The organism is Xenorhabdus sp. KJ12.1 (assembly GCF_963876495.1).
Classification (GTDB): domain Bacteria; phylum Pseudomonadota; class Gammaproteobacteria; order Enterobacterales; family Enterobacteriaceae; genus Xenorhabdus; species Xenorhabdus stockiae.
Genome location: NZ_CAWNQH010000071.1, coordinates 1 through 57,186, shown reverse-complemented (window position 1 = coordinate 57,186; position 57,186 = coordinate 1). Strand labels below are relative to the sequence as shown.

59 protein-coding genes, 1 tRNA gene and 3 pseudogenes (1 of these 63 only partly in view) are annotated in these 57,186 nt (G+C 43.9%); 47 read left to right on the top strand and 16 right to left on the bottom strand.

Annotated features, from left to right (window positions below; all coding sequences use genetic code 11):
- From AACS92_RS11390 to AACS92_RS11360, 7 genes are all read left to right on the top strand, one after another.
- Window positions 1–402, top strand: the 3' portion of a protein-coding gene (locus tag AACS92_RS11390) for a phage major tail tube protein (protein WP_038265769.1). Its footprint begins 117 nt before the window's first position; the window shows 402 of its 519 coding nt (coding positions 118–519); the start codon falls outside the window, past its left edge; its stop codon occupies window positions 400–402.
- Window positions 403–500: 98 nt separating this feature from the next.
- On the top strand, window positions 501–818 hold the full coding sequence (locus AACS92_RS11385) for a phage tail assembly protein (protein ID WP_099111322.1): 318 nt from the start codon (window positions 501–503) through the stop codon (window positions 816–818).
- Window positions 819–829: 11 nt separating this feature from the next.
- Complete coding sequence (locus tag AACS92_RS11380; RefSeq protein ID WP_086955987.1) at window positions 830–952, top strand: GpE family phage tail protein; 123 nt, start codon at window positions 830–832, stop codon at window positions 950–952.
- Window positions 945–4,331, top strand: coding sequence for a phage tail protein (locus AACS92_RS11375; RefSeq protein ID WP_099111321.1), 3,387 nt, complete (start codon window positions 945–947; stop codon window positions 4,329–4,331). Before AACS92_RS11380 ends, AACS92_RS11375 begins: the two co-directional genes overlap by 8 nt.
- Complete coding sequence (locus AACS92_RS11370) at window positions 4,328–4,876, top strand: phage tail protein (RefSeq protein WP_099111320.1); 549 nt, start codon at window positions 4,328–4,330, stop codon at window positions 4,874–4,876. The genes AACS92_RS11375 and AACS92_RS11370 overlap by 4 nt, the downstream gene beginning before the upstream one ends.
- On the top strand, window positions 4,873–6,327 hold the full coding sequence (locus tag AACS92_RS11365) for a phage late control D family protein (protein ID WP_099111319.1): 1,455 nt from the start codon (window positions 4,873–4,875) through the stop codon (window positions 6,325–6,327). The genes AACS92_RS11370 and AACS92_RS11365 overlap by 4 nt, the downstream gene beginning before the upstream one ends.
- Window positions 6,328–6,426: 99 nt before the next feature.
- Window positions 6,427–6,675 carry an ogr/Delta-like zinc finger family protein gene (locus AACS92_RS11360; protein ID WP_099111318.1) on the top strand — a complete coding sequence of 83 codons (249 nt, stop codon included), beginning with the start codon at window positions 6,427–6,429 and terminating at the stop codon, window positions 6,673–6,675.
- Between the two features lie 171 nt (window positions 6,676–6,846).
- Here the strand turns inward: AACS92_RS11360 and AACS92_RS11355 are convergent, their stop codons facing one another.
- Window positions 6,847–7,074, bottom strand: coding sequence for a YdcH family protein (locus tag AACS92_RS11355; RefSeq protein WP_099111317.1), 228 nt, complete (start codon window positions 7,072–7,074; stop codon window positions 6,847–6,849).
- Window positions 7,075–7,345: 271 nt separating this feature from the next.
- Here AACS92_RS11355 and eco point away from each other — a divergent pair, with 271 nt between their 5' ends.
- From eco to AACS92_RS11325, 6 genes are all read left to right on the top strand, one after another.
- Complete coding sequence (eco, locus tag AACS92_RS11350; RefSeq protein ID WP_099111329.1) at window positions 7,346–7,819, top strand: serine protease inhibitor ecotin; 474 nt, start codon at window positions 7,346–7,348, stop codon at window positions 7,817–7,819.
- 222 nt (window positions 7,820–8,041) lie between these two features.
- Entirely contained in the window at window positions 8,042–8,737 is a 696-nt protein-coding gene (gene aqpZ, locus AACS92_RS11345; protein WP_099111316.1) for an aquaporin Z, read from the top strand.
- 197 nt (window positions 8,738–8,934) lie between these two features.
- Window positions 8,935–9,840, top strand: a complete 906-nt coding sequence (locus tag AACS92_RS11340) for an ATP-grasp fold amidoligase family protein (RefSeq protein ID WP_099111315.1) — start codon at window positions 8,935–8,937, stop codon at window positions 9,838–9,840.
- A gap of 35 nt (window positions 9,841–9,875) precedes the next feature.
- The gene (locus tag AACS92_RS11335; RefSeq protein ID WP_099111314.1) at window positions 9,876–10,874 is read left to right on the top strand and encodes a glycosyltransferase family 2 protein; all 999 of its coding nucleotides are present in this window, start codon (window positions 9,876–9,878) and stop codon (window positions 10,872–10,874) included.
- A gap of 97 nt (window positions 10,875–10,971) precedes the next feature.
- Entirely contained in the window at window positions 10,972–11,877 is a 906-nt protein-coding gene (locus AACS92_RS11330) for a glycosyltransferase family 2 protein (protein WP_099111313.1), read from the top strand.
- A gap of 25 nt (window positions 11,878–11,902) precedes the next feature.
- The gene (locus tag AACS92_RS11325; RefSeq protein ID WP_099111312.1) at window positions 11,903–12,340 is read left to right on the top strand and encodes a GNAT family N-acetyltransferase; all 438 of its coding nucleotides are present in this window, start codon (window positions 11,903–11,905) and stop codon (window positions 12,338–12,340) included.
- A gap of 91 nt (window positions 12,341–12,431) precedes the next feature.
- On the opposite strand, the gene AACS92_RS11320 is transcribed toward AACS92_RS11325, so the two are convergent.
- Window positions 12,432–13,634 carry an MFS transporter gene (locus AACS92_RS11320; protein WP_193756978.1) on the bottom strand — a complete coding sequence of 401 codons (1,203 nt, stop codon included), beginning with the start codon at window positions 13,632–13,634 and terminating at the stop codon, window positions 12,432–12,434.
- Window positions 13,635–13,754: 120 nt separating this feature from the next.
- Here AACS92_RS11320 and AACS92_RS11315 point away from each other — a divergent pair, with 120 nt between their 5' ends.
- The gene (locus tag AACS92_RS11315; protein ID WP_099111311.1) at window positions 13,755–14,342 is read left to right on the top strand and encodes a TetR/AcrR family transcriptional regulator; all 588 of its coding nucleotides are present in this window, start codon (window positions 13,755–13,757) and stop codon (window positions 14,340–14,342) included.
- 61 nt (window positions 14,343–14,403) lie between these two features.
- Here AACS92_RS11315 and AACS92_RS11310 read toward each other — a convergent pair whose 3' ends face one another.
- Entirely contained in the window at window positions 14,404–14,988 is a 585-nt protein-coding gene (locus AACS92_RS11310) for an ATP-dependent Clp protease proteolytic subunit (protein ID WP_099111310.1), read from the bottom strand.
- Between the two features lie 410 nt (window positions 14,989–15,398).
- Here AACS92_RS11310 and AACS92_RS11305 point away from each other — a divergent pair, with 410 nt between their 5' ends.
- Genes AACS92_RS11305 through AACS92_RS11295 form a run of 3 tightly spaced genes read left to right on the top strand, consistent with a single transcriptional unit; the run spans window position 15,399 to window position 18,644 of the window.
- Window positions 15,399–16,406 (top strand): L-tyrosine/L-tryptophan isonitrile synthase family protein, encoded by a 1,008-nt coding sequence (locus AACS92_RS11305; RefSeq protein WP_099111309.1) that lies wholly within the window; start codon window positions 15,399–15,401, stop codon window positions 16,404–16,406.
- A 54-nt stretch (window positions 16,407–16,460) separates the two neighbouring features.
- Window positions 16,461–17,336: a TauD/TfdA dioxygenase family protein gene (locus AACS92_RS11300; protein ID WP_099111308.1), complete on the top strand. Its 876-nt coding sequence runs from the start codon at window positions 16,461–16,463 to the stop codon at window positions 17,334–17,336.
- A gap of 27 nt (window positions 17,337–17,363) precedes the next feature.
- Window positions 17,364–18,644, top strand: coding sequence for a glycosyltransferase (locus AACS92_RS11295; protein ID WP_099111307.1), 1,281 nt, complete (start codon window positions 17,364–17,366; stop codon window positions 18,642–18,644).
- Between the two features lie 89 nt (window positions 18,645–18,733).
- Here AACS92_RS11295 and AACS92_RS11290 read toward each other — a convergent pair whose 3' ends face one another.
- The 4 genes from AACS92_RS11290 to AACS92_RS11275 form a co-directional block, all read right to left on the bottom strand.
- On the bottom strand, window positions 18,734–19,309 hold the full coding sequence (locus AACS92_RS11290; RefSeq protein WP_099111306.1) for a YceI family protein: 576 nt from the start codon (window positions 19,307–19,309) through the stop codon (window positions 18,734–18,736).
- Between the two features lie 16 nt (window positions 19,310–19,325).
- Entirely contained in the window at window positions 19,326–19,886 is a 561-nt protein-coding gene (locus tag AACS92_RS11285) for a cytochrome b (RefSeq protein WP_099111305.1), read from the bottom strand.
- A gap of 430 nt (window positions 19,887–20,316) precedes the next feature.
- Window positions 20,317–21,549, bottom strand: coding sequence for a peptidase T (gene pepT / locus AACS92_RS11280; protein WP_099111304.1), 1,233 nt, complete (start codon window positions 21,547–21,549; stop codon window positions 20,317–20,319).
- Between the two features lie 35 nt (window positions 21,550–21,584).
- A complete protein-coding gene (locus AACS92_RS11275) occupies window positions 21,585–23,135 on the bottom strand; it encodes an AbgT family transporter (protein ID WP_099111303.1) in 1,551 nt (516 codons plus the stop codon).
- Between the two features lie 325 nt (window positions 23,136–23,460).
- Here AACS92_RS11275 and AACS92_RS11270 point away from each other — a divergent pair, with 325 nt between their 5' ends.
- A complete protein-coding gene (locus AACS92_RS11270) occupies window positions 23,461–24,090 on the top strand; it encodes a glutathione S-transferase family protein (RefSeq protein ID WP_099111302.1) in 630 nt (209 codons plus the stop codon).
- A 235-nt stretch (window positions 24,091–24,325) separates the two neighbouring features.
- Here the strand turns inward: AACS92_RS11270 and AACS92_RS11265 are convergent, their stop codons facing one another.
- From AACS92_RS11265 to prpB, 4 genes are all read right to left on the bottom strand, one after another.
- A complete protein-coding gene (locus tag AACS92_RS11265; RefSeq protein WP_099111301.1) occupies window positions 24,326–26,215 on the bottom strand; it encodes a propionate--CoA ligase in 1,890 nt (629 codons plus the stop codon).
- Between the two features lie 97 nt (window positions 26,216–26,312).
- Entirely contained in the window at window positions 26,313–27,776 is a 1,464-nt protein-coding gene (locus tag AACS92_RS11260) for a bifunctional 2-methylcitrate dehydratase/aconitate hydratase (RefSeq protein WP_153044784.1), read from the bottom strand.
- Between the two features lie 73 nt (window positions 27,777–27,849).
- Entirely contained in the window at window positions 27,850–28,998 is a 1,149-nt protein-coding gene (gene prpC, locus AACS92_RS11255) for a bifunctional 2-methylcitrate synthase/citrate synthase (protein ID WP_099111300.1), read from the bottom strand.
- The gene (prpB, locus tag AACS92_RS11250; RefSeq protein ID WP_099111299.1) at window positions 28,991–29,896 is read right to left on the bottom strand and encodes a methylisocitrate lyase; all 906 of its coding nucleotides are present in this window, start codon (window positions 29,894–29,896) and stop codon (window positions 28,991–28,993) included. The genes prpC and prpB overlap by 8 nt, the downstream gene beginning before the upstream one ends.
- Before the next feature lie 291 nt (window positions 29,897–30,187).
- On the opposite strand from prpB, the gene prpR reads away from it, so the two are divergent.
- Entirely contained in the window at window positions 30,188–31,888 is a 1,701-nt protein-coding gene (prpR, locus tag AACS92_RS11245; protein ID WP_099111298.1) for a propionate catabolism operon regulatory protein PrpR, read from the top strand.
- 11 nt (window positions 31,889–31,899) lie between these two features.
- Here the strand turns inward: prpR and AACS92_RS11240 are convergent, their stop codons facing one another.
- Together AACS92_RS11240 and AACS92_RS11235 are read right to left on the bottom strand one after the other, a co-directional pair.
- Window positions 31,900–32,865, bottom strand: a complete 966-nt coding sequence (locus tag AACS92_RS11240) for a threo-3-hydroxy-L-aspartate ammonia-lyase (RefSeq protein WP_099111297.1) — start codon at window positions 32,863–32,865, stop codon at window positions 31,900–31,902.
- 3 nt (window positions 32,866–32,868) lie between these two features.
- Window positions 32,869–33,216: an SH3 domain-containing protein gene (locus tag AACS92_RS11235; RefSeq protein ID WP_099111296.1), complete on the bottom strand. Its 348-nt coding sequence runs from the start codon at window positions 33,214–33,216 to the stop codon at window positions 32,869–32,871.
- 579 nt (window positions 33,217–33,795) lie between these two features.
- Between AACS92_RS11235 and AACS92_RS11230 the strand changes: the two genes are divergently transcribed.
- From AACS92_RS11230 to AACS92_RS11205, 6 genes and pseudogenes are all read left to right on the top strand, one after another.
- Window positions 33,796–34,350: an AidA/PixA family protein gene (locus AACS92_RS11230; protein WP_099111295.1), complete on the top strand. Its 555-nt coding sequence runs from the start codon at window positions 33,796–33,798 to the stop codon at window positions 34,348–34,350.
- 88 nt (window positions 34,351–34,438) lie between these two features.
- Window positions 34,439–34,987: a DUF7823 domain-containing protein gene (locus tag AACS92_RS11225; RefSeq protein ID WP_099111294.1), complete on the top strand. Its 549-nt coding sequence runs from the start codon at window positions 34,439–34,441 to the stop codon at window positions 34,985–34,987.
- Between the two features lie 347 nt (window positions 34,988–35,334).
- A tRNA-Arg gene (locus tag AACS92_RS11220) sits at window positions 35,335–35,409 on the top strand.
- A gap of 203 nt (window positions 35,410–35,612) precedes the next feature.
- Window positions 35,613–36,464 (top strand): annotated as a pseudogene (locus tag AACS92_RS11215) (replication endonuclease); the annotation flags it as partial.
- Complete coding sequence (locus AACS92_RS11210) at window positions 36,461–36,625, top strand: hypothetical protein (RefSeq protein WP_193756977.1); 165 nt, start codon at window positions 36,461–36,463, stop codon at window positions 36,623–36,625. The pseudogene AACS92_RS11215 and the gene AACS92_RS11210, both read left to right, overlap by 4 nt.
- Window positions 36,626–36,895: 270 nt before the next feature.
- Entirely contained in the window at window positions 36,896–37,117 is a 222-nt protein-coding gene (locus tag AACS92_RS11205; protein WP_099111293.1) for a hypothetical protein, read from the top strand.
- Here AACS92_RS11205 and AACS92_RS11200 read toward each other — a convergent pair.
- From AACS92_RS11200 to AACS92_RS11190, 3 genes are read right to left on the bottom strand one after another with little or no spacing between them, the layout of a single operon-like run.
- On the bottom strand, window positions 37,088–37,408 hold the full coding sequence (locus AACS92_RS11200) for an ogr/Delta-like zinc finger family protein (protein WP_099111292.1): 321 nt from the start codon (window positions 37,406–37,408) through the stop codon (window positions 37,088–37,090). The genes AACS92_RS11205 and AACS92_RS11200 overlap by 30 nt on opposite strands.
- Window positions 37,405–38,436 carry a phage portal protein gene (locus AACS92_RS11195; protein WP_099111291.1) on the bottom strand — a complete coding sequence of 344 codons (1,032 nt, stop codon included), beginning with the start codon at window positions 38,434–38,436 and terminating at the stop codon, window positions 37,405–37,407. The genes AACS92_RS11200 and AACS92_RS11195 overlap by 4 nt, the downstream gene beginning before the upstream one ends.
- Window positions 38,433–40,220, bottom strand: a complete 1,788-nt coding sequence (locus AACS92_RS11190; RefSeq protein WP_099111290.1) for a terminase large subunit domain-containing protein — start codon at window positions 40,218–40,220, stop codon at window positions 38,433–38,435. Before AACS92_RS11190 ends, AACS92_RS11195 begins: the two co-directional genes overlap by 4 nt.
- A gap of 186 nt (window positions 40,221–40,406) precedes the next feature.
- On the opposite strand from AACS92_RS11190, the gene AACS92_RS11185 reads away from it, so the two are divergent.
- From AACS92_RS11185 to AACS92_RS11080, 22 genes and pseudogenes are all read left to right on the top strand, one after another.
- Window positions 40,407–41,237: a GPO family capsid scaffolding protein gene (locus AACS92_RS11185; RefSeq protein ID WP_099111289.1), complete on the top strand. Its 831-nt coding sequence runs from the start codon at window positions 40,407–40,409 to the stop codon at window positions 41,235–41,237.
- Window positions 41,238–41,254: 17 nt separating this feature from the next.
- Entirely contained in the window at window positions 41,255–42,292 is a 1,038-nt protein-coding gene (locus AACS92_RS11180) for a phage major capsid protein, P2 family (RefSeq protein ID WP_099111288.1), read from the top strand.
- A complete protein-coding gene (gene gpM, locus AACS92_RS11175) occupies window positions 42,292–43,014 on the top strand; it encodes a phage terminase small subunit (RefSeq protein ID WP_099111287.1) in 723 nt (240 codons plus the stop codon). Before AACS92_RS11180 ends, gpM begins: the two co-directional genes overlap by 1 nt.
- Window positions 43,015–43,113: 99 nt before the next feature.
- Window positions 43,114–43,566 carry a head completion/stabilization protein gene (locus AACS92_RS11170; protein WP_099111286.1) on the top strand — a complete coding sequence of 151 codons (453 nt, stop codon included), beginning with the start codon at window positions 43,114–43,116 and terminating at the stop codon, window positions 43,564–43,566.
- Window positions 43,563–44,060, top strand: coding sequence for a phage tail protein (locus AACS92_RS11165; RefSeq protein WP_099111285.1), 498 nt, complete (start codon window positions 43,563–43,565; stop codon window positions 44,058–44,060). The genes AACS92_RS11170 and AACS92_RS11165 overlap by 4 nt, the downstream gene beginning before the upstream one ends.
- Entirely contained in the window at window positions 44,057–44,731 is a 675-nt protein-coding gene (locus AACS92_RS11160; protein ID WP_099111284.1) for a phage virion morphogenesis protein, read from the top strand. Before AACS92_RS11165 ends, AACS92_RS11160 begins: the two co-directional genes overlap by 4 nt.
- A gap of 20 nt (window positions 44,732–44,751) precedes the next feature.
- Complete coding sequence (locus AACS92_RS11155) at window positions 44,752–45,876, top strand: DUF2586 domain-containing protein (protein WP_193756979.1); 1,125 nt, start codon at window positions 44,752–44,754, stop codon at window positions 45,874–45,876.
- A complete protein-coding gene (locus tag AACS92_RS11150; protein WP_086110339.1) occupies window positions 45,873–46,328 on the top strand; it encodes a DUF2597 family protein in 456 nt (151 codons plus the stop codon). Before AACS92_RS11155 ends, AACS92_RS11150 begins: the two co-directional genes overlap by 4 nt.
- 11 nt (window positions 46,329–46,339) lie before the next feature.
- Window positions 46,340–46,633, top strand: a complete 294-nt coding sequence (locus tag AACS92_RS11145; protein ID WP_099111282.1) for a phage holin family protein — start codon at window positions 46,340–46,342, stop codon at window positions 46,631–46,633.
- Window positions 46,630–46,968, top strand: a complete 339-nt coding sequence (locus AACS92_RS11140) for a M15 family metallopeptidase (RefSeq protein WP_099111281.1) — start codon at window positions 46,630–46,632, stop codon at window positions 46,966–46,968. The genes AACS92_RS11145 and AACS92_RS11140 overlap by 4 nt, the downstream gene beginning before the upstream one ends.
- A complete protein-coding gene (locus AACS92_RS11135) occupies window positions 46,965–47,357 on the top strand; it encodes a hypothetical protein (RefSeq protein ID WP_241537998.1) in 393 nt (130 codons plus the stop codon). The genes AACS92_RS11140 and AACS92_RS11135 overlap by 4 nt, the downstream gene beginning before the upstream one ends.
- A gap of 101 nt (window positions 47,358–47,458) precedes the next feature.
- Window positions 47,459–47,728 (top strand): putative phage tail assembly chaperone, encoded by a 270-nt coding sequence (locus AACS92_RS11130; RefSeq protein WP_099111280.1) that lies wholly within the window; start codon window positions 47,459–47,461, stop codon window positions 47,726–47,728.
- The gene (locus AACS92_RS21880) at window positions 47,692–47,919 is read left to right on the top strand and encodes a DUF6890 family protein (RefSeq protein WP_445286134.1); all 228 of its coding nucleotides are present in this window, start codon (window positions 47,692–47,694) and stop codon (window positions 47,917–47,919) included. The genes AACS92_RS11130 and AACS92_RS21880 overlap by 37 nt, the downstream gene beginning before the upstream one ends.
- Window positions 47,916–50,023 (top strand): annotated as a pseudogene (locus AACS92_RS11125) (phage tail tape measure protein). The gene AACS92_RS21880 and the pseudogene AACS92_RS11125 overlap by 4 nt, the downstream one beginning before the upstream one ends.
- On the top strand, window positions 50,016–50,351 hold the full coding sequence (locus AACS92_RS11115; RefSeq protein WP_099111279.1) for a DUF2590 family protein: 336 nt from the start codon (window positions 50,016–50,018) through the stop codon (window positions 50,349–50,351). The pseudogene AACS92_RS11125 and the gene AACS92_RS11115 overlap by 8 nt, the downstream one beginning before the upstream one ends.
- A complete protein-coding gene (locus tag AACS92_RS11110) occupies window positions 50,341–51,525 on the top strand; it encodes a baseplate J/gp47 family protein (RefSeq protein ID WP_099111278.1) in 1,185 nt (394 codons plus the stop codon). The genes AACS92_RS11115 and AACS92_RS11110 overlap by 11 nt, the downstream gene beginning before the upstream one ends.
- On the top strand, window positions 51,518–52,174 hold the full coding sequence (locus AACS92_RS11105; protein WP_099111277.1) for a phage tail protein: 657 nt from the start codon (window positions 51,518–51,520) through the stop codon (window positions 52,172–52,174). Before AACS92_RS11110 ends, AACS92_RS11105 begins: the two co-directional genes overlap by 8 nt.
- Window positions 52,175–52,183: 9 nt before the next feature.
- A complete protein-coding gene (locus AACS92_RS11100) occupies window positions 52,184–53,980 on the top strand; it encodes a phage tail-collar fiber domain-containing protein (protein WP_099111276.1) in 1,797 nt (598 codons plus the stop codon).
- Window positions 53,981–53,982: 2 nt separating this feature from the next.
- On the top strand, window positions 53,983–54,600 hold the full coding sequence (locus tag AACS92_RS11095) for a tail fiber assembly protein (RefSeq protein WP_099111275.1): 618 nt from the start codon (window positions 53,983–53,985) through the stop codon (window positions 54,598–54,600).
- Between the two features lie 260 nt (window positions 54,601–54,860).
- Window positions 54,861–55,328, top strand: coding sequence for a hypothetical protein (locus AACS92_RS11090; RefSeq protein WP_339373550.1), 468 nt, complete (start codon window positions 54,861–54,863; stop codon window positions 55,326–55,328).
- Entirely contained in the window at window positions 55,300–55,839 is a 540-nt protein-coding gene (locus AACS92_RS11085; protein ID WP_099111273.1) for a baseplate complex protein, read from the top strand. Before AACS92_RS11090 ends, AACS92_RS11085 begins: the two co-directional genes overlap by 29 nt.
- Window positions 55,836–57,086: pseudogene (locus AACS92_RS11080) on the top strand (hypothetical protein); the annotation flags it as partial. The gene AACS92_RS11085 and the pseudogene AACS92_RS11080, both read left to right, overlap by 4 nt.
- Between the last annotated feature and the right edge of the window lie 100 nt (window positions 57,087–57,186).

Genomic DNA, 57,186 nt, shown 5'->3' with positions numbered 1-57,186 from the left:
GGTGCCGGTATGAACGGTAGCGCAATGGTAGATCTGGGTCTGGATGAAGGCGCATTGGATGCTGAATTCACTCTGGGTGGGATCGAATCTCAGCTGTACAAACAGTGGGGCATCGCTCAAGTGGATGGTGTCATGCTGCGCTTTGCTGGCTCTTTTGAGCGCGAAGATACAGGTGATGTGGTTGCAGTTGAAGTTGTGATGCGTGGCCGCTTCCAGGAGTTCGATCACGGTACTTATAAACAAGGCGACAACACACAAACCAAAATTACCGCTAAAAACACTTACTTCAAACTGACCTGGGATGGCGAGGAACTGATTGAAATCGATACCGTCAACATGGTTGAAAAAGTGGGCGGAGAAGATCGTCTGGCACAGCATCGCCGCGCTATCGGTCTGTTCTAATCGCTCTTTTGATTAATAAATTTTAAAACTTATTCCCTGTCTCACCCAGCATATTTTCGGCTGAGGCAGGTTTTTACTCGGATAAACAAGGTTGAATTATGACTGAAGCACTGAAAACTCAAAATGAAGATCTGCGCACAATCGAACTGGAAACTCCACTGGCGCGAGGCAACGGAAAAATCACGGAAGTGACGGTACGTAAACCTACCAGTGGTGCGCTGCGCGGTGCTCGTTTACAGGCACTGCTGGAAATGGATGTGGACTCTATGTTGCTGATTCTGCCACGTGTCACCACACCTGCATTGACCAAGAATGACCTGATGATGATGTCACCCGGTGATCTGATTAATCTCAGTGTGGAGGTGGTCAATTTTTTGTTGCCGAAGTCGGTCAAGTCCGATTCCCAGAACGATTAACCGTTGATGAACTGGTGGCAGATATTGCCACCGTTTTTCACTGGAGACCGGCAGATACAGATGAAATGTCACTGTCGGAATTATTGGACTGGCGACATCGGGCCATTTTAAGAAGTGGTGCAGAAAATGAGTAATGTACAGTCACAGCTTGATAAGGTATTAAGTACCGTTAGTAAGCTGACCAGTTCTTTTAAATCTGTTCAACAACAGCAAAAAAAGCTGGTTGGTTCAGTAGATAAAATTTATAACCAGTTTAAAAAGCTTAATAAGACTGTCGAAGGGTTAAAACCAGTTGTTGGTTATGCGCAGGAAACTGCGCGTATGCGCGCCGATCTTAAAGCTTATAATCAAACAATTAAGCAATCTTTCTCTGCGCGGCAGAGTTCCTCAAAGGTGACACAAGTCAGTGCCGCCAGCCAGTCAGTAAATATTACCCAAATAACTCAAAGCGTCAGACAGGAAAATTCATCTGGTAAAAAAAATGAATTGAATGTTGGTGTAACGGGTAATATGACTAACAATTTTAAATTGTTAGATAAATTGGTCATTAATATTAATCCTCAAATAACAATTTTATTTGGCATGCTGAATAAGATTAATGGGGTTTTGAATTTAACGGCTGGTTTTGTAAATATTACATTCCAAACAATTATAAATAAAATACAAATATTCAGCAATGTAGGTATAAGGGCATTTGATTCCTTAAGAATCAGTCTAAATATATTTACATTGTTGGGAATTCAGGCATTTGTTGATTTAAGAACCAATCTAAACTTTTTTGTGCAGCTCGGCGTTAGAGCTTTTGTCGCGCTCAGGGCAAGTTTAAGTATTTTTGTCCAATTGGGTCTTCAGGCTTTTGCTGATTTAAGAGCCAGCCTAAACTTTTTTGTTCAGCTGGGTGTTCGGGCTTTTATTGCGCTCAGGGCAAGTTTAAGTATTTTCATCCAACTGGGCCTTCAGGCTTTTACTGAATTAAGAGCAAGTTTGAACTTTTTTGTGCAACTAGGTATTCGGGCTTTTGTAGAACTAAGAGCAGGCCTGAACTTTTTTATGCAGTTGGGAATTAATGCTTTTGTTGAGCTAAAGGCCAATCTGAATATTTTTGCCCAATTTGGGATTCAGATTTTTGTTGATCTGAGAGTTAGTCTGAACAAATTTGCAGAATTAGGGCGTCAGGCACTGGATACATTAAAGTCCAGTTTGAACACTTTTGCACAGTTAGGTATTAAGGCGTTGGATACATTGAAATCCAGCCTGAATAGATTTGCAGAATTAGGTAGTCAGGCACTGGATACATTGAAATCTAGTTTAAATGCTTTTGTGCAGCTAGGGATACAGGCGCTGAATAAATTAACACATCCTTTAGATGTATTTGTCCAGTTGGGACTTAGTGCTTTTGAAGAATTAAAATCCAGTCTGAATTTCTTTGCTCAATTAGGTATTCAAGCACTGGATAGATTGAAATCCACATTGGAAGCATTTGTCCAGTTAGGATTGAATGCTTTTAATGAGTTAAAATCTCGCCTGAATTTCTTTGCTCAATTAGGTATTCAAGCACTGGATAGATTGAAATCCACACTGGAAGCATTTTTTCAGTTGGGACTTAGTGCTTTTGAGGAATTAAAAGCCAGCCTGAATTTCTTTGCTCAATTAGGTGTTCAGGCACTGGATAAATTGAAATCTACGTTGGATGCATTTGTTCAACTGGGAATTCAGGCTCTGAATAAATTAACGGCACCGTTGGATATATTTGCTCAATTAGGAACTCAGGCACTGGATAAATTGAAATCTACGTTGGATGCATTTGTTCAATTGGGAATTCAGGCTCTAAATAAATTAACGGCACCGTTGGATATATTTGCTCAATTAGGAACTCAGGCACTGGATAAATTAAAATCCACGCTGGATGCATTTGTCCAATTGGGAGTTCAGGCTCTGAATAAATTAACTTCTCCTTTGGATGTATTTGCCAAATTAGGTATACAGGCTCTGGAAGAATTAAAAGCCAGCCTGAATTTCTTTGCTCAATTAGGGATTCAGGCCCTGGATAAGTTGAAAGCTAGTCTGGATATTTTTACTCAAATAGGAGTTCAGGGGCTGGAAGAATTAAGAGCCAACTTGAATAGATTTGCTCAGGTCGGTATTCAGGCTATGGAGAATTTAAGAGATGGCTTAAAAGCATTTGCACAATTCGGAACTGAGGCTTTGGAAGCACTAAGAGCTGCCATGGATTTCTTTGGTAAAACCGGGGATAAAGTTTTTGGCTCACTAAATAATGGTGCTGATTTGCTATCTAACAAAGGAAATAAAGATTCTTTTGGAAAACAGAGAAGGGGCTTAGGGGCATTAGGGAATATTGGGCAAAAAGTTTTCGGAGTTTTGGGAAACGGCATAAATGTTCTGGCGAGTGTCGGTGTAAAAGGATTGTCTTTTTTAAGTAATGCTTTTAGCACATTAGGTAAGGTAATGATGTTTCTTGGCCGGGCTATGATGGCAAACCCAATTCTTGCCATTATTGGTGTCATCGCAATGGCTGCTATTTATATTTGGCAGAATTGGGAGTCACTGGGACCGAAATTTATGGCCTTATGGGATAGCGTGAAAAATATCTTCAGTGGTGCCTGGGAGGGAATTAAAAACCTTGTCAGCATAGCATGGGAAGGTATTAAGAGCTTTTTCATGGATGGTGGCTTAATTGGCATTATCTACAATAACTGGGACACGATTAAACAAAGTGCTTCGGAAGCCTGGGAATGGGTTAAGTCCACAATTAGTGGTGCTTGGGAGTCAGTTAAACAGAATACATCTGAAATCTGGGAAAGTGTCAAAAAATCAATCTCAGATAAATGGGATGAAATTGTTGCCGATATTCAGGCTATTCCAGAGAAATTAAAAACTGCCGGTTCGGATATGATCGATAATCTGTTGACTGGTATTCAGGAAAAATGGGAAGCACTGAAAGGTAAGATTTCTGCTATTACTGACGTCTTCACATCATGGTGGAAAGGCGATGAGAAAAAGGAAGTTGCACTAAAGAAAACAGAGGAAATTACTAAAAACGAAACAGCTCAGCAGGTTAAACAAGTACAGCCGCCCCTATACGATAAAGGTGGCTATGTCCCTGTTGGAAAAACAGCCATTGTTGGCGAACGTGGTCCTGAACTTGTCAGTGGTGGGGCAAGTGTTACTAGTCGTTTAGATACGGCGAAGTATGCAGCCGTGGGAGTTGCCATCAGCGCGATGTCATTACCTGTTGCAGCGCAGAACGCACCGTTACATGCACAAAGTCTGCCTGCTCATGCCTATGAGGAAGTTCAGGCAAAACAAATGCGGAGCCAGCCGCAGCAACAAGCTAGCGCCGCGCCGCAATACAACATTTATGTCTATGGCTCTCAGGGACAGTCCGCGCAGGATATCGCCCGAATGGTCAGACAGGAACTGGAACAACGGGAACGTATGCAGCAAGCCCGTATGCGTAGCTCACTTTCTGACAGAGGAGAAGGTTTCTTATGATGGCTGCACTTGGTTTATTTGTTTTTATGCTGAAAACCACTCCGTACCAAAGTTTCCAGCATAAACAAAGCTGGAGACATGCCTTCAATAGCCGTGTGGGAGCACGGCCTGCATGGCAGTTTGTTGGTTCAGATAACGATACCATCACGTTATCAGGAGAGTTATATCCTGAATTGACTGGCGGTTCGCTTTCACTGACGGCACTAACGTTAATGGCCGATAGCGGTAAAGCCTGGTCTTTTATTGATGGTAGTGGTTCGATTTATGGCATGTTCGTTATCGAAAGTATTGATGAAACAAAAACGGAATTTATGTCTGGTGGCGCGCCTCGTAAAATCAGCTTCACACTGACTTTACGACGAGTGGATAACAATCTTTCAGAGATATTGGGGGATTTACAGGAACAGCTATCTGATATTAAAGGTAAGCTCCCTAAGTCATGGAAAGAGATAACTGATATTACGGATAAGCTACCTAAATCGTGGAATGAGCTTTCTGAATTTAAGGATGAGATCATGGGTAAAGGTAAGGGAGTTCTCTCATGATAGATTTTAATCAATGGGTGCCAAGTACCGATTCAGTTCCGCGGTTTGACTTGGTTACTGGTAAAGATGGAATGCCTGCTTTTCGGTTGGAAGCCAATAAACAGGATATCACCAACAATATTCGGTCGCGTTTAATGTCGTTAACCTTGACGGATAACCGTGGTTCAGAATCGGATCAGCTTGATATTGAATTAGATGATGCGGACGGAAATCTTATATTTCCTTTACGGGGCGATATTCTGACATTGGAATTGGGGTGGCATGGACACCCCTTGACCCCAAAAGGAAAGTTTGTTGTTGATGAAATTGAACATTCAGGCGCTCCTGATCGTTTGACCATCCGCGCTCGTAGTGCAGATTTTCGTGGTGATCTGAACGCTAAGCGTGAAGTCTCTTATCATAAAATCACATTAGAAAGTCTCGTGAGTACGATTGCTATGAGAAACCAACTGACATTTAAGATCAGTAATGAATTGAAAGGAATCTCTATGCATATTGACCAGACTAACGAATCTGATATCAGCTTATTAACACGGATAGCTAAGCAGGAAGGGGCGATTGCGTCAGTTAAAAATGGCGAATTATTGTTTATCTGTCAGGGAAAGAACAAGACATCCAGTGGTACAGCTATTGAGCCTGTTGTAATTACACGTGAATCAGGGGATAGCCATCGTTTTTCGTTGTCTGATCGTGAAGCCTACACTGGAGTAAAAGCTCAATGGTTGGATACAAAAACAGCGTCTAAACAAACAGTAACCTATAAACGAGATGTGACGAAAAAAAGCACCGTTGAAGTATCTGTTCACTATGAAAGTAGCAAAACTCAATCGGCAACTAAAAAAAATCAGACATCTTTTACACCTGATTTGTCGAACCATAAAAATGAGCAAAAACTGAAGAAGGGGAAAGATAACAAACCGGGTTCCATTGATTTATCTAAAAAAAATCCTAAATCGAAAGAAGAGAAAAAATCTCCTTATGATAAAACCCGTCATAAGGGAGAAAATAGACATAATAAAAATACCGGTAAAACTGGAAAGCGTTCCTATGAGGAACAGCGAAAATCAGTGAAAGAGTCCCATCAAACAACAACGGCCAAACAGGAGGCGAAAGGATATTTACAGGGTTCTCCGGAGAATATACTGACCTTATCGCGGATATATCAGAATAAAGAGGATGCTGAACGTGCAGCCAAAGCTGCATGGGACAAAATCCAACGTGGGGTAGCTGAATTTTCTATCACTTTGGCTAAAGGGCGTGCTGATATCTATCCTGAGAAACCAGTTCATATTAAAGGGTTTAAGCCTCAGATAAACGATACTGACTGGACAATCGTAAAAGTCACTCATAACCTTAATGACAGCGGGTTCACTACGTCACTGGATCTTGAGGTTAAACTTGATGAGGTCGAAATTAAACCAGAAGCGAAAGATCCCAAAATAAACACTTGATCTCGATATGAGATCTTTGATATATTGTTCACCAGACAAGATGGTGTTATTTCAAGACTGTTATCCCAAGAACAATGCTTTCAAGAAAGGTGAACAATTATGATTAAGTGTCCTCTTTGTAATCAATCAGCACATACCCGTAGTAGCTTTGAGCATTCAAGCCAAACAAAAGAGCGCTATAACCAATGCCAGAATATCAATTGTGGGGCAACGTTCGTCAGCCATGAAACGTTTGTGCGCTTTATTTCTAAGCCAGGCGATGTTGAAAGTGTTACGCCGCATCCGAGGGCAAAAACTAAGAGACAACCTCGCCAGAAAGCTGCGCCACAAGCTGTTGTCACCCAATAAATAATAAAAAACCTTGCTCCAGTTTTTGCCACCTTTGATGGTGGCTTTTTTTATGGATATTGATAATTAAAGGTTCTCTTATTGAGAACCTTATGGCTGGGGCACAACAAAAACCTATCTCTTCATGAGACGCCCGCTTTTCAGCGTAGCAGGCGTCAGTCTATGGCAGGATTACTTCTGAGATTCCGCCTGTAAAATCCTTTGCATCTCATCCTTTATATGGAGTTTTTCTTTTTTTAATCGCATGACTTTTTCGTTATAGCCAGCCCCATTCGGGCCTTCAAGCTGCGATATTTCATGGTCAAGACGGTTATGTTTTTCAAACAAGGATTGGAAACGAGGGTGGGAGTCTTTCAGGTTGGATACTAAATCACGATCTTCTGCAAATTCTGGAAACATGGGACCTCCAATTACGAAGTTTACTACCACACTATGAGTGTAGCAGCCCATTGTAATACCAGATTTGAGAGATATCACATAAAAAATATTTTATAAAAATGGTGTATCTCTATGATTGTTAATGTAAATTTATTCTCCACTGAAGGAGGTGTTATTTCCTTTTAAAATAATAGTGGTAAAAATCAGTACCTTGCCAAAAAAGCATAATTTATTACTGAATTTTCGCTGTTATGATTCTCTTGCGTTGTTAAACATACCAAGAGGTGAAAAAATGAAAAAGTATCTACTTGCTTTAGCTGCTATGAGCGTTTCTGTTTATGCCCAGGCTGATAAAACTAATGATCTGGCTTCATTCCCTGAACCTTCAGAGGGCATGGTTCGCAGTGTAATTACGCTAACACCTGAAAAGGACGAAAATAATTACATGGTCGAATTGATGATTGGAAAAAGTATGATGGTAGATTGCAATCATCACTGGTTTGGTGGAAATCTTGAAACCAAAAATATCGATGGTTGGGGATATAATTATTATGAATTGGATAAAGTAGCTGGCCCAATGTCAACAAAAATGGCCTGTGCAGATCAGAAAAAAACCATGAAGTTCGTGACAGTGAATTTAGATAAGGATGCATTTATACGTTATAACAGTAAATTACCAATCGTAGTATATACACCGAAAACGATAAAAGTTAAATATCGTATTTGGCAGGCATCAGATAAGGTTAATGCATCAGTAGAGAAATAAATTACTAATTAAGTAACTCAACAACCTGAGTTTAATATCAGTAAACTCAGGTTGTTATGTTGATTAAATAAATACATCTTTGCTAATTATTGAAATCACTACTCTCCGTATTTTCTTGTCATCTATTTTCTGCTGATGAATCCTTGCACATATTTAAAAATACTAACTAAACTTTGTTTGGATTCTTTTGCATTCATGCAGGTATCTTTGAGGAATCATATAATGTTTAAAAAATTATCGGCAGAGTTCTTAGGAACTTTTTGGTTAGTGTTCGGAGGGTGTGGAAGTGCTGTTTTAGCTGCGGCATTCCCACTGCTTGGGATTGGTTTTGTGGGAGTATCACTGGCTTTTGGTTTAACAGTTGTGACTATGGCATATGCTGTCGGTCATATCTCAGGAGGACATTTTAATCCGGCTGTCACATTAGGTCTATTTGTTGGTGGGCGTATTCCAGCCAAAGATGTCATTCCTTATATTATTGTTCAGGTGGTTGGTGGAATTGCCGCCGCAGCGGTATTGTATTTAATAGCCAGTAGTCAGAGTGATTTTGATGCAACGGAAAGTGGTTTTGCTTCCAATGGTTATGGGGAACATTCTCCCGGAGGGTTTTCATTACAATCTGCCATTATCATTGAGTTGGTATTAAGCGCATTTTTTCTGATTGTGATTTTTGGAGTAACAGATAAAAATGCATCAATTAAATTTGCGCCATTGGCGATTGGTTTAGCGTTAACTCTGATTCACCTAATTAGTATACCTGTAACAAATACATCGGTTAACCCTGCAAGAAGTACAGGAGTGGCTATTTTTCAAGGAACCTGGGCGATAGAACAGTTATGGTTATTCTGGCTGACTCCCTTGATTGGTGGAATTATTGGAGGCTTGATATATAGATGGTTATTACAAAAAAATGAATAAATGATAAATGTTGTTCTGTTATTAAATGCCATGCGATAGTATGGCATTTTTCCATGTAGAGTAAAGAGTATTAATTCGCTCTTATAGAGTAAATGTTTAAGAATGTTATGGTAGCATCTATAAAGATATTAATATGAAAATTTAATTAGAGTTAAAGTTGGTTATAAATTTTTATCTATGATAAAGAACTTATCTATATGAATAAATACCTCAAGAAGTTAAGAAATAAATTTTTCTACCATATATGTGATTTATTCCCTGAGTTTGTTACAAAGTCAATTTATAAAGAGAGATTAAATAAAAATCTTAATCTGATAACTCCCGTTACATTTAATGAAAAATTACAATGGTTAAAATTAAATACATATAAGAACAATAAGTTAGTGACTCAGTGTTCTGATAAATTTTCTGTTAGAGGTTATGTAAAAGATAGAGGGTGTGAAGAAATACTAATATCCCTTTATGGCTCTTGGGATAAAGCCAGCGATATCGATTGGGATAATCTTCCTGATAAATTTGTTATGAAGTGCAATCATGGTGCATGTTATAACATCATATGCAGAGATAAAAAAAACCTTAATATTGTTGATGAAGTCAAAAAATTAAACCACTGGATGAGGGAAGATTATTGGCGTAAGTCTGTGGAAATGGTATATAAAAATATATCTAAGAAAATCATATGTGAAAAATTCATTGAAACAAAAGATGGGTTATTACCTTACGATTACAAAATATTTTGTTTCAATGGAAAAGCTGAGTTTGTCATGGTATGTGCTGATAGGGAATCAGGAAAGCAAAAATTTTATTTTATGAATAGAAATTGGGAGTTATTACCTTATGGTATGGATTATATGGATATTAATCTTGATTGCCTGATAAAGCCAGAAAACTTTGAAAAATTATTTTACTATGCTGAAAAATTGGCACAGCCATTTCCATTTGTCAGAGTTGATTTATATCTAAATGATAAAATAATAAATTTTGGTGAGTTGACTTTTATTCACTCTGCGGGCATGGATAATGAGTTAAATAGTAAAGAAAATAAAAATATAGATAAAAATATTGGCGCTCTTATTGAATTGGATTTTAATAATAGAAGTTGAATTAAAAGTAATGAATTAATATAAGGGTTTGTTTCATGAATAAAGATGTTCCTAAAATTTCTGTAATAATGTCCGTTTTCAATGGTTGTGAATTTTTGTCTGAAGCCGTAGAATCAATTCTCAGTCAGTCGTTTTATGATTATGAATTTATCATAGTTAATGATGCCTCAACGGATAATACAGATCAGGTACTCTTTGAGCTTCAGAAGAGAGATAGCAGAATAAAAATTATCACGAATGCCTATAATATGGGCCTTGCTAAATCTTTGAATATGGCTATATCTCTCTCCAGAGGGGAGTTTATAGCCAGAATGGATGCTGATGATTATTCATATCCAGATAGACTCAAAAAGCAATATGAGTTTATGGTTGAGAATACTGATATTATTGTGTGTGGTACATCTATGAGTATCCATGAAGAACCGGGTAATAATAAAATTCCACCTTTAAGTCATGAAGAAATAATATCCCGCATTGCATTTGACTGTCCTTTCTATCACCCTACTGTAATGATAAGAAAAGAGGCTTTTCTGAAGCTAGGGGCTTCTTATCCTGAAAATTATAAAAAAGCACAAGATTATGGATTATGGGTAAGTTTATTTTTATTAACAATTGGTGAAGGTTATAGGTTTATTAATCTTCCTGATGTTTTATTAAAATACAGAGTGCATCCTGAGAAGGTAAGGGACGATTATTATAATGAGCAGTTGCTTTATTCAGCTGAATCTCAATTTAAATTAATGTCTTATTTAGGTATCAAAGTGGACTTTAATAGTTTAGCAAAAATAAATTTGAGAAATAAGCTATCAGGTTATGAAATTATTAAACTAAATAAAATATTGAAACAAATAGCAATGGGAATAATGTTGTTGTTGGCTCAGAAAGATAGGGAGTATGTTCATGATATATTAATAGCCAAGCAATATAAACTGTATTCTAGGTCTAAGATAAGTAATTTATTGGGAGTCTTATTAAAAATTTATTCTAGATTTCTTTACTTCTCTAATAGAAAAAAGATAAGGTTATTCTTATAACTTTATTCAGTTAAAATAATAAATCTAAATCAGATAATATAGATTATTGAAGTATGCAAAAAATATAATAGGGCATTGGTTGTATATCGAGGTCGATATGGTACCTATACTATCCATCATTATTACGGCACATAATTTCGAGAATTTCATTAACAATTGCTTGATAAGTATAAAAAGGTGTATTGATGTTAATGAAAATCGTGCAATTGAAATTATATTAATTGATGATAAATCTAATGATAAAACATCTAAAGTTATGATGGATTTTGCAAACTCAGAAAATAATAATGCTAAATATTTTAGAACAGAGTTTGGTAATATTGGTAAGGTAAGGAATTTTTCCATTCTGAATAGCTTTGGTAAATATATAACCTTCATAGATGGTGATGATGTAATTCCTTTATTCGACCTTGATACGGTATTGGATTTTTTAGTTTCTAACGAAGTTGATATTCTTATATCAAAAATTAATGATGTCTATAAAGATTCTGATTATATTGCCCAATCTAACTTTATCCTACCATTAAAATTAACACAAAATGAAGCTGTTAGAGAATTTTTGAAGCATAAAAAATTTCAGGCTCATTTGTGTGGGAAGTTTTTTAATAGAAGGCTATTTGATTGTATAAAAATACCTGAAGTTGTTTGTTATGAAGATGCACTTATCTTTCCTGATATCTTAGTGATAAGTAAAGATATCTTTATAACAAAATCTGTTTTTTATAACTATATAAAACGGATTGGTAGTTTATCAAATGACATTAATCCTGATAAAGCCAATATTATGGCTGATGCGATTATACATATGAATAATGTCTTTGGTGAAAAATATAAAAACATTATTACTACTCATGCTGTAGAGCATCTTTTAAAAAATAAAAGATTGTTATCAGGTGAAAGAATGAATTATTTAAAATACATGATAAAATCAGTAAATAAAATTTCATATTTTTTGGATCCCAGTGTAAGATTCAGTTTCAAGAGAAAAATATTAAAGCTGTAATTTGATACACTTAAAGGGGAATAATATGAAGCAAGCTATGCAATGGAAACGTGAAGATTATTGGATTACAACAGATAAAAGTAATATTGATGTCAATTTTGTGCATAATAACCTTACCCAATTATTTTGGGCTAGAGGAATTGAATTTGAAAAAGTTAAAACTGCGGTAGAAAATAGTTTATGCTTTTTATTATCCCATCAAGATAAAAAAATCGGATTCGCTAGGCTAATAACTGATTTTTCTACGTTTTCTTATGTTGTAGATGTATTTATTATTGATGAGTATCAAAAGAAAGGATTAGGGCGCTGGTTAATGGAGTGTGTTTTACAGCATCCAGCCGTTACCGATGTAGATCATGTCACACTGGTAACGTCTTCAGCAAGCTGGCTTTATAAGAAACTGGGATTTAAACCTGTTACAGAGCAAGATTTCGTCTGGACACTAGAGAAAAAGCAAAAGTAGTCACTTTATTTAATCCAATTTGCTAATTCCAGGACTCAATTTTTTCGGATTGCATATTACCTGTGAGCGTATTTTTATAGCCTGATTTTGATCAGGCTTTTTTAGATTTCATTTTTTTAATGTCAGAGAATAAAGTCAGTAATCCTATGAAAGCCATACTGCAACCTGCCCATAATGGTGCTTTTAATCCCCAACCTAAACTAATGAATAATCCACCTAACGAAGCACCAATGACAACGCCAAGTGTAATGACAGAGGTATGAATAGTATTCACAAATGGGCGACCGTTAGCTGTTCTCATTACCCGTGTAACCATAGCTGGATTCATTGTGACACCAACTAAGCCAATTCCTATTAATGAAAATGTGGCGAGTAATTTGTTTTCAGCAAAAGTCCCAAATAGCATGAGAAATAAGGTTAATAGTGTTAAGCCAGCTACTAGAATGATGATCGTATAACGTTCAGCTAATTTTCCAACAATGATATTACCTATTATTGTAGCAATACCATAGAGGATAAGCAGGCTGGCAATTGTTTCTTCTTGATAACCTGTCACGTCTTTTAATATGGGGGTGAAGTAAGTAAAGGCGGCAAAAGTAGCACCAATAATCAGCAAACTGGTGGAAAAAGCTCGCCATAATTCTGGATTGTTAAGAGTATGAAATTCAGCCCGTAAACTGATTGAAGATTGTTTTGGAATAAACGGAAGCCAGAATAAGCTAATGATCCCGGCAACAGTAGCGAGGGCAGTGGTTGTCCAAAAGCTGATCCTCCAGCCAATATATGTACCTATCAGGTTCGCTATTGGTAATCCTAATATAGTTCCTATCATAATACCGGAGAGAACAATAGAGATTGCCCACCCTCGCTGCTGCTCTGACACAATTTCTGCGCAAATAGATACAGACATACCAAAAAAGGCACCAGAAACAGCTCCGGTTATTACTCGAGCAATTGCCAGAACGGTATAAGAATCAGCTAATGCTCCAAGTATTTCGCCGATAATAAAAATCAAATAAAGGGTAAGTAATGCAGTTTTAGGAGGCGTTTTTAATAACCCCAGTGTAAGTAACGGACCACCAAAAGTCATTGCCAAAGCATATAGAGAGACCAGATAACCAATTTCAGAAATAGAAACGTTTAAGTCATCAGCCATGATTGTCACCATACCTGTGACCTGAAATTCGCTGGTGACCATAGCGAAGACGCCGAATGCCAGTATATAAATAGACAGAGGGATCGTACTTTTAGTTATTGCAGCTGGAATAGCGATATTGCCTTTACATTTTTCCATTTTATCGCCTTGCTTATCGAATGTTTATTTTGTAGTGGTTATTACAAAATTATCTTACTTGCGAAAATTGATCAAGGGATTTATGTTATTCTCACTACATAAATAAAGAAGGTACATATAATGGCATCGCGTGGACGTCCTTTAAGTTTTGATCGTGAGGTTGCGCTTCAACGAGCAATGGAGGTTTTTTGGTCTAAAGGATATGAAGGAACACAACTTGTTGATCTAACCGCGGCAATGAATATCAATCCCCCTAGTTTTTATGCAGCATTTGGCAGTAAAAAACAGGCTTTTTATGCGGCGGTTGATTTATATATTAAAACCATAGGCGCTAAAGCTATGGATAGCCTTAACAATGCAGAAAGTGTAAAGCAAGGGTTGCGGGCTATGTTAGAGGTTTCTGTGGAAGTGGCTACTTCGAATCAGTCAGGTGGATGTTTACTCGTTCTGGGAATAGTCAATAATTTACAAGAAAACGAGGATGCTTATACTTACCTGAAAGAGGTTCGTCAATATACATGGAAGCTAATTCACACACGGATAGCGAAAGCAGTAGCAGATGGTGAATTATCGGGTGAAACAGAGACAGGAAAATTAGCATCTTATTTTTTGGGGATTATGCAGGCCATTTCATTTCAGGCTCGTGATGGAGTTTCCAGAGAAGATCTCATGGGTTTGATTGAGCCTGCAATGGCTGTAATACCCTGATAAATCGCCAACGCCATTACAGGTCACACATATAGCCTGATAAATTGCCAAACAGCCATTGCTATCCTGCTTTCAATTCACTCCAGTGGCTGATAATTTGCCCGACGATGCCGTAATCACGGGCTTCCTCCGGCCCCATCCAGAAATTACGGTCGGTGTCTTTTGCCACTTTATCTATAGGGTGCCCGGTGGCTTCACTGATAAGCTGATTTATACGGCCACGCATTTTTAATATTTCTTTTGTTTCAATTTCGATATCGGTAGCTCTTCCCTGAACGCCACCTAAAGGCTGGTGGATCATAAATCGGGTATTAGGAAGGCAATAACGATGTTCTTTTTTGGCGGCAAGGAAGAGAGTAATACCTGCACTGGCGACCCAGCCAGTACCAATCATAAGAACCTCTGGCTTAATAAATTTGAACATATCATGCAGAGTATCCCCGGATTCGACGTGTCCACCCTGACTGTTAACAAAAACTTTTATAGGGTTATTATTGAATTCCTGTAGTAGAAGAAGCTGAGTTATCACTTTTTCAACCAACTGTTGGTTGATTTCACCGGAGATAATTATAGAACGTGATTGAAAGAGTTTGTCGTGGAAAAGTGGCGTGATGAGATGATTTTTTTCTAGGCTGTTGTCTGTCATTTCTATTCTCACTTAAAAAATATTGTTTTGATGATATTTATTATAGTCGTAAAATCATTTCCATGCATAAATGTAACAATATATATGAATTAATTTTTTTAATTTATTTAATATGGTGGATATTTTGTTTTTGAGTCATTTGTTAATTGTTTTTTATATTTTGTTTTTTATTGTTGTTATTATCTTTCATATGTAACTCATATAATAAAATTAGTTATATGCATTGTGTGTTGATATTTATGTATCATTTGATTTGTTTTTTATGGGATTAATTTCTCTGTTATTTTAAATGATTATAACGCGATTGATTTTTGTTATATCAGTAAGGATTTCAGTAAATATCTAATACAAATATTCCGTAATTAGGATTTATTTGTATTGATGAGAATGTAATAAATTAGGAATTCATTATGGAACACTTTGATATAGAAAAAATATCGGAAAAAATCTTGCATGAATTACTACAATATCGGCGTCGCTTTCCCACATCTGAGTATACAATTGAATACGAAGAACAATACGTTGCCGTGGTTCAGTTACCACGTATTCGTGCATTTGTTAAACAGAGTAAAACAATCCAATGTATTCTACCGGCATTTCCGACGAAATCACCGAATCCTAGGAAAGTACTGGGTACGGTACCTGATATGGCAGAAAAGTTATCATTGATTTTTTTGAACTCTTTATGTCAACGGATTCAGCTTTATTACCCACCGGGAGCAAATATTGTTATTTGTTCTGATGGGCATGTATTTAGTGATTTAATTCGAGTTAATGATGAAACAGTTACTCATTATCAATTAGAGCTTGAAAAGTTATTACATGAGTTGGGAGCAACTAATCTCTCGGTTTTTACTCTGAGTAATGTTGAATTGTTCTCTCAATATACCAATGATTATAATAAATTACGTAATCTTTTGGTTAATAGTTACGCATTTTCTAGTGAAAAAGTGAAATCTATATTAAAAGGAAGTGAAGAAGGAATTCAATTATATAGGGCAATTACTCGTTTTCTTTACGAAGACAGCTTATTACCGGAATATGTTGGGTCTAAAAATGCTTTACAGAAAGATGCACGTCAGCGGGCTATTGGGGTAATTCAACGGAGCTGGGCTTGGGGACATTTACTGGCTGGACTATTCCCCGATGCTATTCGTCTTTCCATTCATCCTCAGCCTATAAACAGTATTAAAATTGGTATCCATATGATGCCTACACGGGATGATTGGCTAACTCCGTGGCATGGCGTTGCTGCCAATATCAACGGTCAGTTTATATTGATGAAAAGTGATGAGGTGAAAAAAATGAAAGGAAAACTGGTAGAAATCCGTGGTATTCCCAGTCATTACGTGATCGATGAGGTTGAGGAAGCAAGTCAAAACCAAACATTTTTGACTGTTGCATCATCGGCGCAGTGAGTTAATTGTTCTGAAAGAAATTCAAAATTATATTTTATCTTGAGAAAAAACATTATGCATATAAGTGAACTTGCTTGTCATACTGAACCTATTACACCTTTTGGAGTGTTAATTACTCCTGGCCGGGAAGGACAGGAAATTACCTCATTACCAGTTAATATGCTACGTGAGTTAGTTCGTAATCATTTGTTGGTTGTATTGCGAGGCTTTTCTTCTGGTTTTACCGACCCCAAAAAATTAACTGAATATTCCCAGAATTGGGGAGAAATCATGATGTGGCCTTTTGGCGCGGTATTGGATGTAATGGAGCAAGCTGAGCCTTCTGATCATGTATTAGATAGAACTGAAATACCACTGCACTGGGATGGTATGTACAGGCAAACTATTCCGGAATTTCAGATATTCCATTGTGTTTCTGCTCCAGCTGTCACTCAGGGAGGGCGTACAACATTTGTAAATACTGAGCAGTTAATTATTGATGCTAATGAACATGAGCGTCATATCTGGGGAAAAATCATGGTTACTTATCGCACAAGTCGTGTGACGCACTATGGTGGTGAGGTAGTTTCTCCACTGATATGCCTTCATCCCAATGGTCGTAAATGGGTAATGCGTTACAACGAACCTATGGCTGTTGATAGTGAAAAATATTCTGATCATCACTCAGTTAAATTTGAGGGTTTTTCATCAGCGCAACAGAGTGCTTTTGAGAAGGAGTTGAAGGGTAGGCTTTATGCACCATGTTATCTCTATGTTCATCAGTGGCAGACAAATGATGTTTTGATTAGCGATAATTTTACTTTATTACATGGAAGAGAGTCATTTGTTACCCGTTCTTCCCGTCATCTCCAGAGAGTTCATATTCACGGAACACCCATATGTAATAACACCAGTTTTAAGATGGTTGATATTCCATATTTAGATCGTTAGACAAATTAATTGAGGGGATTTTAATTAATGGCACGTATTGTTTTAGCGGCTATTGCAACTCCTGGGCATGTTTTCCCAATCTGTACTATTGCAAGACACTTAATCGGGCAAGGGCATGATGTCACAATATTCAGCGGAGCGCTTTTTCGTCATCAGTCTGAGGCCTTAGGAGCGCGTTTTGTTGCTTTTGATTCAATTGTAGATGTTGATTATCGTAATCTGGAGCAGACATTTCCTGAGCGTGCCTTGCATCCTCCGGGAAATGCTCAGACATCGTTTGCCCTTAAGCAGTTTTTTGCTGCGCCAATTCCCGTACTGTATCCTCAATTGCAACAATTGGTTGAAGATGCTGATTTGCTAATTTCTGATAATACGTTTTATGCCATATTACCACTATTACAGAAACCTGCTAATGAGCGTATCCCTATCATTGTGGTCGGGGTAACACCACTACTATTGTCATCTAAAGATTCTATATTCTGGGGGGCGCGTATACCTCCGGAATTGCTTCCTGTTGATTTGAAGCGAGAACAATTGGTGGACGAGGAAACACGGGAATTAATTATGCAGGTACGGAATGCCTTTAACATCGCTTTGACGGCGGTAAAGTCTCCTTTACTTACACAGGATCATAATGATGTGATTGTGAAACAATCAGATCGTTTTTTACAATTGGCTACTCAGTTGTTTGAGTTTCCACGTGATGATTTGCCTGAATCGCTGGATTTTATTGGTTCGCTGGCAGTTGATGTGCGGGATGATAAAACTCAGCTGAAGTGGTCAGATGAAAGCTTACCACTTGTTATTGTCACACAAGGAACGCTAGCCAATGTTGATTTTACTCAATTAATAATACCGACTTTACAGGCACTATCAGGTTTACCTGTACGGGTTTTGGCTATTACTGCAGGGAGGCCAGTCGAAATGCTAGGTAAATCTATACCAGATAACGTTAGGGTAGTAGAGTATCTTGATTTTGAGTACTGGCTTCCTCGTTCAGTAGTTTTTATCACTAATGGTGGTTACGGTTCTCTCAATGCCGCTATTCGTCATGGTGTCCCTATGGTTGTGGCGGGTACAGGAGATGGTAAGCTGGAGGCTGTTGCTCGTGTCATTTGGGCGCGCTGTGGCATCAGCTTGAATACAGATACCCCGAGTAAACAGCAGATATATCAGGCAGTAACTCGTATCCTCTCCTCAGGAGAATGGTATCAGCAGGCGCAGAGACTTAAGGCTAATTATGCGGCTCATAATGCTTTGGAAACAATTACACACCACGTTAATACATTAATTGCATCGCAGATTTAAATTGCTAAGAGATTTGGAGTTGCAGATCTATTGATCTGCAACTTGAAAAATGAAAATAAGGGGATAGGTAGTTAAGGAGAATACCAAACTTATTCCTTAACCCCTTCTACAGAAATGATTAACTCCACTTCCTGAGATTTTGGCCCTAAGTCGGTTTTAATATTGAAGTCTTTCAATTTAATTTTACCGTTCGCTTCAAATCCGGCGCGATAACCACCCCACGGATCTTTACCTTCTCCCATCAGCTTCGCTTGTAGTGTGACTGGTTTGGTTACACCATTGAGAGTCAGTTCACCAATAACTTTGTACTGTTCACCCACTTTTTCCACTTTGGTTGAGGTAAATTTGGCTTCCGGGTATTTTGCTGTGTTTAAAAAATCAGCACTACGTAAGTGTTTATCACGTTCAGCATGGTTGGTATCTATACTGTCAGTTTTAATGATAACACTAACTTTATCAGTGGTCGGATTTTTGCTATCGAAGGTAAAATTACCATCAAATTTTTTGAAATTACCATAAACCCAGCTCATACCTAAATGCTGAATACGGAACTCAATAAAGGCGTGTTGGCCGGCAGTATCAATTTTATAGTTGGATGCCATTGCTGAGTTTGCACCCATAAATAAAACACCCGCAGTCAGGCCGATTAACGTCTTTTTCAACATAATGATTCTCCAAAATTTATTTTGTGTCTGGCGGGAAACCAAACATTCTTTTTAGCGTACTATCACGATCAATAAAGTGATGTTTTAAAGCAGCAAGCCCATGTAAAAGGGAAAGTACAACAATCAGCCAGGCAAGATATAAGTGGATAATACCTGCGGTATCTGCTTGTACCCCTTGTCTTGCCAGTGTGGCAGGGATTTCAAACCAGCCAAAAACACTGATGGGTTGACCATCAGCGGTGGAAATAAAGTATCCGCTGAATAAAATGCCAAACAGGACGATATAAAGGGTGAGATGAGCCAGTTTTGCACTGATCCGGGTAAGCTGGCTGTAACTGCTCAGAGGTTTTGGCGGGGGAGAAATGAATCGCCAGATAACACGAATGACCATGACGATAAAAACCAAAAAACCAATGCTTTTATGCAATTCAGGTGCACTGTGATACCAGCTATCATAATAGCTTAATGTCACCATCCATAACCCCAGCATGAACATTCCATAAACAGCAAGCGCAATTAACCAGTGGATCAAAACAGAGACATGACCAAATTGTCTGGAAGTGTTTTTTAACAGCATATCGTTTCCTTATTTTTGATCACTTAAAAAAATAAAATCAACTAACACAGGATATAAACATAAATGAAAATCCCAAGCATTATAATAGATGAAAGTTTGGTACGGTTTCTGTGAATTTCAGACAAATAATTTGTTTAAGAATATCAAAATTTATCAATAATGAATTTAATGAGTTCCTTTTCTGATTGGATAAAATAAAATGGAATAAATATATTCATCTTGGATATATAAAGATAAGTTAAATTAATTAAGCGAGATTCCGTATTTATGAATTCGGTTTATTAATTAAAAGTTGTTACTAAGAATATATCATTTGTAATTATTTCTGTTGTGAAGATAATTGCTGTTAATCTATAATATTATTTACTCTTGTGATTAAATAGCCACCAATTCACCAAATGATGGCTGTTTATTATTTAAATCTGTTTTTTTATTTTTTCCCAACTAAGCGACAAATGGTTTCCGTGACCAGATAGCTTTTTTCAAATGCACTAATCGGCAAAAACTCAAAACGAGAATGGAAATTCAATGCTCCGGTAAAGTAATTTGGTGTCAGGATACCTCTTGCAGATAAAGCCGAGCCATCTGTGCCTCCACGCATCGGAATGATATTAGCAGTAATTCCCTGAATTTTGAGTGCTTCAAGAATCAGGTCAATTGCGGTACGGTCGTCACCTAATGAGTCGCTAATATTGCTGTAGACATCTTCGATCTTATAATCTATTTTTGCCCGAGGGTGACGGGCACGGATAAGTTCAATTGACTGAGTAACATAATTTTTACGCTCTTTATAGCTATTGCGGTCAAAATCACGGATGGCCATTTTGATTTTTGCATTATCTGGATTGGCGATTAAGTTCGTAAAATAAAAGTAACCTTCCCGATGTTCAGTATGCTCAGGTGTATCATATTTATCAAAACAGCCGATAAAATCATATGCGACCCTGATTGGGTTTAGTAATACGTTCTTTGCCGACATTGGGTGTGTGGTAATGCCTGTGATTGTAATTTCGACAGAGCCTGCATTGAAGGTTTCATAGATGACTTCCCCCAGTGCACAGCAGTCAATTGTATAAGCAAAATCAACATTGAAACGGGATAAATCCATCAATTTGGAACCACGTAGCCCGATTTCTTCATCAGGAACAAAAGCCACATAGATATCACCACAGTCAAATTCCGCCTGCTGTAATTTATCCATCAGCTCCATGATAACTGTAACCGCAGCTTTGTTATCTGCACCAAGAACACTGGTTCCGTCGCTGAAAATGATTGGCTCACCGATATAAGGGGCGGCTTCTGGGTGTTCACTTGTTTTAAACCAGATATCTTCTTGACTGTTCAGGCATAAATCTTTTCCCTCATAAAGCAAGGTCTGAGGTTTTATTATTGCCGACAACCCGACATCAACGGTATCCAGATGGGCCACAAAACCAATCTTGGGGGCTGATGGTTTATTACCACGACGCACAGCATAAAGAATGGCGTGCTCATCAATATAAATATCAGCGAGGCCATAACCTTCCAGCTCTTTCGCTAATAATTCAGCCAGCTTACGTTGCCCTTCGCTACTCGGTACAATAATGCTGGAGGCATCACTCTGGCTTTCGATAGCTAAATAGCGGTAGAAACGTTGTTCAAGCTGTTGACCTAATTCATTCATTTTTTCTTCCCTCTTGTATTCAATATATGACAACACTATTGTGCAGGGTGCCATGTGTAACCACTGTCGAAACCAATCGGAATATCAAATGCCCAGAACACATAGAGTGTTGCCGTTAAAATAATCAGCAAGCCAATAGTGAATGGGAGCATCATTGAACATAAAGTGCCGATACCCGCATTTTTATAGTATTTCTGGCAATACATGAGAATCAAAGGATAGAACGGGAACATTGGCGTACTGACGTTCATAGCTGAATCACTCACCCGAAAAGCAGCTTGTGTTAATTCAGGAGAAATACCGACGGCCATTAGCATCGGTACAAGTACTGGCGCCATAATTGCCCATTTAGAAGTCGCTGACGTGATCATAATATTAATGATAGCCGTTAATATGATCACACCGAGTACGGTCAGACCGGATGGCATTTCGAGTGTACGTAATAGTTCTGCACCGGATAAGGCTAATAATGTACCCAGATTTGAATGATGAAATGAATACAGAAACTGAGCGGCAAAAAACACAAAAACTATAAATGGGATTAATGACTGCGTGATGTTTTCCATTGATTTAACGACATCACGGCTTGAAGTAAAGGATTTTGTTAAATAGCCATAAACGATACCCGGCACAGCGAAAAACAGGAATAAAAGCGGGACAACTATTTGCATAATAGGGGCTTTAGGACTGGTCATGCTGCCATCCGGTGCCCGCATTGGCGATGTTTCCGGCCATAATAAGGCGATAAGACCTATGCCCAGTAATAATACGGTGGATCCGGCAATTCGAAATGCACGATTTTCTTCAGGTGTAATTTTTTCCAGATCTTTGTCAGTGTCTGTTTCAATATTGGTTGAAACAGGGCAGTTCTTGTTCAACCAGGGTTCCACAATTTTCTCTGTGATGAACCAGCAGATTAAAATGACACCAAATGTGGCACCAAGGCTAAAAAAGTAGTTACAGAGCACATTCACATGGTAACCGGGCGCCATCATCTGAGCCGCATCCTGTGTAAAGCTCTGCATAATCGGATCAATGATAGAAGGCGTATAGCTTGCAGTGAAACCACCAGCAAGGCCGGCAAATGCGGTAGCAATACCCGCAAGAGGATGTCTGCCACAGGCATAAAACATCATGGCGGAAACCGGCATTAAGATAACATAAGCTGAATCCGACGCCAGATGTGAAACAATACCGACAAAAGCAACGGTTGGAGTCAGCATTTTGGGGGTAATAAAAGAAAGCATTTTTTTCAATGCTGTTTTTATAAAACCACTACTTTCTGCAATCCCAATTCCCAGCGTTGAAACGATTGTAATTCCGAATGGCGGGAAATTAATAAAATTTTTCACTGCCCCTGTCACGAATAATATAATTTCTTCATATTGGAAAAGATTAACGATAGCTATTTTCTCTTTCGAGACGGGGTGATAATAATTAAAATTTACGAAAGAAAGTAAAAACGATAAAAGCCAACAGATTATCAGGGCATACACAAATAGCATTGTTACGCCCGGCATAACATTACCTATACGCTCGACACGGTTTAAAAACCCTTTTTTTTCGGGATAAACATTTGTTGTCATATTTGCAATTTACTCAAGTTATTAGAATAATACGAACACACCGCAGTTAAGTATTTATTAAAAGAATATCACCTTTTTATTAATTTTTTTCCGCATCTTCAATAGATCTGTTGTCTAAAATATCTAAGGATTTGGATAAAAAAACTATAGGATCTATTCGACTGATGTCAATATAAAAAGTCAGTTTGATATATATGTTTACTCCGGTAGAAAAAAACTATAATGTTCTCGTGTGTCAATATTCACCATCATACCCAATATATTTTGAATGGTAGTCAGTAAAGCGACATATTCAAATATAAAGGGATTAACAGAGAGAAATACGATGTATACATTATGGATAGCTAATAAAAATTACTCTTCCTGGTCGTTGCGTCCTTGGATCTTGCTCAAAGCTCTGGATATTCCTTTCAACGAGCAATTAAGTTACTTTGAAAATGGTAAAAGTAGCCATGAGAAATTTAAGGCATTCTCACCAACGGGTCTTGTTCCTTGTCTGGTAGATGGTGATATTACAGTTTGGGATACACTGGCTATTACTGAATATGTTGCAGAGGAACATGCTCAGGTATGGCCAGAAGATCGTACTGCCAGAGCGTGGGCAAGAAGTGCAGCAGCAGAAATGCACTCTGGTTTTACTGCATTACGCCAGATTTGTTCCATGAATTGCACAAAAACAATTGAATTAACCGGAATATCCCCTGAATTACAGAGCGATCTTTCTCGGCTTGATGAGCTTTGGTCTGAAGGGCTAAGCAGATTTGGTGGTGAATGGCTGGCAGGAAATTCTTTCACGGCAGTGGATGCATTTTTTGCACCGGTAGCTTTCCGGGCCAGAACTTACGGGTTGAAATTTTCACCTGAGTGTCAGGCATGGATTGATAGGATGCTTAAACACCCGGCGATGGTGGAGTGGTTGGACGCTGCGAAAAAAGAGCCTGAAATAGCGCATTGATATACCGTTTTTTTCTCCGCTAAAAAACAATAAATTAATTGAGGAGCGCAGGAAACGCGCTCTGATTTCAAATATCACGCTGTCATGCAACTTATTAAAAAATAAAAAAAAGCTCCGCATTGGCACGGAGCAGGAATGGGTAAAAGTAGCTGGGAAAATGTAGTACAGTTGTATAGTAATACCCTCCTGCTAAACACCGTTTAAATAGACGCGAGAATGCCGCAATCCGTGAGTATTAATGATGAGAAACTGCATCACGTATTACATCCAGTGACTCTGGGTTTTCTATCAAAGCAATATCACTGGGGTCACGGCCTTCACAAATTGCCTGCATAGTACGACGCAACATTTTCCCTGAGCGGGTTTTGGGTAATTGAGTGACAAAATAAATACGTGCCGGACGCCCGACACTGCCAATCTTTTTATCGACCAAATCCATCAGCGATTTTTCCAATGTTGCAAAGTGGTCAGCACTCTGAATTTCTTTTCCCTCTTTGAGGACGACAAAGGAAATAGCAGCTTGTCCTTTTACATCATCTTTAATACCGATAACGGCAACTTCTGCAACATCTTCATGGCTTGCAATACACTCCTCTATTTCCCGGGTTCCCAGACGATGGCCTGAAACATTAATCACATCATCCGAACGTCCTAAAATAAAGTAGTAGCCCTCACTGTCACGAATACCCCAGTCAAAAGTAGAATAAACCTGTTGATCGAAGTGTTTCCAGTAGGTATTCACAAAACGGCGATTATCACCATAAATGGTCTGGATACACCCCGGAGGTAAGGGGCCTTTGATAACCACCATTCCTTTTTCGTTATCACCACATTCTTGTCCGGTCAGTTCATTAATTAATTTGACGTTAAAACCGTACATCGGGAAGCCGGTGCTACCAAAACGGCCGGGCCTGTCATCCAGTGCTCGTGCAATTGCCATAATTGGCCAGCCAGTTTCAGTTTGCCAGTAATTATCAATCACAGGGACATTAATGGTTTCAGTGATCCAGCGTGCAGTATGTTCGTCGAGTGGCTCACCTGCCAGATAGAGCGTTTCAAGAGAGGAAATATCATATTGAGCAATATTGTCAGTTGGGTATTTTTTCAGGACTCGAATGGCTGTTGGCGCAGAAAACATTCTGGTGACGTGATATTTTTCCACAATCCGCCACCAGACCCCGGCATCCGGTCGGATGGGCAGCCCCTCATACATAACGGTTGCCATTCCGGCAATCAGCGGGGCATAAACAATATAGGAATGTCCTACAATCCAGCCGATATCTGATGTGCAGAAGAATGTTCCTCCGGGCTTACCGCCAAAAATAATACCCATGGATGTTGCCAGCGCAACGGCATAACCACCAACATCCCGTTGCACCCCCTTGGGCGTTCCTGTTGTTCCAGACGTATAGAGCACACAGGAAATTTCATTGGATTCGAGCCATGCTACAGGAATGTCTGCCCCCAAATGAGCCTGCCGTAATGTCGCGAAATCCAGATCCCGGTTTTTGACCCAATTTATCTCACTTAAACCACGGTTTATCATCAATACATGACGTGGTGTATGTGCTGCCAGTTCAATAGCTTCATCTAATAGTGGCTTGTAGGGGATAATTTTTCCTCCCCGCGATCCTGCATCAGCGGAAACGACCAGTACCGGCTCTGCATTATCTAATCGGGTAGCAAGACTATGGGCCGCAAACCCACCAAAAACAACGGAGTGGATAGCACCGATGCGGGCACAGGCAAGCAGGATAAACAGGGCTTCAGCTACCATCGGCATATATACCACGACACGGTCGCCTTTTTTGACACCGAGAGAAAGCATAATCGCGGCTGCCTGATTGACTTCCTGATATAACTCCCGATAGGTGAAGACTTGCTCGGTATTTGTTTCTGTTGAAACCGCAATTAACGCTTTGGCATCAGGCTGGCTTTCCAGCCAGCGATCTAACGCGTTATAGCATAGGTTAGTTTTTCCGCCACAGAACCAGCGGGCAAAAGGAGGATCACTGTGATCCAGCGTTTGTTCAAAAGGATGCTGCCAATGAATCCGTCTGGCTTGTTCTGCCCAGAAATCGCTGGGATCATCAATCGAACGTCGGTAAAAATCTTGAAATGACATAATTTCTCCTAACGAGATATTTTTCCTGACGTAATATTTTCCTGGTGTAATGTAAGAATAGTGGTTCCGTAACCAGAACCACTAAATAAATTGCAGATTAAACACGGTATAAATCAAGGTACTCGTTTACGGGGATGTCTTTTATATCGTTAAGGTCAAGGGAGACTGACAGAATTTTTTGTTGTTGTTCTTCGGTGAAACGCCTTGCCAGATTGGTTCTGAATTTTTCCAGCAATGCGGGAACACCGTCGGCACGGCGGCGTCTGTGCCCGATTGGGAACTCTATTATGACTTCATCAAGCTGGCTGCCATCATTAAAAGTCATAGTCAGGGCATTAGCAATAGAACGTTTTTCTGGGTCATGGTAATCCTGTGTGAAATTAACATCTTCAACACAGATTATTTTTTCCCGCAGAATATCAATGCGCGGATCTCTGGCAACATCATCTTCATAATCCGCCGCAGTAAGACGCCCAAATAGTAATGGAATGGTAACCATATACTGGATGCAGTGATCCCGATCTGCCGGATTATGCAGCGGGCCTTTTTTATCAATGATGCGGATGCAAGCCTGATGGGTGCGAATAGTGATTTGAGCGATATCTTCGACAGTTTTTCCTTGTGCTTTCAGTTGCTGATATAGCTGCATGGCGGCTTCAACCGCAGTCTGAGCATGAAATTCAGCAGGGAAAGAAACTTTGAACAAAATGTTTTCCATCACATAACTGCCATAAGGGCGCTGAAACTGAAATGATTCGCCCTTAAAGAGAACATCATAAAAACCCCAGTTTTTGGCGGTTAATACGGAGGGATAGCCCATTTCACCCTGTTTTGCCATCAGAGCCAGACGAACGGCGCGGGAAGTAGCATCGCCAGCTGCCCAGGATTTACGGGAGCCTGTATTGGGCGAATGGCGATACGTCCGTAAAGACTGGCCATCTACCCACGCGAGTGACACGGCACTTAATATCTGTTCACGATCCAGACCCATCATTTGTGCAACCACAGCGGTTGAAGCAATTTTTACCAAAACAACATGATCCAGACCGACTTTATTGAATGAATTTTCCAGTGCCAGGCAACCCTGAATTTCGTATGCCTTAATCATGGCTGCAAAGACATCCCACATGGTCAGTGGCTCTTCTCCACGGGCGACAGCATTTCTTGACAACCAATCAGCGACAGCAAGTATCCCGCCTAAGTTATCAGACGGATGCCCCCATTCAGCCGCCAGCCAGGTATCGTTAAAATCCAGCCAGCGGATGAGGGTACCGATATTGAATGCAGCCTGTACGGGATCGAGTTCGAATTGTGTTCCCGGTACTCGTACTCCATTGGGAACGACTGTTCCCGGTACAATCGGGCCGAGTAATTTAGTACAGGCGGGGTATTCCAGTGCTTCTAAGCCACAGCCTAAAGCGTCTAAGAATGTGTGTTGGGCGGTGACATAGGCAATGGGGGAAACGATGATGTAATCCATGACGTAATCCACGATATCTACAATCACTTGATCGTATTCAGGCCGGTTACTTACAACGGAAGTCAGCGTAGAGGCAGGCATAGAGGTAAACATAATCAATCCTTTTGGAAAAATTGCATTAATGTACTGTTTATCAAGCATTCATTAGCGGGTATCAGCGCTTTTCAATCGGGACAAACGGCAGATTTTCCGGGCCGGTATAATGAGCCGTGGGCCGAATAATTTTATTATCAATACGCTGTTCAATAATGTGGGCAGCCCAGCCGGAAGTACGGGCAATCACAAATAGTGGGGTAAACATGGCGGTAGGAACCCCTAACATGTGATATGACACCGCCGCAAACCAGTCGAGATTCGGGAACATTTTTCTCTCATCCCTCATCACTGATTCAATGCGATCGGCAATATTAAACATTTTCAGTGTGCCTGCTTCTTTGGATAGGGTTTGAGCAACCTCTTTGATCACCTTGTGGCGTGGATCAGCAATGGTATAAACCGGATGCCCGAAGCCAATAATCACTTCTTTTCTCTCCAGACGGCGGAGAATGTCAGCTTCTGCTTCATCAGGCGTATCATAACGCTGTTGAATATCAAATGAAGCTTCATTGGCACCACCATGTTTTGAACCTCGCAGCGCCCCGATCCCCCCGATAATGGCAGAGTAAATATCTGAGTTTGTACCGGCAATCACCCGGCTGGTAAAAGTCGAAGCATTGAATTCATGCTCTGCATACAGGATAAGGGAAGTATGCATTGCTTTTTCCCACGATGCCCGTGGTTTCTGCCCATGTAAAAGATGCAGGAAGTGACCCCCGATAGAATCATCATCAGTTTCTACATCGATACGACGTCCGTTATAACTATAGTGGTACCAATAAAGTAATATCGAGCTAAGGGAAGCGAGTAGACGATCAGCGATATCGCGGGCCGCAGCCGGATTATGATCCTCTTTTTCCGGTAATGTACAACCAAGAACGGAGACTCCTGTGCGCATCACATCCATCGGATGTGCAACTGCGGGTAGAGCTTCCAGTGCGGATTTAACGCTGCTCGGCAAACCTCTTAATGCTTTCAGCTTGGCCTTATAGGCAGTCAGTTCGGCACGGGTAGGCAGCTTTTCATGGACTAACAGGTAGGCAACTTCTTCAAATTCGCAGTGGGAGGCCAAATCAAAAATATCATAACCCCGGTAATGCAATTCCTTGCCGTTTTTCCCAACGGTACAAAGCGCGGTATTACCCGCGGTAACACCTGACAGAGCAACAGATTTTTTCGGTTTAGTCCCTATAATTTGTTCATTCATGTGTATCACCTCGATTGTTTTTCTGGGAAAACAGGGCATCCAGCCTCTGCTCAAAATCGTAATAGTTGATACTTTCGTAAAGCTCATTGCGGGTTTGCATCATATTGAGCACACTTTTTTGCGTGCCATCGCGCCGGAGGGCTGCGTAGACTTGCTCAGCAGCCTTATTCATGGCGCGGAATGCTGACAGGGGATAAAGAGCGATAGAGACATTCGCACTTTTTAGTTCTTCAAGAGTAAAAAGTGGAGTGGCTCCGAATTCGGTGATGTTTGCGAGTATTGGAATTTGTGTTTTTTCAGCAAAGGTTTTATACATTAGTAGCTCTGTGATGGCTTCCGGAAACAGCATATCTGCTCCTGCTTCTCTATAAGCTTCGGCTCTGTCAAGGGCAGCATTCAGTCCTTCTACTGCCAACGCATCAGTACGTGCCATAATGACGAAATGTTCATCATTACGGGCATCAACGGCTGCTTTAATGCGATCGACCATCTCCTCTTTGGAGACAATCTCTTTATTTGGCCGATGGCCACAACGTTTTGCACCGACCTGATCTTCAATATGCAGTCCGGCAGCTCCTGCTTTAATAATAGACTGAACTGTGCGGGCCACATTAAATGCGGAAGATCCGAATCCGATATCAGCATCTACCAGCAGAGGTAAGTCGCATACATCAGTGATGCGTCGGGTATCGGTTAATACATCATCCAGTGTTGAGATACCCAAATCAGGCAAACCTAATGAACCTGCTGAAACCCCGCCGCCGGAAAGATAAATAGCCTTATAACCTGCTCGCTTCGCCAGCAGAGCATGGTTTGCATTAATAGCGCCTACCACCTGTAACGGAGACTCGTCTTTTATTGCCTGACGAAAAGTCAAACCGGCAGAATAAAATCCCATATGCAACTCCATTATTAAAAATGAAACTTATCTGTACTAACTGATTAACAAAGCAAGGCTTATGCCAAAAAGCAGAAATGGGAGGAAAGGATAGGGAATAGAGAGAGGTATTTTTATTTTAATTTAATAATCAAATGGATAATTATTTTTTGCTGTGATGTCGTTTCTGACTTTCTGCTGATTATAATATATACTCGTTTCAATTTTGAACAATTGTGTTTCATTGTTGTTTTATTTTGTTTAAGTGAAACGTAATAAAAAATGAGCAGAAAAGAAAAAAGGAGGTATATCATGCCAATACATGCCTCAGAGCGTGACAGCAATAAACCTGTTATCTGGACGGTTTCTATCTCCCGCCTTTTTGACCTTTTTCGCGATATTACACCGGAGTTTGATCATCAGGCTGATATCACACCGATCCATCTTGGTTTTGAACAGGCGGTACAACATATCCGTAAGCGTTTGGAAAACGAACATTGTGATGCCGTAATATGTGCGGGTTCTAATGGCGCCTACCTAAAAAGCAGGCTATCAGTACCGGTGATCATAGCCAAAGCCAGTGGTTTTGATTTCATGCAGGCATTGGCTCGCGCCCGGCAAATCAGCTCCCGCATTGGCGTCATCTCCTACCAAAACACCTTACCTGCGCTGGAGGAATTTCAACAACGTTTTCATCTGAGTATAGAACAACGCAGCTATGCAACGGCAGAGGATGCCAGAACACAGGTTAATGCGCTGAAGGCAGATGGTATTCAGGTAATTGTGGGAGCTGGGTTGATCACCGATTTGGCGTATGAAGCGGGGCTGGTGGGTGTTTTTGTCTATTCTGCTGATTCTATCCGGCAGGCATTTCATGATGCTCTGGATATGGCTAAGATGGCCAGACTTAATCAGGCAGTAATTTCACCTTATCCTACCGAAGATAAACTGCGTATCCGACATACGATCAATGATATTCGGGGAAATTCCACGGCAATGGAGCGTGTACGAAGTACAATCACGTTATATGCCCGTTCGACAGCGACCGTATTGATTCAGGGAGAAAGTGGTACCGGAAAGGAGCTGGTTGCACAGGCTATCCATCATGAATATACCCTTCGCTATGGGCAGTTAAAAAGAAAACATCCCCGGCCATTCGTTGCTGTTAATTGTGGAGCAATCGCCGAATCGTTATTAGAGGCAGAATTGTTTGGCTACGAAGAAGGTGCATTTACGGGTTCACGACGTGGCGGGCGGGCTGGGTTATTTGAAGTTGCGCACAGGGGAACGTTATTTCTGGATGAAATTGGTGAAATGCCATTGCCGCTACAGACCCGGTTATTGAGAGTTTTAGAAGAAAAATCGGTTGTCAGGGTTGGGGGATATCGTCCGATTGCCGTTGATGTGCGTATTATTTGTGCAACTCATGTTGATTTGGATCAGTGGGTAAGGGAAGGGCGCTTCCGTGTTGATTTGTTTTATCGTTTAAATGTATTGCGCATTAATCTTCCTGCGTTACGGGAGAGGGAAAACGATATCAGTATGCTGGCTCAGGAGTATTTTCGGCGGGCATGTGCGGCTCTTAATTTGCGTGTTTCACCTTTAAGAACGCGTGAGCTTTCTCAGTGTGATGAAGTATTACGGTCTTATCACTGGCCGGGTAATGTGAGAGAACTGCGTAACCTGATGGAGCGAATTGCTCTTTATACGAGTGCTAATCCTGAACAGATATTAACTCCTGCTCTGATATTGTCACTTTCTCCTGAGCGTCAGGTTGAAATTGGCGTCATGAATAATATGCAAGTAGTAAAAGCCGCATCTCATTCTTTTACAGAAAAATCACCTTTGGAGCATGATATTTCATTGAGTGATATTGTGGCGCATTTTTCAGGTAATCGGCAGGCCGCTGCGGAATATCTGGGGATCAGCCGTACGACACTATGGCGGAGACTGAAGCAGGAGCAGCAAAAGAACCTAAAAAATCCTGCCCCGAATAGAGGACAGGATCTGTAAAATCTATTGGTTTATTTATTTGCCAGTAACTGGGAGTATCGTTGCATGTCGATATTCCCTCCGCTCAAAATAATACCGATACGCTTGCCCTGCAACTGTTCCCTTATCGCTCTTGCCGCAGCAAAACCCAAGCAACCTGTTGGCTCAACAACCATTTTCATTCGCTCTGCCAGAAAATACATCGCATTAACCAGCTCTTTATCTGAGGCTGTCAGAATATCTGTCACAAGGTGACGAATAATGTCAAAATTATGCTGACCTAGATGTGGTGTTTGTGCGCCATCTGCAATCGTTTTTGGGGTATCAATATAGACAATCTCACCTTTTCTGAAAGATTGTTGCCCGTCATTACCCTCCTCAGGTTCAACACCAAAAACCTGACATTTCGGGGATAACTGAGAAGCAGATAATGCTGAGCCGGATAACAGACCACCGCCACCGAGCGGGACAAACAGAGTATCCAGTTCGCCGATTTCCTCAAAGAGTTCTTTGGCTACAGTGCCTTGCCCTGCAATAATGTGTGGATGATCGTAAGGCGGGATTAAAGTCAACCCGTGTTTTTCTGCCAGATTTTGGCTTATGGCCTTGTTATCCTCAGCGTATCTGTCATAAAAAACAATTTTGCCACCGTAACCTTTTGTTGCTTCAATTTTGGCTTTAGGGGCATCATGTGGCATCACAATTGTGGCTGGAATATTGAGCATCTTAGCAGCTAAGGCAATAGCCTGAGCATGATTACCGGAAGAGAAAGCAACAACCCCGTTTTTTTTCTGTTCATCACTAAACTGGGATAACGCATTCATTGCGCCGCGAAATTTAAATGCTCCCATTCGTTGGTAGTTTTCACATTTGAAATAGACTTCAGCGTCGAATATCTGATTAACCGTATTTGAGGTAAATACCGGAGTTTTGTGGATATAGTTTTTAATGCGGGCGTGGGCTTCTGAAACATCACGATAATCGGGAACAAACTTCATTACTTAAATCTCCTGAGTTATATAATCTTGTGGTATCCAGCCTGTTTCACCACACTCTTTGTGGGCCCAGAACCAACCATTCAATAAATTTTCCAGATAGAGTAATTCGCCTGCTTTTACAGTTAATTCATGTGCAATGTAGTTTTCCATACAGATTGCCTGATTAATTTGAGTCAAACGCAGGATCTGTTGGGGAACCCAGCCACTTATTTCTGATTTATCCGTTGTCCACACCCAATAAGGGTACTCTATATCACAGTGGCTGACTGAAACGATATCACCAGACTGTAACCGGATCGGAGTTGGATAAGCGTTGGTGTAGTTCTTGATTACAGTACCTTTACCAAACATATTTTCTCCTGAATTTATATTTGCCGTTTTTCAGGCGATTACTCAAAATTCATAAGATATATACTCAATGGATTTCAAGAGGTGTTGCGGGCAACAAAGAAATAACTTGAAAGACGAAGAGTAAAAATTAATGTAGTAGCTGAAGTAATAGTTAGCGATTATACACTGGAGTAAATTGTATATCTATTTAACTTTAGAGGTAATATAAAAATCAGAGGTAGAACATCTGGTTTCGCAATAATATTATTAATATTGTTATATTATTATTCCAGTGTAAATTTCTTTTTAAAAACTCTTCTATAATACAATGATATTTATTTTAGTCATTCTCTGAATGAAGAGTAATATAGTTTTTAGTCGCTTATTTTAATTTTTAGCTAAGTTTTTAAATCTGAAATACAATTTAACCTTTTTATTATGATAAAAATATCTCGTGCATAAGTGTTTTTTGAGGTTTTGACTTTATATTATTTTGCTATTATGTATTCCGTAAGTAACTTATAAAGAAAACTCAGTCAGAGTGTTATATTTTTTGTGTAATAAAATATGCTAATACCATGAATAAATGAGGGCACTATAATGTCTAAAATGATTGATATATTAGTTGGTATCAGAGCCGAAGATATTATGAATGATTTTGGCAAGCTTAGTAAAGATATTAATAATCCTGTTTCACTTTGGTCTGAGGATATTTTTAAAAAATATATCACTTATATCCCTGAGGATGACAGACTTGCGTCAGTTAATAGTTCAGGTAATTTAGTCATTAAATGTGATGCTGGCGATATGCTGCGCGTAAAAGTAATGACATTAAATATGAATTTAGACTATTCAGTTGCACTGATAAAACTGGATTCAATGATGAACGTCATGCCGGATGACATGATGACAATGATAGAACCTCACAAGGTTGTACAGGGCATAGAATATATTCCGGTTGTCGATGTAAGAAATCCATTAGATGTGAATATGCAGTCAATAAGAAATTACTACTGGATGAGCAAAGTTAATATGATGCCTGCAAATGGCACTATGCGTACAATGTATTATGAGTGTATTGTAGGAATTTATAAAGAAGGTATTTTACAGGGCTATGTTGCTGCAGAGCCAGCTCTTATACTGGATAAAAGATAAATATTTTAGGTAGAGGCACTGAATAAATTTTCCGGGCCGTGTAATGCACGGCCTTATTTATCGCAGATAAATAATAAGTGAGGGGGTTATGGGCGATAATAATAAATCAAAAATTGACACATCAGAAACAGAATATAAATTGGAGCTTGACATTACGCTTGGTGCTGAGAAATTTAATTTTTCCGATCCAGAAATAGAATTAGAAAACATGCATTGGGGATACAATAGCAAAGCACAATCAAACCAGAATAGGCCGTCTTTTGGTAAATTATCTGTTATCGAAAATAACACACCTATTGATGCAGACAAAATAGGATTTTTCTATTGGTCAGAAAGGTTATTTGCAGGATTGTCTGGTGGTTTTCTTTTATTAAATGCGCATTCTTATAAAAAACAGCAAAGCTTTAGAAGTATGTTGGATTTATTCTATGACAAATTTCTTTATGTAACAGTTGATGGTGTAACTTACCACCTTGGAAGATATTCAAAAATTATAGTCGGAATTTCAATTGTACATGATTACAACATTACATACGACTATATTGCTCAGTCCATTCCTGATGCAAAAAAGTTAGGTGATGTATTGAAGGCAACTGGAGAAACTAAACGTTTTTGTTTCAGATGGTGTGATAATTAAGTGATTCAGAGTAACGAGATATTTTTTTATAATGAGTGGTCAGTTTTTATTGATCATTTTAATTTTCAATTGAGTGATGTTCGAACAGAAAAACTGACAATCTTGATTTTTTTATAGGGTCATTAAAATCAGCCGGTAATAACACTCAAGGTTATGGTTATAAATTGTTCACAAAATGAAGTGCGATTATGGACTCAATCTGTACACAATAGTAAGTAATGAGTTGACTATAACAAAAAACTAAAGAAGATAGGGTGAAACAAACAAATGCAAAAAACTTGATTAAAACAGGCAGAAAGAGCTAAGATACGGGCGTTTTAGAAACGGCCTAAAACAAGCAGTAAAATGCCCTCTTAGTTAAATGGATATAACGAGCCCCTCCTAAGGGCTAGTTGTAGGTTCGATTCCTGCAGGGGGCACCAAATGAACATCTTTCACAGTCTATTCAAGTCAATTAACCCCAGTAAAATCAACAAAATTGCTAAATTCCTCATCTATCGAAGTCTAGTAGTGTCTTTCTAAATCTCTACAATTTGTTGTATAGTTTTTTGTATAGAAATACCCTCTACAATTTTTCTATACAAGATTGGTGATTTATGAAGCTGACAGATTTGGCAATCAAACGAGCCAAACCAAAAGAAAAAGCCTAGGTCATGCTGAGGAAATCGACCCAGAAAAAGGCTCTGCAACGGGCTATGTGGCGAAGTACATTTCTAAAAATATTGATGGCTACGCAATGGACGACGAGCTGGATGATGAAAGTGGCCGATCTGTTAAGGATGCTGCTGTTGCTGCCAGTGCTTGGGCTTCTCGTTGGCGTATCCGTCAATTTCAGTTTGTGGGTGGTGCACCAGTGACGGTTTACCGTGAACTGCGCCGCATGGCAGATCATGATACCGCAATGGATTTAAGTACTGAATTTGCCGCTGTACATGATGCGGCTGATAACGGCGACTGGGCAAGTTATATCAATGCACAGGGTGGCCCATTTGTTCGTCGTGACGATTTGGTTGCGCGTCTGTGGTATGAGACGGAGCAAGAAACTAACGCCCACGGTGAGGATGTGATCCGTATTAAAGGGGTTTTCTCGATGGATACCCCAATTTTAACGCGTCTCAAAAGCTGGAAGATTGTGCCGAAGTTAGCCGAAGCGTCAGCGGAGGCTGGTTTTAGCGATGCGCCCGCATCGCCTAGGAGTTCTGTCAATAACTGTACGGTGTTGTCTGATACAGCCAAAAAAACTAGTGAGGGGTTGATTGAAAAAATTATCGATTATGCCGATTCCATTGGGATGAATTTTAGCCGATTTATGGCACGGTCATTAATTATCGGTGGAAAAATCAGTGTTAATGAACAGCCATTTAAGTTATGGACGAATGGCAGTTTTATTCCTATGGAGTCGGAACGGCAAAAAGAGATGCGCCGCGATGGGTTGCGGACACGGATTAATCAACTTGGGAAAATGAGGAAACTATGACAACGTTTAAAATTAAACTGCCTTGCTTTCATACAACAGAGGAATTTGCTAATGAGCCACATGATTGGTGTAAGGAGAGAATGATTGCACGTGATGAAACAATAGAAGAAGTTTGGGTATTTCTCGAACAGCAAGGGTTTGAGGTAACGCAAGAAAATTAAATACAAACGCCCCAACGCCAGCACAATGCTGGCTTAATCAAAATAGCCTTGTTGTTCTCGTAATAATCTAAGTTTACATATTGATGTTAAAGATATTTCGCGCAACCCAAAAGGGCATTATAAGGGGTTATTAGCAGAAATGTCTGGAAGTATTGAGTAAGTCACATAATTAACTATTTCTTAATGAAATTAATACAAATAATAATTATATTAGTTTTCGTCTGTTCATATATACAGTATGGCAAATGTAATATAACGAATGGTAGGGAAATGATGTCTGACGATTTGGAACGATTGGTTTTTTTAGAACGTGTTGAGTTACTTTCTCGGATGGGTGGTTTGGATAATTTGAATGATAAAGACAGGCAAGTGGCGCTGAATTGGATATGGGAACTGGTCGAACAGGCCAAAAGTGAAATGATAATAATAGAAAAGCCACTAAATAGTGGCTCAAAACTGAACTTAGGCGGCGCTGGTTTGCAGCAAATCTAACGCCATTTGTCGCTGTTGCGGATTGAGGTTATTAATCACAGTCTGCAACAGGATATCACCGGTTTTGGCACTGGGGCTGAGGGTGTGTGAAAACGTCAAATTCATTACAAAAGTGTGTCCACATTCCACATCTGAACACGAACAGTAAATATCAGCGATCTGGTGGTGCATCCGGTTAGTTTTACGGATAACCGACTTAGCACCGCACTCAGGGCAGATTATTTTTAATACACGCATGTTTCTTTCCCCTAATGTGTCGATTTTCCTCGATTTTACCATTTTATTGCTCATTCCGCACCCGAACTGTCGTTATCTTTCTTGAAATGAACGAATAATGTTTCGGGGATATCACTGCTATTGATGGCGTTCATAAACATATTCTGCACGGGGATCACTTCATCCTTGCGATAAGCATCACGGGCTTTTTCCGGGTCGCCCAGTCCGCCGACATTGGTCGGGATAATGCCTGCCAGTCCGGCCGGGAATCGGTGGGCGGTCAATACATCCTGCGAACTGATGCTTTTCACATTGGCAAACTCATCATTGGCGGAAATATCCCCGATCGGAATAAATTTAATGCCGTCCGGGTCGCCGTTGGGAATGCTCACAAACATGGTTTCAAAGTTGCCGATGCCTTTGCTTTGGGCCAGCTTGTTCTCAATTTCTTTTTCGGCTTCATCGGAGATATTCGGGTCATTGATGTAAATCATGCCGCCTGTATGCCCGCCGTTGTGGTAGTAGCGGCGGCGGAAAATGGTTGCTTCCGAGTTGAGCAGGGCCGCATGAATGCCGCCGATATAATCCGGTAAGCCGTAAACCTGTTGCTGGGGATCATACTGCTTGATAAAAATCACTTCTTCCGGGGTGTAAACCAAAGGCTCACCCTCCTGCAATATCACAAAATCCCCGTCTTTACGGCGGCGCAGATACAGGGACGGCAAGACTTCCAGTCTGACAATATCGCCCCAGAAGTTACGCACTTTCAGCAGAGCCACATCGCCGAAAATCAGAAAATTCATCATGGCCGACCGGAATTGTTCATGGGTCAGACCGCCCCCGAGATAATCCGAGGCAATCATATTGTGCCGGGCATAGAGAACGCCGCCATGCTGCCCGTTCATGTTGGTCAGTTGTGCCAGTGCCAGCCGGTCAATCGGTAAGGTGTAGTGATCATAATCATTGTCATACCAGATTTTCTGGTAATCGGTCATGGAAGTGAGTATCGGTTCGGGTTTACCCAGTGTGATAATGCTCATTTTCCGCTGCGCATGCGGGACGTGTGACGCTTTGGTGTTCTTCCTGAACTTTCTTTTGCTCATTGTGTGGCCTTTGAAAATGAATATTTAGAGGTGCGTTTCTTCTCGTAGTTAAGCGGTTCATTCATCAGGGCATGGGCAATGGCCCAGAACACGTCTGCGTGTCCGGTTTCCTGCGAACGGTCAGCCACAAAGGTCATTGCGCCCCCTTTGGCGGTGGTGGTGTGTCGGATAGCCAGAAATGAGGCCAGGATTTCTTTTTGTTCTCCGTCCCACTCAAGGCGCTCTTCGCTGACCACATCAATCATCTTCATAACCAGTTGATTTTTGCTTTGCTGGCTGTAGTGGATGGCCTGCGTTTGCCGTGGGGCGAAGTCCTGCACCATCTCATAAACCCCGTGCCCAATGCCCGTGGTATCAATGCCGATATGGGTAAAGCGGTAACGTTTGAACAGTTCTTCAATCAGTTTAGCCTGATGTTTCCAGTTCATGCCCTGCCAGTAGAACGTAGCTAACACCCGGAAGCGTTCACCCGCCGTCAGCGGTGGGGCGACAATCACAAAAGTAGACGTATCGCCAGAGCGGGCCGGGTCAAAACCGCCCCAGACTTCACGCTCATCAAACGGGCGCGAGGCATCCGGGTTGTGATCTTCCCAAAGATTGATATCGACGCCGCATTTTTCCAGTTGGTGATATTTGAAGACGGATGCGCCGCTATCCACAAACTGGCACATATAGAGCATGTTAAAGGTATCTGCATTGTACTTGTTGCGCAGGCGGTCGATATTGGCAAGGTTAAACCCGCCCTTGATGGCATCTTCCAGTGTAATGACGTAACGCCATTGATCATCAGGGCAATCGCGCCCACCATCACGCATCTCATCTACTGAAGGAAATAGCACATTCTTACGTTTGGCATCGTTACCGCGCCATGTGTCACCTGTCCAGAACCGATAAGCCGGATGCGTTTTGGCACTGGGCGTTGAAAAATAAGTGGTGCGCCAATGATCATGAGTGGCCATTGCCGAAGCGACTTCATTCAAGTGTGTAAAGTCAGGGACCCAGAAGTATTCGTCACAATACAAATGACCGCTGTAAGATTGCGCCGTGTTCTTGTTGGTCGATAAGAAAATGAGTTGTGCACCATTGCTCAGGCGAGGGCGTTCACCTGTTAAGGTTATCCCGAAAAGTTGTTCAGCAAAGTTCACGATATAAGAGCGGAACACCTGTGCCTGTGGTTTAGACGCTGACAAAAACACTTGGTTTTTCCCTGTCAATACTGCATCTTCAAAAGCTTCAAACGCAAAATACCATGTCGCTCCAATCTGGCGCGATTTGAGGATATTCCGCACATGCTTATGCTTATTGGCGCGCAGGTGTTTCTGATAGCCAAACAGATTGCCATCAACAAAGGTCTGAAAATCTTCTTCTGTCAGCGCTGAAATATCATTTTTACGGTAGCGTTTCTTTTTCTTCGGCTCGCCGTCTCCGAATTGACCCTCATCACTATAATTATCTGATTGTGTCCGTGCTTTAATGTCAGCCAGTTTTTCTTTGTGCTTATTCTCCTGCGCCATCAGTTTCACATGATGGGCAATCAGGCGGTCGAGTTCGTCCAGTTCTACCGCATTTTTATCATTGCGTTCACTGAGCAAGGCAATACGGCGATTGACCGCCTCAATCACACTTTCATGACTGAGCATATCCGCCCAGTGCCATTTTTCCGCCCAGTAATACACAATCCGTCGATTGGGCAGATTGAGTTCAGCGGCAATTTCAGCTGGGGTATAGCGGCGCAGGTACAGCGACTTTGCCACTTTAATTAATTCATCTGAATATTTGGCCATTCTTCCTTTTCCTGACTATCCTTTATTTCTCAGTCCTCATTATGCAGGGCTAATTTTCCCCTTACGCCCAATCAACTTCGGTTCAATTCGGTTATGCGCCATATCCGAATTCAATCGCATTGCGCCTGTCGCAGCATTTTTTTGGATCCGCAATACTGTGAGGGAAGCAAACGAAAGGAATGCGATATGTCTCAGTTAATGACGAACTGGATATGTATTGCCATGGAGGGCGACACGGTTGATGGCCGTGTGATGGAACCGCAGTGGATTCTGGATGCGGCCGAACTCTACGACCCTCAACTGTATACCGCCCGAATCTGGCCGGAACATGACCGCTGGTTCGGGGCGATGGGGGAAGTGCTCGCAGTCAAGGCCGAACGCGGGGAAGACGGGGCTTTACGTCTTTATGCACAACTGCGGCCTAATCACCGCTTGTTGGATGCCAACCGGGACGGCCAACTGTTATTCACCTCCGTGGAGTTTACGCTGAATGGTAATTTTCGCGGCACAGGCAAAACCTATCTGGAAGGACTGGCAGTCACGGACTCGCCAGCGAGTGTGGGTACAACACGCCTACAGTTTAGTAAAAACAAAAATCCTCATCGGTCAGGCGCGTATAAGCCGCTGGTGATTGACGAAGTTAAAGATATTAAGGAAAGCAAGATGGCAAAGGCCAAAAAAGGATGGAGAAGCTATTTTAACATGGAAGAGCCGGAGGAAACCCCAGCCGAGACCACGGGTGACGATGCGTTGCAGGCTATCGCTGAGGCGTTGGCTGAGATGGATAAACGTATGACCGCCATCGAAAGTAAGCTGGAATCCACTGAACAGACCGTGGAAGAAGTACAGGAAGATGTGGAAACCGTTAAAGAAGTGGTGGATACCGAAGATTTTGCCCGCCTGCGCGATAACCTGTCAAAGATTGTGAAAAACTTCGGCAAGCTGGACACACTGGCAACGCGTGTGCCATCTCGTAACCCGAAAGGCAATAAAAACGCCCGTTTTAATATCCTATAACTGCGAAGGAAAGCGCTATGCAACTAAATCAACGGGCACGGGCATTTTTGCAAAAATATACGGCGGGATTAGCCGAATCCTATGGGGTTGAAATTGAAGATACCTCACGTTACTTCTCGCTGACTGACCCAAAAGAAACCGCTTTGCGCACCGCGCTGCTGGAGTCGGTCGATTTTCTTAACATGATCACCTGTGCGGATGTGGATCAGCTTTCTGGTCAGGTAGTGTCGGTTGGTAATCCGGGACTGTTTACCGGACGTAAGAAATCTGGCCGCTTTATACGTGATACAGGCGTGGATGGTAACGAATACAAACTGAGAGAAACCGATTCCGGTGCAGCCCTGAAATGGGACTTGTTGTCCATTTGGGCAAATTCCGGTAATGAAAACGAGTTTTTTCAACGTATGCAGGCGTTTATTAATGAATCCTTTGCGCTGGATATGCTGCGTATCGGCTTTAACGGTCAAAGTGCGGCGGACACCACCGACCCTGACGCGAACCCGAACGGCGAGGATGTCAACATAGGCTGGCATGAAATTGCCAAAGCGTGGGATGGCGGCAAGCAGGTGCTTACCACGCCTATCACATTGGATGAACACGGCGATCATAAATCACTGGATTCGATGGCGTCTGACCTGATTAACACCTGCATTCCACAGCAATTTATCCATGACCCACGTCTGGTCGTGTTGGTCGGTGCAGATTTGGTCGCCGCCGAACAGTACCGCCTTTATCAGTCAGCGGATAGACCGACTGAAAAAATTGCCGCGCAGATGCTGGGTAGCTCCATTGCAGGCCGTCCGGCGATGGTGCCGCCCTTTATGCCGGGTAAACGGATGGTGGTGACGATGTTGCCGAACCTGCAAATTCTGACTCAGCGCAATACCCGTCAGCGTAAAGCGGAATTTGCGGACGATCGTAAGCAGTTCGAAAACAAATATCTGCGTAACGAAGGTTATGCACTGGAAACGCCAGAGTTGTATGCGGCTTATGATGAAAACGCCGTGAAGATTGGTACGGTGGCGGAACCGGCTGAAAAACTGGGTACAGACTAATGTTGTCACCTGCTCAACGCCACCGGGCAGAGGTTGCACTTCGCCAGAAACTGGAACGGCAGCAAGCGGTTACCATTGCCGATGGCGCAAGTATGCACCTGCAAGCCCGTGCCATTGAGCAGGATGTGAAGCGGCTGCGCCAGCTCACGCTGACCGCCGAAAAGGTCGAAATGAAGCGGCTGGAACTGCTGCCCAATTATCTGCCGACAGCACAGCGCTATCTGGATGAGGGCGAGGTGTACCGCAATCCGATTTTCGCCTACTGCGTGATCTGGTTATTTGATATCGGGGAATTCAGTCAGGGACTGGACTGGGCGGATATCGCCATTGAGCAGGGACAGCTCACCCCCGACCACTTTCGCAGTAACTTTCCGGCGTTCGTGGCCGATACCGTGTTGCTCTGGGCACAACGGGAAGCGGAAGCCGGAAATCCCGTCGAACCCTATTTTTCAAGGACATTTCACAATATCACGGAGAAATGGAAAGTCCACGAGAAAATCAAAGCGAAATACTACAAATTCGCGGCGTTAAGCCTGTTAAAAGGGGATAACGCCGACATTAAGGCAAGTAGCGTGGACAGTCCGGAGGTGCTGGCGCAGGCCGATAGCTGGCTGGCAAAGGCCCATCAATGCAATCCGGCATCGGGGGTGAAAACCTATCGGCAACGCATTGCTGCCCGCTTGCGGGCACTGACAAACGAAACGCTTAACCTTAATCAATAACGACTACCGCAAGCCGGAGCGGGCGCGGTGGAGGCAAAGCCATCAGGCATTTGGCCGTGGAAACCGGACAGCCCGCTTTTTTTCAGGGAGGAACGCACCATGTTTAATGGCAATACCGTGGATTACCGGGACGCACCGCTGACCAATGACGGCTTTTGGCCGGATTTGAACCTGCGGGAGTTTCAGGTCAATCGCAAACTGCCAGCCGATTTGGATAACGACATGCTCGCTAATGCACTGTTGGCGACTGTGGCAGAAATCAACCTTGATTTAGCCAACCTGAAATCACGCTTGCAGGCCAAAGGTTATCAGTCTGCTGCGGTTGTGCCGGGTATCTCGATGAACGGTAGCAACGTACTGGTCAGCCAGTATAAAAGAGCCGTGTATGCCAGAGCAAAGGCCGATTTACTGGGGGAATACACCTCACTGGTCAGCCGTGCCCCCAATCCGGGGCAGGAAAGCCCCGACATGCAAAAACGCCTGTTGGCTGAATCAGCGGTGACACTGCGCAGTATGAAAGGGAAGAGCCGAACAACGGTACGTTTGATATGAGCAAATTACAGCAATTAACCGCATTTTTGCGGGAAAACCTGCCAAAACGGATTTGTGAAACCGAATTTACCAGTGAAATGGATGAAATCCGTTTTATTCCGGCACAACGGGATTTGGGGCTGGGGCAATACCAGATGTTTATCCAGCAGTATGAGGCGGTCATTGCATGGGGGCGCTTTCCCTATCGGGAATGCGACCCACGCAATATCCCGCTGCTGATTGATAGCTGGCTGACTGAACAGAGCGACAGTGTCAATGAGGCTAATGTCGAGCAGGAACAGCCCTCACTGACGGTGGAGGTGGACGGTGCTACGGCGGTGGTCATTGTCACATTATCTTTAGCTGAGCCTGTGGTGATAAGGGAAGACCCTAACGGCATGATCCCGTTTGATGGTAAACGCTGGTCACTGGCGAGCACCGAAGTCTGGTTCGCGGAACAAGGGGCGGTGCATAGCGTGGACGAAACCGGCGCGCACATCGGGAAACGGTCATGATCCACGGTCAGTTAAACCGGAATCAGCTTAAGCAATGGCAGGACGCATTAAGCAACCTTGATCTACCAGAAAAGAAGCGACAGCGCCTGTTATGGCGTATCGCAAAATACGCGCTGATTGATGCGGCAAAACGCAATGTGCGTAATCAGCGTTCGCCAGACGGGGAAAGCTGGGCTGCCAGAAAAAGCGCAAGACGTCAAAAAATGCTGCGTAATTTACCGAAGTTATTACATATCCGGGAAATGCCAGAAATTGATGCGATACGGGTTTATCTGCAAGGTGGACATTACCGCAATGGCCCTCAGCAAGTCCCTGCCGGAGTTGTCGGATACGCCCAGCAAAATGGGATGAGTGTTCGGATTAGTCGGCGACAGGTGAAAAAGACCGTTGACCGTGAGCGGATGGCGACCATTAAGCAGGCTAAAAAGCTGCGTGATTTGGGTTATCAGGTCAGGAAGGGCAAGCGCTGGCGTAAACCGCCGGTAAAAGAAATCACCGCCAATATGAAATTTATTCAGGCAGGGACAATGATCCGCATATTAAGTGGCGAAGAGATCAAAAGTCAGTGGGAAATCACTATCCCTGCCCGTGCATTCTTAGGCATGAATGATGACGAGTTCAGCAAAGCGCTGGCTCGCCAGCTACAAGGGATTGGATACGGCGCAGGGTAAGCGCCTTAATAAGGGATGACATTATGTGGCCACATGTTCAGGTTAATCAGGTTAACCAACTGCAAGGCGAAACCAAGGAGATTGAACGGGTATTGCTGTTCGTAGGAGCAGGCAAAACCAACGTGAGCAAGACCATTGCTATTAATACTCAGACCGATTTTGATGCGGTATTGGGAACGACTGATACCGCCCTCAAGCGTCAGGTACGGGCAGCAATGGCCAACGCCGGGCAGAACTGGTCAGGGTACGTGCATATTCTGCCGGAGCTGGCCGACGAACGGGCGTTTGTGGACGCGATTATTGCGGCGCAGACCATCGCCAGTGTTGAAGGCTATGTGCTGACCAGCGGTGCGACCAAAGACGTGATTAAGGCCGCCCAAACTCTGCGCGCCACTACCATTGCTAAATTTGGCCGCTGGCAGTGGGCAATACTGGCTGTGGATGGCCCCCAGTCTAAAGAGCCGTGGGCCGATTACGTCACCCGTCTGGCCGAACTGCAAAAGGGCGAGGCGGTGCCCTCGGTGCAGTTGGTGCCGTGTCTGTGGGGTAATGAGGCCGGTGTACTGGCCGGGCGGTTGTGTAATCGCGCTGTGACGGTGGCCGACAGTCCCGCACGGGTGCAGACCGGGCCATTGCTGGATTTGGGCGCGTCCGATTTTCCGAAAGATGGCACCGGCAAATCCATTGATTTAGCCACCTTGCAGGCACTGGAAAAACTGCGTTTCAGCGTGCCGATGTGGTATCCCGACTATGACGGCCTGTACTGGTCGGATGGCCGGACACTGGATGTGGAAGGCGGCGATTATCAGAGCATCGAAAATCTGCGTGTGGTCGATAAAGTGGCCCGCCGTGTGCGTTTGCAGGCGATTGCTAAAATTGCCGATCGCAGTCTGAACAGTACGCCGGGCAGCACCGCCACCCATCAGGCTTATTTCGCCCGCACCTTACGTGAAATGTCGCGCAGTACCGAAATTAACGGCGTGACGTTCCCCGGTGAGGTGAAGTCACCGAAAGACGGTGATGTCGTGATTACATGGCGCAATAAAAACACGGTGGAAATTTATATCACTATCCGCACTTACGAATGTCCGAAAGGCATTTCCGTGAGTCTGTTGCTGGATAGCAGTCTGGAGAAAAGCGCATGAGCCAACGTATTTCAGGCCAGTCGGTCGATTTTAATATGGACGGGGATCTGGTGCATGCCGAAAAGGTCAATCTGTCCATTACCGATAACACCGCCGCTGCCCAGACGCAGGGCGTACCGGATGGCTATATCGCTGGGGATGTGGCGGCGGAGGGGGAGATTGAACTCAGTACCAAATATCTGGAAATCGTCACCGCCAAAGCGCGCAGCGCCGGGTCATGGCGGGGCATTCAGCCCGTTGACCTGATGTGGTACGCCAAAGCCGGTAATGAGGAAATCAAGGTGGAGGCTTACGGCTGCAAGCTGATTGTCAGCGACATTCTGGACGTTGACCCGAAAGGCGGCAGCGTCATGACGCACAAAGTAAAGTTTGTCGTGACCAGCCCGGACTTTGTGCGCATCAATGGTATTCCCTATCTGGAAGCGGAACTGACGCAAAGCCTGATAGGGTAAGGACAGAACTCATGGAAGAGCATGAAAAAACGTTTGTCACGCTCGTGCTATTGGGGGCACTGATTGCGTTAGGCAAGATACTGACCGGCAATGAACCGATCACCTTACGGCTGTTTATCGGCCGGATTATCCTCGGTTCGGCGGTGTCAGTGATGGCAGGCGCATTGCTGATTTGGTGGCCGGGCATCAGCCCGATTGCGGTCACGGGTATTGGCAGTGCATTAGGGATTGCCGGATATCAGTTAATTGAGGTTTGGTTACGTAAGCGCGGCAGCGCATTGCTGACAGGGAAGCTAAAGAAATGACACTCAGTGAAAAGCAGCAGTTATTTGCGGTCAAGGTGGCCCAGTTGATCTTATGGGCCGATGAGCACGGGTATCGCGTCACGTTCGGGGAAGCCTACCGCCCCCCGGAGCAGGCAAAACGCAATGCGCAGCAAGGGACAGGCATTGCCAACAGTCTGCATACCCAGCGTCTGGCCGTGGATTTGAATCTGTTTATCCGGGGGGAATACCAGACCCGCAGTGAGGTGTATCTGCCACTGGGGGAATATTGGGAATCCCTCGGCGGCACATGGGGCGGGCGCTTTTCCCGTCCCGATGGTAACCATTTTTCACTCTCACATAACGGGGTGAAATGATGCTCAATGCCCGGATGCTCTATGTCTTTGTGGTGGCGTTGGCGTTCGGGGCGGGCTGGCGCGTCAATCACTATTACCGTGACAGCCTCGAACTGAATATCGCACGGGCAACGGCCAGCGCAAAAGAGGCCATGCGACAAGAGTTGCAGGCCATTTCGAGCGCCTCCGCCCGGCAACTGGAAGCCAAACTGGAGGGTATTGCCAATGCCGCCCCACGAGAAATTCGAACTGAAGTGGTTAAGCCTGTTTTTACTGCTGTGTGCGTTAGCCCTGAGTTTGTCCGGCTGTACAACGACACCGCCGGCACCATCGGGCGAACCTTATCAGGAAAACCTGCTGACAAAATGTCAGCACCAATTACCGAAACTGACCGGGGCCACCGGCAATAATCTGGCAACGGTATTAATGGATTATTCGGCGTTATATGGCAACTGTGCCGCCCGGCATAATCAATTAGTGGACGAAATTAATAAGAGAAAGGAATTCACTCATGAGTAAAGAAAATAAAGTCATTACGTTAATTATCGCGGAAAAAGAAATTAACTTTGAACCGAATATTATTGCGTATAACAGCATGATTAATGATATGACGCTGGATAATAAAATTGTCCCGATTGTCACTTATCTGCGCCGCATTGTGTGGCCTGCCTCGAAAGCCGCACTGGATGAACTCCTGCAAATCCCCGGCGCGGCGATGCAGATTGTAGAAAGAGTCAATGCGGAATATGCGCCGAAACTGGATATCGAAATAAAAAACTAAATGCACGGGTTAAGGCAATTGACCACAGTTTATTTGAACAGGCCTTAATATTACGCCGTCATTATTTACCGCATGAAAAAGATAATACGGAAAATTTAGCCCGTGCCATCTGGTTAGATAATCGTTATTGGGAAAATACGCGCATTGCCACCGCGAATGGTATTGCGCTGGCGTTCAGGGGTGAACCATGAGTCAGGAATTAAATTTTACCTTAAGCCTGATTGATAAAATCACACAACCGCTGGCAAGTGCGAAAGCGGCGGTGTCCGGGTTTGCCCAGTCTTCGCAGGACGCGTTCGGCAAACTGGCGATTGGCGGCGCAGGGTTGGCCGCCTCGTTCTGGTCGATTAAGAGCTTTCTTGACCCGGCTATTGAAATGGATGAAGCGCTGAAATCGGCTTCATTGCAGGGCATTGACAGCAGCGTCATGAATAAAGTCGCCAAAGATGCCATGACGTTCAGTTCCCAGTATGGCAAGTCGTCCATTGAGTTTGTGCAGTCAGCGTCTGAAATCAGCAAGGCGGTGAGCGGGCTGTCACACAGTGACCTGCCCCAGATGACCACCATTGCCAACACCACGGCGGCGGCGCTGAAAAGCAGTGCCAGCGATACCGCCGGTTACATGGGGAAAATGTTTACCCAGTTTGCCAGCCATGCCAACGCGGTGGGACATCTCCAGTTTGCCGAAGAGCTGGCAGGCAAGGCGGTGATAATGTCGAAAACGTTTGGTACGTCGATGTCAAAAATTACCGACCTGATGGAAGGGGCGCGAGCGGCGGGAACGCAATTTGGTGTGGGCATGGATGAACAGTTAGCGGTGTTGGGGGAACTCAACCGTTCACTGGGTGGGGAAGCCAGCGGTGCGTATGAGTCATTTATTACTAATGCTGAAGCCAGCGGCAAAAAACTGGGCTTAAGTTTTACCAACGCCTCCGGGAAATTGCTGTCGATGCCGGAAATGCTGGAGAAATTGCAGGCCAAATACGGCAAAAGCATTGAAGGCAATCTGAAAGCGCAGGCCGAAATTGAAGCCGCGTTCGGGGATTCTGCCGTGGTGGTTAAGCAGCTTTACGGCAATGTCGATGTGCTGCGCAAGAACATGACCGCACTGGGCGCAAATGATGGCATGAAGCGCACGAAGGAAATGGCCGAGCTGATGGCGAACCCGTGGGAACGGTTGCAAGCCATCTGGCAAAATATCCGCATTGCGGTGGGGTCAACCCTGCTGCCTGCGGTGTCTTCGCTGGTCAACCGGATGGCGAACATCAGCCAGTTAGTGGTGCGCTGGCTGAAACTGTTTCCCAATATCGCCCGCTGGATTGGCTATATTTCGGCGGGCATTATCGGATTCGCGGCAGCGGGTGCTGCGGCCAATATCGTGATGGGGGTGTCGAAGTTTATCTGGCTGGGGCTTAAAGGCATCTGGGCAGCCTGTACGCTGGTGATGAAGCTGTGGACAGCCACCGTCTGGCTGTGTAACGGGGCGATCCTCGTCTGGAATGCGACGTTGCGCATGTTACGCGGTGTATTGCTGGCTGTCAGGATAGCGGCGATGTTGGCAGGTGTCTCTTTTACCTTTATGACATGGCCCATCTTGTTGATTATCGCCGCAATTGCACTACTGGCGGTGGGCATTTACCTGCTGATTAAACATTGGGATGCCATCAAAGCCGCCATCATGAACACCACGGCGTTTAAGGTCGTGGCCGCGTATGTGAAATGGATTGGCGGGATATTCAGCGTGGTCTGGGCGGGATAGCCGCAGGCTGGAAGAAGCTGTGTAACTGGTTCAGCAGCTTTTCACTGGCTGACACCTTTTCCAATATGGTGGACAGCGTCAGCAATCTGTTCAGTGAACTCTGGGACTGGCTGAAAGCATCCTTTGCAGGCGTTTATAACGGGGTGATTGAGAAACTCAACATGATCCCCGGCGTCAATATTGAAACAATGGCTATCCAGAAAACGGTCGTTGAACCCGCGACAAACGCCAATGTACCCAATGCAGGCATGGCCGGAAATCCCCAGCCATTGGCATCCCTGCCGAACGGCACATTACCGGGACAACCGCCGATGATGATGCAACCGGTCAAAGCCATCAAACCGCCTGAGAGTGAAGGTGTCTTAACGGGGGGCAGAAAACAGGGGATCGGCAAGCAGGGTCTGATAAAAGACGTGACGACAAATTCGCAGACCATCACCGACAACAGTCGCCGCATTGAAAATGTCACACTGAACGTGACAGGCAACGTCACACCGGGGCAACTCACAGAATGGGAGCAGGTGGCTTATGGATGAGCCCAAATACATTGATTTATGGATTACGGGCGGGGATTTTACACTGAACTTCGGGAATGAACCGCGCTTTTGTCATAATCGCTATTCGGTCGGTCAGGACTGTGTTCACGCCATTATGGAAAGTGGCCTTGCTACAGAGTTGGTTGCCGAACGCAGCCCGACCTTACGGGCAGATATCCGCACTCAGATTGAAATTCTGGTTGAGGACGATGCGCGGATTATTCCGGGCACGGTCAGCATTAATGAAGAGTCCCCCATCAAATTATGGATAACGGCGGAAACCTACGATTTTGGCCGCCTGAGTGTGAGCGTGGGACATGGACACTAAACCCACCATTGACTATGAAAAAGTGCTGCGTGACAGCGGGATGCCGACCACGGAAGCCGACATCAGCAAAGCCTTTGCCAGTGTGGTGGATGAAGCCGGGCTGGTCACTAACACCTCGCGTATGTCCCCGTTCTGGCGATTGATTAACACGATTGTCACGCGTCCGGTGTTGTGGCTGAAAGACGCGTTAATCAACGTCACGCTGAAGAATATGTATCTGGCGAGCGCCTCCGGTTCATGGCTGGATATGTTCGCGTGGGGCGTGAACCTGAAACGTAAACCCGCTTCTGCCGCGCAGGGTGTTATTCGTTTTTATAAAGCAGCAGGGGCCTCTGCCGTGACCGTGCCTGCCGGAACGGTTATCCAGACCGAGCGCATTAACGGTGATATCTACCGGGTCAGCACCACCGAAAGTGTGGCGATTGCCGAAGGGGTCAGCAGTGCGTTGCTGCCTGTCATGGCAGAAATAGCAGGTGGCGCATTCAATCTGGCCCCCGGTTATTTTCGCATTCTGCCTGTGGCCGTGTCCGGCATTGCACGGGTACAGAATGAAGAAGGCTGGCTGTTAACGCCCGGCGCGGATGCGGAATCCGATGATGATTTACGTGACCGTTGCCGCAACCAATATAACCTCGTGGGTAATTATCATACCGATGCGGTTTACCGGGGCATGATTGCAGCGGTGGCGGGGTTAAGCATTGATCGTATCTTTTTTCTGCATGATGCGCCCCGTGGGGCAGGCACGGCCAATGCGTATCTGTTGCTGGATTCGGGCGTCACTAGTCAGCCCTTTATTGAGGCGGTCAACGATTACATCACCAATCAGGGCCATCATGGGCATGGTGATGATATGCAGTGCCTGCCGATGCCGGAAACCCAGCATGATTTAGCGGTCACGCTGTTTGTGGTCAGTCTGGCGAACTACAGCAACGAACAGGTAGCCACCCTGAAACGGGATGTGGAGAACCTGATCCGCTGTGCTTTCCGGGAAAACAGCCAGTATCCGGTGAAAAAAACGTGGCCCTACTCGCGCTTTTCTTTTTCCAACTTAGGGCGGGAAATCCACCGTGAATTCAGCGAGATTGAATCTCTGACCTTTTCTCTGGGGGATATTCTCAGTGACTTAAGTGTGCCACGGCTGAAAACACTGTCGGTGGAGGTGAAAAATGTCTGAGTTCAGGGAACGCCTTAAGCGATTGGCCCTGCCCTCATGGATGGATAAGGGCGAACCTGCCAAATTACTGGGGGCGGCGCGGGCATTCTGGACGCAGGTTTACGGCTGGCTGACATGGCCGCTGGCCCAGCTGGACGCCGAAACTTGTACTGAGTCGTTGTTATCGGTGCTGGCCTATCAGCGCGATATCCAGCGCTTTAACGGTGAACCGTTGCCGCTGTTTCGCAAGCGCGTGAAGTACGCCTTTATCAATGCGAAAGATGCCGGCAGTATCGCCGGATTTATCGCCATCTTTGAACGCCTCGGCGTGGGTTATGTGGAATTGCTGGAACGTCAGCCGGACATTGACTGGGATGTGATTATCCTGCGTCTCAGTGACGGGCAGATTGCTGAGAATCCTGATTTGCTGATGAATATCATCCGGCAATACGGGCGCACCTGCCGCCGTTACCGTTTTGAAGTGATAGCAAAAAACCAGTTGCTGATGCGGGTGGGCAGTATCGGTGCAGACTATTGCACTTATGCTGCGGCTATTCCGACTCAGCCATTATTAATAAAAGTGGGGCATATCGCGGGCGTTGCCGTCTGTGACAGTGCCCGCCTTAAGGAAAGCAGTGCACCGAACGTGACCTACGGTGCATCATTATAAGGAAATTGTATGTCTTCAGTGATAACGACAGACTTTGAAAAATGGAAGGCGCAGCAAGTGGCCGCAGGTAAGCCTGTGGTATTGGATGAGTTTGTTTTTGCCAATGTGCCAAATCTTGACCCGTCGAAAGACATCAGCCGCAGTGAAAAATTACCTGCTGCAAATCAAATCGTTCACCGTCAGGTCGTCAACAAAACCGGACTCGCCAGCGAGAACGCCGTGGCTTATAGCGTCACACTGGGCACAGAAGTGGGCCATTTTGATTTTAACTGGATTGGTCTTATCAATAAGACCTCCGGTGTCATTGGCATGATCACCCATGCGCCCACGCAGAAGAAAATCAGAACCGCTAACGGGTTGCAGGGCAATGTGTTAACCCGCTCTTTTTTGCTGGAATTTGATGGGGCGGCGACAGAAACGGCCATCACAACCACCGCCGAAACCTGGCAGATTGATTTTACTGCCCGTTTGACGGGGATGGATGAGATGCAGCGCCTGATAAATACCGACAGTTACGGCGAGGCCGCTTTTTTAGAAGATAGCTTTGCGGTGGTGCGTCAGGGCGAACAGTATCGGGTGAAAAAAGGGCTGGCCTATATCGGTGGGCTACGTGGAATGCTGGAGTTTGACCAGACGCTTAACAGCATGCGCAATACCCGTGTGTATGCCGATTTCAGCTATCAGGGTAATCTGGTGAGCCAGTGGAAAACGAGGGTGAAAATTACCGCCGTAAACGACCTGAAAAACTATGTGGATACCGCAGGTTATCCGCATTATGTGTTTGCGATTGCCCGTATTGACAGCAACGGTAATGTCATTGATCTGCGATCTCATGGGTCACTGAGTGACCGTGAAATGGCTAATATGAAAAGGGAACTGGGCAAAATAAAGCAAGATTACGCCACTAAACAGGCGTTAGAGAGCGGTTTGAACGGAAAGCAGCCAAAGGGCGATTATGCAACGAATGCGGCATTGGACGATGTCAGAAAAAATGCAGACTCACGGCTGTCTAAGTATCAAAACGGGGCTGATATTCAGAATAAATCGACTTTTATTGGTAATCTTGGACTCTCAGAGACGGTTGTTCAGGCGCGGAATGCGTTACCCCGAAATTCTACGCAATCATTTAGTTCCGGCAACCATACGATTAAAAGTGGAGGGGATTATTGTACCCTGTTTTTTCAGAAAGGGGATGGGCGGCAAGCTATCTTATCAACCTCCAAACACGATGTTGATTTTATTCTGTCATTTACTTACCGGGATACCGATGGCACTGATACTGTCGTGCGTGTCCCCCGCCGCGATGGGGTTATCGCATTAACCCGCGATATTGAACCCGCCATTCCGATTGGGGCCAGTTTTATTTGGAGTCGGCCATTAACCGAGTTACCCGGTTATAACGATATTTTTTGGGCAAATGAAGGGCAACGCTTTGATCCAAAGGAATATCCTGTTGCTGCAAAGATTTTTACACAACACCGGTTACCGGATGATCGCGGTTATGCGCTACGTATGGCCGATAATGGTCGCGGAATTGACCTCGGGCGCACGGTGGGGACGTATCAGGAGGATGCCATGCAAAATATTAAGGGAGCCATGGAAGCCCGTTATGGTTTCTTGTCAATGACAGAAGTCAGTGCCAACGGTGCATTTAGTGTGGTTGAAAATGGGGTGCACCGTATCGCCGGAGGGGGAACGACAAACCCGGCATACGGTATTGATTTTGATGCGGCTCGTGTTGTGCCTACAGCCAATGAGTTCCGTATGAAAAACGTTGCAAAGATTTTGGTTACAAGGATGAAATAGGCATGAAATATACCAACGAATTACAATTTGCTGAATTTGATGAGCAAGGATTATCGACAGTTGCAGGATGGGCGACAGTCTATCGGGCCAACTCAGTGACCCGGGAGTATATCGGGAAGGATTTAGTCAGAGTGCCTTATCGTGGCAGTGTGGCCGCCGATGCCTATCTGGATGAACCCGAATTACCCGCTACCGAAGAGATTGCGATTATTCGTTCGTATGATGAAAAGTCATGGCGTCATGTGCCCGATTACCGGGGAAAAATGGCTTATCATACCCAAACAAAGGAACCACAACAGGTCCGGCATCCTGGCGCGTTATTACCTGAGCTGACCTTATTAGAACCGGACACCCCATTTGATGAGTGGAAAGGTCAGCGATGGGTCACTGATATAGCCGCCCAGCATGCCCATGAAATGCATCTGGCAGAAAATCAACGGAACGCGCTATTGCATGATGCAGAACAACACATTGTTATGCTAAAACGCAAAATCAAATTAGAGATGGCAACGGAAACTGAGACCGCGTTATTGCGTGAATGGGAAGTTTATAGCATTCAACTGGTAGATATTGATTGTTCGACCGCGCCTGTTATCCACTGGCCGGAGCAACCGAAATAATGCACTGGCAGCGTAAGACCCTGCAACTGTCCCCGGATTTATCGGGGCTGTCTGCCGCTATCGTACCTGTACACCCGTTTATTTATGGTATCGGGCAGCAGACCGACAGCGGCAGCTATTTAAGCCCGACCAATGCCATTGAGACGCTGGCGACTAAACTCACGGGGGCGGGCCATATCAATAGCCTAATACTGATGGTGTGCACCAAAACCCACGCGGAATTTATGCAGCACCTGACGCACTTCTCAGCGGTGCTGCCGTTGCCGGCATTTGCGCAGGTCAAACGGATGGCAAAAACGGCGGAGAGTCTGGCCACGACGAAAATGCAATTGCCGGGCAAGCCGGGTGGCGGTTTACCACTGCCGCAACCCTTATCCACTGCAACCAGCCGTCAGGCAGTCAATGCACAACTGATAGCACAAGCCAAAGCACAGGCCAGCGCGGGCAGCAGCATTGCCGGGTTAAAATCCCAGTTAACCGCGTTGACCACTGCCCGGCAATCGGCGTTGCAGCAAGTGACCGATGCCATGAGTGGGCTGGCGGGAAAATCCGCCACGGTTTGGGTGTTCTCCGGGACAGGGAACGGCGCACATGTGGCAGAAAAATTACGTAAAAACATCCCCGAACCGGATGCGGTGTACACGCTGGCAGTCCTGTTTGCCGGGGACGATCTTCGCTCATTAGAAAGGATGCTACACCATGAGCCAAATTATCACCCTCGCCCTTGATGGTGAGGCCATACCGTTAAAAAGCCTGACCGTCACACCCTCGATGATGTTTCAGGATCAAGACCAGAGCGGCCAGTCTTCCAGTACCGCCGTGGCTGAACAGGGAATCAAGCCGAAAGAGCTGCGTATCACGGGCATTATTTCCTTTACCGAACAGAAAACCCTGTCGCGCCTGTTTGCACTGGCGGAAGCCAAAGACAATGGCAACCTGAAACGCTACCGGGTGGCGAATCTCACCGCACAGGCCATTAATTTTCGTATCGGCACCTTTACGGGCACGATAGATGCCAGCAAGGTGGACGGTAAGCAGGCCTGGCAGGTGACGTTTACCTTGCGCGAGCATTTATCGGTGGCGGAGAAACGCGACGCCCGTGCTACCGGCGCGATTCAGGCGAAAAAACAGACCGGACAGGGCGGCACGAAAGCCGGGGAAGACCCGGAAAAATTAAGCTGGTTCGAACGCGAGGTCTTAAAACCGATTAATGACGGCATCGGAGGCGCAAGCGAATGAAACCCATCCAGCGACTCTACTTATCCGGCGATGAAGTGCATGTGGTTGATGCCAATCTGATGCTGGAACTGTCATCCTGTGGCCGGGGTTTTATCACAGCGGAAACCACTACTGATTACACCGGGAAACTGGTACGCCTTGAGGTGGGTTATCCAGATTTGGTGCTGCGCTGGTTTACGGGGTATGTGGAACGCTCACAGCCTGCCCAGAACGGCTATCAGCGCCTGTTTGTCCGTGAACTGGTCGGCGTGTTTGATAAAGCGTGGCCGTGTTCGTTTCAGCACCCGACGTTACGCCAGATAGTCGACTGGTTGCAAGAACACAGCGGCCTGACGTTCACGCTACCGGATGCGCCGTATACCGATACACCCATCCCGCACTATACCCATAACGGCACGGGCTACCAGTTACTGGGCAGTCTGGGCCAACTTTTTACCATTGACGATTATCTCTGGCACCAATTGCCGGATGGGTCGGTCTATCTGGGCAGTTGGGCGCATTCGATGTTTGCTAAAAAGCCTGTCGACATTCCGAATGAATTCAGCCAGAGCCAGTCAGCAGGCAATGCCATGACCATTCCCATGATCCAATCCCTGCGCCCCGGTTTTGTGGTCAATCAGCAGCGGCTGACCAAGGTCAATCTGTTGAATGAAAACATGAGCATCACATGGCAGCCGAAAGGCCAGACGGAGAATAAAACTCCGGCCCAGCGCCAGATCGATGCGGCTTACCCTGAACTCTCCGCCGGGTTACATCTGCCCAAACTGGCCCGCATTGAAGCCCACACCGAAAACACCGTCAGCGGCGATATATCTGACCCGTTCCGCCCGCGCTATGCCGTCGATGTGCAACTGCTGGATGCTGACGGCAAAGATGCGGCTGCCCCGGTTTATCGTGCCGTCCCACTGCCGTTGCCGATGGCGGGCAGTGAATCGGGGATGTTCCAGTATCCACCTATTGGCACCGTGGTTGAAATTGCGTTTGAAGGCGGGCGCCCCGATAAGCCGTTTATTCGCCAGACCTTAAGTCAGGGCAACACCCTGCCGGATATCAAGCCCGGTGAACAGTTGCAGCAGCAGCGGGCGGAAGTCTCGCAGCGAGTGACACAGGAAGGGAGCTGGATACGCCAGACTGACCAGACCATTAACGAATCGTCCATGCACCGCGAAATTAAGGCCGACACCGAAACCCGCTCCGTGGTCGCCCGTGATACCACAATACAGGCCACAGATAAAACACTGGTGCTAGTACTACAGCCGTGATCCATATTGTGTCATGATGACTCTCTATCTTCCTAACACCAAGGGAGGTGTCCTATGACCTCACCTGTCAACCTCTGGGAACAGG

What these genes read in the sequence shown, in the direction of transcription:
- AACS92_RS11260 (WP_153044784.1), bottom strand. Translation starts at nt 27,776, where the DNA reads ATGCCTGCCTCTACGCTGACTTCCGTTGTAAGTAACCGGCCTGAATAC.
- AACS92_RS11365 (WP_099111319.1), top strand. Translation starts at nt 4,873, where the DNA reads ATGATAGATTTTAATCAATGGGTGCCAAGTACCGATTCAGTTCCGCGG.
- AACS92_RS11290 (WP_099111306.1), bottom strand. Translation starts at nt 19,309, where the DNA reads ATGTTGAAAAAGACGTTAATCGGCCTGACTGCGGGTGTTTTATTTATG.
- AACS92_RS11335 (WP_099111314.1), top strand. Translation starts at nt 9,876, where the DNA reads ATGAATAAAGATGTTCCTAAAATTTCTGTAATAATGTCCGTTTTCAAT.
- AACS92_RS11375 (WP_099111321.1), top strand. Translation starts at nt 945, where the DNA reads ATGAGTAATGTACAGTCACAGCTTGATAAGGTATTAAGTACCGTTAGT.
- AACS92_RS11225 (WP_099111294.1), top strand. Translation starts at nt 34,439, where the DNA reads ATGGGCGATAATAATAAATCAAAAATTGACACATCAGAAACAGAATAT.
- AACS92_RS11320 (WP_193756978.1), bottom strand. Translation starts at nt 13,634, where the DNA reads ATGGAAAAATGTAAAGGCAATATCGCTATTCCAGCTGCAATAACTAAA.
- prpC (WP_099111300.1), bottom strand. Translation starts at nt 28,998, where the DNA reads ATGAATGAACAAATTATAGGGACTAAACCGAAAAAATCTGTTGCTCTG.
- AACS92_RS11240 (WP_099111297.1), bottom strand. Translation starts at nt 32,865, where the DNA reads ATGAAGTTTGTTCCCGATTATCGTGATGTTTCAGAAGCCCACGCCCGC.
- AACS92_RS11200 (WP_099111292.1), bottom strand. Translation starts at nt 37,408, where the DNA reads ATGAGCAATAAAATGGTAAAATCGAGGAAAATCGACACATTAGGGGAA.
- AACS92_RS11095 (WP_099111275.1), top strand. Translation starts at nt 53,983, where the DNA reads ATGAAATATACCAACGAATTACAATTTGCTGAATTTGATGAGCAAGGA.
- AACS92_RS11385 (WP_099111322.1), top strand. Translation starts at nt 501, where the DNA reads ATGACTGAAGCACTGAAAACTCAAAATGAAGATCTGCGCACAATCGAA.
- AACS92_RS11135 (WP_241537998.1), top strand. Translation starts at nt 46,965, where the DNA reads ATGATGCTCAATGCCCGGATGCTCTATGTCTTTGTGGTGGCGTTGGCG.
- AACS92_RS11340 (WP_099111315.1), top strand. Translation starts at nt 8,935, where the DNA reads ATGAATAAATACCTCAAGAAGTTAAGAAATAAATTTTTCTACCATATA.
- AACS92_RS11100 (WP_099111276.1), top strand. Translation starts at nt 52,184, where the DNA reads ATGTCTTCAGTGATAACGACAGACTTTGAAAAATGGAAGGCGCAGCAA.
- AACS92_RS11115 (WP_099111279.1), top strand. Translation starts at nt 50,016, where the DNA reads ATGGATGAGCCCAAATACATTGATTTATGGATTACGGGCGGGGATTTT.
- pepT (WP_099111304.1), bottom strand. Translation starts at nt 21,549, where the DNA reads ATGAATGAATTAGGTCAACAGCTTGAACAACGTTTCTACCGCTATTTA.
- AACS92_RS11265 (WP_099111301.1), bottom strand. Translation starts at nt 26,215, where the DNA reads ATGTCATTTCAAGATTTTTACCGACGTTCGATTGATGATCCCAGCGAT.
- AACS92_RS11160 (WP_099111284.1), top strand. Translation starts at nt 44,057, where the DNA reads ATGATCCACGGTCAGTTAAACCGGAATCAGCTTAAGCAATGGCAGGAC.
- AACS92_RS11295 (WP_099111307.1), top strand. Translation starts at nt 17,364, where the DNA reads ATGGCACGTATTGTTTTAGCGGCTATTGCAACTCCTGGGCATGTTTTC.
- AACS92_RS11145 (WP_099111282.1), top strand. Translation starts at nt 46,340, where the DNA reads ATGGAAGAGCATGAAAAAACGTTTGTCACGCTCGTGCTATTGGGGGCA.
- AACS92_RS11305 (WP_099111309.1), top strand. Translation starts at nt 15,399, where the DNA reads ATGGAACACTTTGATATAGAAAAAATATCGGAAAAAATCTTGCATGAA.
- AACS92_RS11105 (WP_099111277.1), top strand. Translation starts at nt 51,518, where the DNA reads ATGTCTGAGTTCAGGGAACGCCTTAAGCGATTGGCCCTGCCCTCATGG.
- AACS92_RS11190 (WP_099111290.1), bottom strand. Translation starts at nt 40,220, where the DNA reads ATGGCCAAATATTCAGATGAATTAATTAAAGTGGCAAAGTCGCTGTAC.
- AACS92_RS11195 (WP_099111291.1), bottom strand. Translation starts at nt 38,436, where the DNA reads ATGAGCAAAAGAAAGTTCAGGAAGAACACCAAAGCGTCACACGTCCCG.
- prpR (WP_099111298.1), top strand. Translation starts at nt 30,188, where the DNA reads ATGCCAATACATGCCTCAGAGCGTGACAGCAATAAACCTGTTATCTGG.
- AACS92_RS11325 (WP_099111312.1), top strand. Translation starts at nt 11,903, where the DNA reads ATGAAGCAAGCTATGCAATGGAAACGTGAAGATTATTGGATTACAACA.
- AACS92_RS11360 (WP_099111318.1), top strand. Translation starts at nt 6,427, where the DNA reads ATGATTAAGTGTCCTCTTTGTAATCAATCAGCACATACCCGTAGTAGC.
- AACS92_RS11285 (WP_099111305.1), bottom strand. Translation starts at nt 19,886, where the DNA reads ATGCTGTTAAAAAACACTTCCAGACAATTTGGTCATGTCTCTGTTTTG.
- AACS92_RS11355 (WP_099111317.1), bottom strand. Translation starts at nt 7,074, where the DNA reads ATGTTTCCAGAATTTGCAGAAGATCGTGATTTAGTATCCAACCTGAAA.
- gpM (WP_099111287.1), top strand. Translation starts at nt 42,292, where the DNA reads ATGTTGTCACCTGCTCAACGCCACCGGGCAGAGGTTGCACTTCGCCAG.
- prpB (WP_099111299.1), bottom strand. Translation starts at nt 29,896, where the DNA reads ATGGGATTTTATTCTGCCGGTTTGACTTTTCGTCAGGCAATAAAAGAC.
- AACS92_RS11235 (WP_099111296.1), bottom strand. Translation starts at nt 33,216, where the DNA reads ATGTTTGGTAAAGGTACTGTAATCAAGAACTACACCAACGCTTATCCA.
- aqpZ (WP_099111316.1), top strand. Translation starts at nt 8,042, where the DNA reads ATGTTTAAAAAATTATCGGCAGAGTTCTTAGGAACTTTTTGGTTAGTG.
- eco (WP_099111329.1), top strand. Translation starts at nt 7,346, where the DNA reads ATGAAAAAGTATCTACTTGCTTTAGCTGCTATGAGCGTTTCTGTTTAT.
- AACS92_RS11140 (WP_099111281.1), top strand. Translation starts at nt 46,630, where the DNA reads ATGACACTCAGTGAAAAGCAGCAGTTATTTGCGGTCAAGGTGGCCCAG.
- AACS92_RS11275 (WP_099111303.1), bottom strand. Translation starts at nt 23,135, where the DNA reads ATGACAACAAATGTTTATCCCGAAAAAAAAGGGTTTTTAAACCGTGTC.
- AACS92_RS11150 (WP_086110339.1), top strand. Translation starts at nt 45,873, where the DNA reads ATGAGCCAACGTATTTCAGGCCAGTCGGTCGATTTTAATATGGACGGG.
- AACS92_RS11300 (WP_099111308.1), top strand. Translation starts at nt 16,461, where the DNA reads ATGCATATAAGTGAACTTGCTTGTCATACTGAACCTATTACACCTTTT.
- AACS92_RS11330 (WP_099111313.1), top strand. Translation starts at nt 10,972, where the DNA reads ATGGTACCTATACTATCCATCATTATTACGGCACATAATTTCGAGAAT.
- AACS92_RS11165 (WP_099111285.1), top strand. Translation starts at nt 43,563, where the DNA reads ATGAGCAAATTACAGCAATTAACCGCATTTTTGCGGGAAAACCTGCCA.
- AACS92_RS11270 (WP_099111302.1), top strand. Translation starts at nt 23,461, where the DNA reads ATGTATACATTATGGATAGCTAATAAAAATTACTCTTCCTGGTCGTTG.
- AACS92_RS11110 (WP_099111278.1), top strand. Translation starts at nt 50,341, where the DNA reads ATGGACACTAAACCCACCATTGACTATGAAAAAGTGCTGCGTGACAGC.
- AACS92_RS11185 (WP_099111289.1), top strand. Translation starts at nt 40,407, where the DNA reads ATGTCTCAGTTAATGACGAACTGGATATGTATTGCCATGGAGGGCGAC.
- AACS92_RS11180 (WP_099111288.1), top strand. Translation starts at nt 41,255, where the DNA reads ATGCAACTAAATCAACGGGCACGGGCATTTTTGCAAAAATATACGGCG.
- AACS92_RS11210 (WP_193756977.1), top strand. Translation starts at nt 36,461, where the DNA reads ATGACAACGTTTAAAATTAAACTGCCTTGCTTTCATACAACAGAGGAA.
- AACS92_RS11370 (WP_099111320.1), top strand. Translation starts at nt 4,328, where the DNA reads ATGATGGCTGCACTTGGTTTATTTGTTTTTATGCTGAAAACCACTCCG.
- AACS92_RS11315 (WP_099111311.1), top strand. Translation starts at nt 13,755, where the DNA reads ATGGCATCGCGTGGACGTCCTTTAAGTTTTGATCGTGAGGTTGCGCTT.
- AACS92_RS11230 (WP_099111295.1), top strand. Translation starts at nt 33,796, where the DNA reads ATGTCTAAAATGATTGATATATTAGTTGGTATCAGAGCCGAAGATATT.
- AACS92_RS11085 (WP_099111273.1), top strand. Translation starts at nt 55,300, where the DNA reads ATGAGCCAAATTATCACCCTCGCCCTTGATGGTGAGGCCATACCGTTA.
- AACS92_RS11310 (WP_099111310.1), bottom strand. Translation starts at nt 14,988, where the DNA reads ATGACAGACAACAGCCTAGAAAAAAATCATCTCATCACGCCACTTTTC.
- AACS92_RS11205 (WP_099111293.1), top strand. Translation starts at nt 36,896, where the DNA reads ATGATGTCTGACGATTTGGAACGATTGGTTTTTTTAGAACGTGTTGAG.
- AACS92_RS11170 (WP_099111286.1), top strand. Translation starts at nt 43,114, where the DNA reads ATGTTTAATGGCAATACCGTGGATTACCGGGACGCACCGCTGACCAAT.
- AACS92_RS11130 (WP_099111280.1), top strand. Translation starts at nt 47,459, where the DNA reads ATGAGTAAAGAAAATAAAGTCATTACGTTAATTATCGCGGAAAAAGAA.